Annotated in this window: 56 protein-coding genes and 4 tRNA genes (1 of these 60 only partly in view); 31 read left to right on the forward strand and 29 right to left on the reverse strand. The window is 69.8% G+C overall.

Going from position 1 to position 55,305, the window contains the following annotated elements; all coding sequences use genetic code 11:
* Positions 1–68 precede the first annotated feature (68 nt).
* Positions 69–1,322 carry a tRNA guanosine(34) transglycosylase Tgt gene (tgt, locus tag ACWDU4_RS19425; RefSeq protein WP_450115555.1) on the reverse strand — a complete coding sequence of 418 codons (1,254 nt, stop codon included), beginning with the start codon at positions 1,320–1,322 and terminating at the stop codon, positions 69–71.
* 150 nt (positions 1,323–1,472) lie between these two features.
* Between tgt and ACWDU4_RS19430 the strand changes: the two genes are divergently transcribed.
* Positions 1,473–3,011 carry an AtzH-like domain-containing protein gene (locus ACWDU4_RS19430; RefSeq protein ID WP_450115556.1) on the forward strand — a complete coding sequence of 513 codons (1,539 nt, stop codon included), beginning with the start codon at positions 1,473–1,475 and terminating at the stop codon, positions 3,009–3,011.
* 39 nt (positions 3,012–3,050) lie between these two features.
* Here the strand turns inward: ACWDU4_RS19430 and ACWDU4_RS19435 are convergent, their stop codons facing one another.
* Positions 3,051–3,767: a GntR family transcriptional regulator gene (locus tag ACWDU4_RS19435; protein WP_450115557.1), complete on the reverse strand. Its 717-nt coding sequence runs from the start codon at positions 3,765–3,767 to the stop codon at positions 3,051–3,053.
* Positions 3,768–3,948: 181 nt separating this feature from the next.
* Entirely contained in the window at positions 3,949–4,734 is a 786-nt protein-coding gene (locus ACWDU4_RS19440; protein ID WP_450115558.1) for a BMP family ABC transporter substrate-binding protein, read from the reverse strand.
* Positions 4,735–4,800: 66 nt separating this feature from the next.
* Here ACWDU4_RS19440 and ACWDU4_RS19445 point away from each other — a divergent pair, with 66 nt between their 5' ends.
* Both ACWDU4_RS19445 and ACWDU4_RS19450 read left to right on the forward strand, forming a co-directional pair.
* Positions 4,801–5,943 (forward strand): methylenetetrahydrofolate reductase C-terminal domain-containing protein, encoded by a 1,143-nt coding sequence (locus ACWDU4_RS19445; RefSeq protein ID WP_450115559.1) that lies wholly within the window; start codon positions 4,801–4,803, stop codon positions 5,941–5,943.
* On the forward strand, positions 5,940–6,986 hold the full coding sequence (locus tag ACWDU4_RS19450; protein ID WP_450115560.1) for a phosphotriesterase family protein: 1,047 nt from the start codon (positions 5,940–5,942) through the stop codon (positions 6,984–6,986). The genes ACWDU4_RS19445 and ACWDU4_RS19450 overlap by 4 nt, the downstream gene beginning before the upstream one ends.
* A 433-nt stretch (positions 6,987–7,419) precedes the next feature.
* Here the strand turns inward: ACWDU4_RS19450 and ACWDU4_RS19455 are convergent, their stop codons facing one another.
* From ACWDU4_RS19455 to ACWDU4_RS19465, 3 genes are all read right to left on the reverse strand, one after another.
* Entirely contained in the window at positions 7,420–8,292 is an 873-nt protein-coding gene (locus ACWDU4_RS19455) for an ABC transporter permease (RefSeq protein WP_450115561.1), read from the reverse strand.
* 10 nt (positions 8,293–8,302) lie between these two features.
* Positions 8,303–9,076, reverse strand: coding sequence for an ABC transporter ATP-binding protein (locus tag ACWDU4_RS19460; protein ID WP_450115562.1), 774 nt, complete (start codon positions 9,074–9,076; stop codon positions 8,303–8,305).
* Positions 9,077–9,160: 84 nt separating this feature from the next.
* A complete protein-coding gene (locus ACWDU4_RS19465) occupies positions 9,161–10,219 on the reverse strand; it encodes an ABC transporter substrate-binding protein (protein ID WP_450115563.1) in 1,059 nt (352 codons plus the stop codon).
* A 333-nt stretch (positions 10,220–10,552) separates the two neighbouring features.
* Between ACWDU4_RS19465 and ACWDU4_RS19470 the strand changes: the two genes are divergently transcribed.
* From ACWDU4_RS19470 to ACWDU4_RS19490, 5 genes are read left to right on the forward strand one after another with little or no spacing between them, the layout of a single operon-like run.
* Positions 10,553–11,017, forward strand: coding sequence for a cupin domain-containing protein (locus ACWDU4_RS19470; RefSeq protein ID WP_450115564.1), 465 nt, complete (start codon positions 10,553–10,555; stop codon positions 11,015–11,017).
* Positions 11,014–11,811, forward strand: a complete 798-nt coding sequence (locus tag ACWDU4_RS19475; RefSeq protein ID WP_450115565.1) for a creatininase family protein — start codon at positions 11,014–11,016, stop codon at positions 11,809–11,811. Before ACWDU4_RS19470 ends, ACWDU4_RS19475 begins: the two co-directional genes overlap by 4 nt.
* The gene (locus tag ACWDU4_RS19480; RefSeq protein WP_450115566.1) at positions 11,811–12,563 is read left to right on the forward strand and encodes a cysteine hydrolase family protein; all 753 of its coding nucleotides are present in this window, start codon (positions 11,811–11,813) and stop codon (positions 12,561–12,563) included. Before ACWDU4_RS19475 ends, ACWDU4_RS19480 begins: the two co-directional genes overlap by 1 nt.
* A complete protein-coding gene (locus tag ACWDU4_RS19485; protein WP_450115567.1) occupies positions 12,560–13,936 on the forward strand; it encodes an amidohydrolase family protein in 1,377 nt (458 codons plus the stop codon). Before ACWDU4_RS19480 ends, ACWDU4_RS19485 begins: the two co-directional genes overlap by 4 nt.
* A gap of 49 nt (positions 13,937–13,985) precedes the next feature.
* Positions 13,986–15,044, forward strand: a complete 1,059-nt coding sequence (locus tag ACWDU4_RS19490) for an acetamidase/formamidase family protein (RefSeq protein ID WP_450115568.1) — start codon at positions 13,986–13,988, stop codon at positions 15,042–15,044.
* 60 nt (positions 15,045–15,104) lie between these two features.
* On the opposite strand, the gene ACWDU4_RS19495 is transcribed toward ACWDU4_RS19490, so the two are convergent.
* The gene (locus tag ACWDU4_RS19495) at positions 15,105–16,106 is read right to left on the reverse strand and encodes an Lrp/AsnC family transcriptional regulator (protein ID WP_450115569.1); all 1,002 of its coding nucleotides are present in this window, start codon (positions 16,104–16,106) and stop codon (positions 15,105–15,107) included.
* A 186-nt stretch (positions 16,107–16,292) separates the two neighbouring features.
* On the opposite strand from ACWDU4_RS19495, the gene ACWDU4_RS19500 reads away from it, so the two are divergent.
* Genes ACWDU4_RS19500 through ACWDU4_RS19520 form a run of 5 tightly spaced genes read left to right on the forward strand, consistent with a single transcriptional unit; the run spans position 16,293 to position 22,725 of the window.
* A complete protein-coding gene (locus ACWDU4_RS19500) occupies positions 16,293–17,867 on the forward strand; it encodes an ABC transporter substrate-binding protein (protein WP_450115570.1) in 1,575 nt (524 codons plus the stop codon).
* Between the two features lie 9 nt (positions 17,868–17,876).
* Positions 17,877–18,968, forward strand: a complete 1,092-nt coding sequence (locus ACWDU4_RS19505; protein ID WP_450115571.1) for an ABC transporter permease — start codon at positions 17,877–17,879, stop codon at positions 18,966–18,968.
* On the forward strand, positions 18,961–20,646 hold the full coding sequence (locus ACWDU4_RS19510; RefSeq protein ID WP_450115572.1) for a dipeptide/oligopeptide/nickel ABC transporter permease/ATP-binding protein: 1,686 nt from the start codon (positions 18,961–18,963) through the stop codon (positions 20,644–20,646). Before ACWDU4_RS19505 ends, ACWDU4_RS19510 begins: the two co-directional genes overlap by 8 nt.
* 4 nt (positions 20,647–20,650) lie before the next feature.
* A complete protein-coding gene (locus ACWDU4_RS19515; protein WP_450115573.1) occupies positions 20,651–21,421 on the forward strand; it encodes an ABC transporter ATP-binding protein in 771 nt (256 codons plus the stop codon).
* Between the two features lie 50 nt (positions 21,422–21,471).
* Positions 21,472–22,725, forward strand: coding sequence for a M20 metallopeptidase family protein (locus ACWDU4_RS19520; protein WP_450115574.1), 1,254 nt, complete (start codon positions 21,472–21,474; stop codon positions 22,723–22,725).
* A gap of 86 nt (positions 22,726–22,811) precedes the next feature.
* On the opposite strand, the gene ACWDU4_RS19525 is transcribed toward ACWDU4_RS19520, so the two are convergent.
* The 3 genes from ACWDU4_RS19525 to ACWDU4_RS19535 all read right to left on the reverse strand — a co-directional run bounded on the left by ACWDU4_RS19525 (position 22,812) and on the right by ACWDU4_RS19535 (position 26,992).
* Positions 22,812–24,737, reverse strand: coding sequence for an ABC transporter ATP-binding protein (locus ACWDU4_RS19525; protein ID WP_450115575.1), 1,926 nt, complete (start codon positions 24,735–24,737; stop codon positions 22,812–22,814).
* Positions 24,734–26,467: an ABC transporter ATP-binding protein gene (locus tag ACWDU4_RS19530; protein WP_450115576.1), complete on the reverse strand. Its 1,734-nt coding sequence runs from the start codon at positions 26,465–26,467 to the stop codon at positions 24,734–24,736. Before ACWDU4_RS19530 ends, ACWDU4_RS19525 begins: the two co-directional genes overlap by 4 nt.
* A gap of 66 nt (positions 26,468–26,533) precedes the next feature.
* Positions 26,534–26,992, reverse strand: coding sequence for an RrF2 family transcriptional regulator (locus ACWDU4_RS19535; RefSeq protein ID WP_450115577.1), 459 nt, complete (start codon positions 26,990–26,992; stop codon positions 26,534–26,536).
* Between the two features lie 106 nt (positions 26,993–27,098).
* Here ACWDU4_RS19535 and ACWDU4_RS19540 point away from each other — a divergent pair, with 106 nt between their 5' ends.
* Together ACWDU4_RS19540 and ACWDU4_RS19545 are read left to right on the forward strand one after the other, a co-directional pair.
* Positions 27,099–27,173 carry a putative leader peptide gene (locus ACWDU4_RS19540; protein ID WP_450115625.1) on the forward strand — a complete coding sequence of 25 codons (75 nt, stop codon included), beginning with the start codon at positions 27,099–27,101 and terminating at the stop codon, positions 27,171–27,173.
* A gap of 93 nt (positions 27,174–27,266) precedes the next feature.
* Positions 27,267–28,385, forward strand: a complete 1,119-nt coding sequence (locus tag ACWDU4_RS19545) for an LLM class flavin-dependent oxidoreductase (RefSeq protein ID WP_450115578.1) — start codon at positions 27,267–27,269, stop codon at positions 28,383–28,385.
* A 14-nt stretch (positions 28,386–28,399) separates the two neighbouring features.
* Here ACWDU4_RS19545 and ACWDU4_RS19550 read toward each other — a convergent pair whose 3' ends face one another.
* A complete protein-coding gene (locus ACWDU4_RS19550; protein ID WP_450115579.1) occupies positions 28,400–30,094 on the reverse strand; it encodes an alpha/beta hydrolase in 1,695 nt (564 codons plus the stop codon).
* Complete coding sequence (locus ACWDU4_RS19555; RefSeq protein ID WP_450115580.1) at positions 30,094–30,441, reverse strand: hypothetical protein; 348 nt, start codon at positions 30,439–30,441, stop codon at positions 30,094–30,096. Before ACWDU4_RS19555 ends, ACWDU4_RS19550 begins: the two co-directional genes overlap by 1 nt.
* Positions 30,442–30,596: 155 nt before the next feature.
* On the opposite strand from ACWDU4_RS19555, the gene ACWDU4_RS19560 reads away from it, so the two are divergent.
* Positions 30,597–31,505 (forward strand): sterol desaturase family protein, encoded by a 909-nt coding sequence (locus ACWDU4_RS19560; RefSeq protein ID WP_450115581.1) that lies wholly within the window; start codon positions 30,597–30,599, stop codon positions 31,503–31,505.
* Here the strand turns inward: ACWDU4_RS19560 and ACWDU4_RS19565 are convergent.
* On the reverse strand, positions 31,489–32,172 hold the full coding sequence (locus ACWDU4_RS19565) for a YceI family protein (protein WP_450115582.1): 684 nt from the start codon (positions 32,170–32,172) through the stop codon (positions 31,489–31,491). The two genes, ACWDU4_RS19560 and ACWDU4_RS19565, sit on opposite strands and share 17 nt — an antisense overlap.
* Before the next feature lie 83 nt (positions 32,173–32,255).
* Entirely contained in the window at positions 32,256–32,651 is a 396-nt protein-coding gene (locus ACWDU4_RS19570) for a hypothetical protein (RefSeq protein ID WP_450115583.1), read from the reverse strand.
* 248 nt (positions 32,652–32,899) lie between these two features.
* Between ACWDU4_RS19570 and ACWDU4_RS19575 the strand changes: the two genes are divergently transcribed.
* Complete coding sequence (locus ACWDU4_RS19575; protein WP_450115584.1) at positions 32,900–33,337, forward strand: DUF5994 family protein; 438 nt, start codon at positions 32,900–32,902, stop codon at positions 33,335–33,337.
* Positions 33,338–33,486: 149 nt separating this feature from the next.
* On the opposite strand, the gene ACWDU4_RS19580 is transcribed toward ACWDU4_RS19575, so the two are convergent.
* Together ACWDU4_RS19580 and ACWDU4_RS19585 are read right to left on the reverse strand one after the other, a co-directional pair.
* Positions 33,487–33,577 (reverse strand) — tRNA-Ser (locus ACWDU4_RS19580).
* 73 nt (positions 33,578–33,650) lie between these two features.
* A complete protein-coding gene (locus ACWDU4_RS19585) occupies positions 33,651–34,220 on the reverse strand; it encodes a dihydrofolate reductase family protein (protein ID WP_450115585.1) in 570 nt (189 codons plus the stop codon).
* A 74-nt stretch (positions 34,221–34,294) separates the two neighbouring features.
* Here ACWDU4_RS19585 and ACWDU4_RS19590 point away from each other — a divergent pair, with 74 nt between their 5' ends.
* Positions 34,295–34,864, forward strand: coding sequence for a TetR/AcrR family transcriptional regulator (locus ACWDU4_RS19590; protein ID WP_450115586.1), 570 nt, complete (start codon positions 34,295–34,297; stop codon positions 34,862–34,864).
* Positions 34,865–34,894: 30 nt separating this feature from the next.
* Here ACWDU4_RS19590 and ACWDU4_RS19595 read toward each other — a convergent pair whose 3' ends face one another.
* Both ACWDU4_RS19595 and ACWDU4_RS19600 read right to left on the reverse strand, forming a co-directional pair.
* Complete coding sequence (locus ACWDU4_RS19595) at positions 34,895–35,329, reverse strand: nucleoside deaminase (RefSeq protein WP_450115626.1); 435 nt, start codon at positions 35,327–35,329, stop codon at positions 34,895–34,897.
* A 38-nt stretch (positions 35,330–35,367) separates the two neighbouring features.
* The gene (locus tag ACWDU4_RS19600) at positions 35,368–35,904 is read right to left on the reverse strand and encodes a tRNA adenosine deaminase-associated protein (RefSeq protein ID WP_450115587.1); all 537 of its coding nucleotides are present in this window, start codon (positions 35,902–35,904) and stop codon (positions 35,368–35,370) included.
* A gap of 49 nt (positions 35,905–35,953) precedes the next feature.
* Between ACWDU4_RS19600 and ACWDU4_RS19605 the strand changes: the two genes are divergently transcribed.
* Entirely contained in the window at positions 35,954–36,922 is a 969-nt protein-coding gene (locus tag ACWDU4_RS19605; RefSeq protein ID WP_450115588.1) for a prephenate dehydrogenase, read from the forward strand.
* A gap of 48 nt (positions 36,923–36,970) precedes the next feature.
* Here the strand turns inward: ACWDU4_RS19605 and ACWDU4_RS19610 are convergent, their stop codons facing one another.
* Complete coding sequence (locus ACWDU4_RS19610) at positions 36,971–37,561, reverse strand: putative glycolipid-binding domain-containing protein (protein WP_450115589.1); 591 nt, start codon at positions 37,559–37,561, stop codon at positions 36,971–36,973.
* A 219-nt stretch (positions 37,562–37,780) separates the two neighbouring features.
* On the opposite strand from ACWDU4_RS19610, the gene ACWDU4_RS19615 reads away from it, so the two are divergent.
* The 3 genes from ACWDU4_RS19615 (at position 37,781) to ACWDU4_RS19625 (ending at position 40,641) form a co-directional block, all read left to right on the forward strand.
* Positions 37,781–38,302 carry a hypothetical protein gene (locus tag ACWDU4_RS19615; RefSeq protein ID WP_450115590.1) on the forward strand — a complete coding sequence of 174 codons (522 nt, stop codon included), beginning with the start codon at positions 37,781–37,783 and terminating at the stop codon, positions 38,300–38,302.
* A gap of 98 nt (positions 38,303–38,400) precedes the next feature.
* On the forward strand, positions 38,401–38,928 hold the full coding sequence (locus tag ACWDU4_RS19620; RefSeq protein ID WP_450115591.1) for a hypothetical protein: 528 nt from the start codon (positions 38,401–38,403) through the stop codon (positions 38,926–38,928).
* 267 nt (positions 38,929–39,195) lie between these two features.
* Positions 39,196–40,641, forward strand: coding sequence for a PepSY-associated TM helix domain-containing protein (locus ACWDU4_RS19625; RefSeq protein WP_450115592.1), 1,446 nt, complete (start codon positions 39,196–39,198; stop codon positions 40,639–40,641).
* 136 nt (positions 40,642–40,777) lie between these two features.
* Here the strand turns inward: ACWDU4_RS19625 and ACWDU4_RS19630 are convergent.
* From ACWDU4_RS19630 to ACWDU4_RS19640, 3 genes are all read right to left on the reverse strand, one after another.
* Positions 40,778–40,850 (reverse strand) — tRNA-Arg (locus tag ACWDU4_RS19630).
* A 50-nt stretch (positions 40,851–40,900) separates the two neighbouring features.
* Positions 40,901–40,992: transfer RNA gene (locus tag ACWDU4_RS19635), tRNA-Ser, on the reverse strand.
* 83 nt (positions 40,993–41,075) lie between these two features.
* A complete protein-coding gene (locus ACWDU4_RS19640; protein ID WP_450115593.1) occupies positions 41,076–41,792 on the reverse strand; it encodes a dienelactone hydrolase family protein in 717 nt (238 codons plus the stop codon).
* A 70-nt stretch (positions 41,793–41,862) separates the two neighbouring features.
* On the opposite strand from ACWDU4_RS19640, the gene hisC reads away from it, so the two are divergent.
* A complete protein-coding gene (gene hisC / locus ACWDU4_RS19645) occupies positions 41,863–42,945 on the forward strand; it encodes a histidinol-phosphate transaminase (RefSeq protein ID WP_450115594.1) in 1,083 nt (360 codons plus the stop codon).
* 7 nt (positions 42,946–42,952) lie between these two features.
* Here the strand turns inward: hisC and ACWDU4_RS19650 are convergent, their stop codons facing one another.
* Entirely contained in the window at positions 42,953–43,942 is a 990-nt protein-coding gene (locus tag ACWDU4_RS19650; protein ID WP_450115595.1) for an alpha/beta hydrolase, read from the reverse strand.
* Positions 43,943–44,200: 258 nt separating this feature from the next.
* On the opposite strand from ACWDU4_RS19650, the gene ACWDU4_RS19655 reads away from it, so the two are divergent.
* Together ACWDU4_RS19655 and ACWDU4_RS19660 are read left to right on the forward strand one after the other, a co-directional pair.
* Positions 44,201–45,016, forward strand: a complete 816-nt coding sequence (locus ACWDU4_RS19655; protein ID WP_450115596.1) for a DUF5602 domain-containing protein — start codon at positions 44,201–44,203, stop codon at positions 45,014–45,016.
* Positions 45,017–45,223: 207 nt separating this feature from the next.
* On the forward strand, positions 45,224–45,580 hold the full coding sequence (locus ACWDU4_RS19660; protein WP_450115597.1) for a hypothetical protein: 357 nt from the start codon (positions 45,224–45,226) through the stop codon (positions 45,578–45,580).
* Between the two features lie 11 nt (positions 45,581–45,591).
* Here the strand turns inward: ACWDU4_RS19660 and ACWDU4_RS19665 are convergent, their stop codons facing one another.
* The 5 genes from ACWDU4_RS19665 to ACWDU4_RS19685 all read right to left on the reverse strand — a co-directional run bounded on the left by ACWDU4_RS19665 (position 45,592) and on the right by ACWDU4_RS19685 (position 47,990).
* On the reverse strand, positions 45,592–45,726 hold the full coding sequence (locus tag ACWDU4_RS19665; protein ID WP_450115598.1) for a hypothetical protein: 135 nt from the start codon (positions 45,724–45,726) through the stop codon (positions 45,592–45,594).
* A gap of 13 nt (positions 45,727–45,739) precedes the next feature.
* A complete protein-coding gene (locus tag ACWDU4_RS19670; protein ID WP_450115599.1) occupies positions 45,740–46,018 on the reverse strand; it encodes a hypothetical protein in 279 nt (92 codons plus the stop codon).
* Between the two features lie 153 nt (positions 46,019–46,171).
* Positions 46,172–46,259, reverse strand: a tRNA-Ser gene (locus ACWDU4_RS19675).
* 50 nt (positions 46,260–46,309) lie between these two features.
* A complete protein-coding gene (locus ACWDU4_RS19680) occupies positions 46,310–46,744 on the reverse strand; it encodes a MarR family winged helix-turn-helix transcriptional regulator (protein ID WP_450115627.1) in 435 nt (144 codons plus the stop codon).
* 88 nt (positions 46,745–46,832) lie between these two features.
* A complete protein-coding gene (locus ACWDU4_RS19685) occupies positions 46,833–47,990 on the reverse strand; it encodes an alpha-hydroxy-acid oxidizing protein (protein WP_450115628.1) in 1,158 nt (385 codons plus the stop codon).
* Positions 47,991–48,088: 98 nt separating this feature from the next.
* On the opposite strand from ACWDU4_RS19685, the gene ACWDU4_RS19690 reads away from it, so the two are divergent.
* Positions 48,089–49,075, forward strand: coding sequence for an NAD(P)H-quinone oxidoreductase (locus ACWDU4_RS19690; protein WP_450115600.1), 987 nt, complete (start codon positions 48,089–48,091; stop codon positions 49,073–49,075).
* 108 nt (positions 49,076–49,183) lie between these two features.
* Here ACWDU4_RS19690 and ACWDU4_RS19695 read toward each other — a convergent pair whose 3' ends face one another.
* Positions 49,184–50,383 (reverse strand): cysteine desulfurase-like protein, encoded by a 1,200-nt coding sequence (locus tag ACWDU4_RS19695; RefSeq protein WP_450115601.1) that lies wholly within the window; start codon positions 50,381–50,383, stop codon positions 49,184–49,186.
* Positions 50,384–50,525: 142 nt separating this feature from the next.
* Here ACWDU4_RS19695 and ACWDU4_RS19700 point away from each other — a divergent pair, with 142 nt between their 5' ends.
* The 5 genes from ACWDU4_RS19700 to ACWDU4_RS19720 form a co-directional block, all read left to right on the forward strand.
* Entirely contained in the window at positions 50,526–51,116 is a 591-nt protein-coding gene (locus tag ACWDU4_RS19700; RefSeq protein ID WP_450115602.1) for a bacterial proteasome activator family protein, read from the forward strand.
* 97 nt (positions 51,117–51,213) lie between these two features.
* The gene (gene wzm / locus ACWDU4_RS19705) at positions 51,214–52,089 is read left to right on the forward strand and encodes a galactan export ABC transporter permease subunit Wzm/RfbD (RefSeq protein WP_450115603.1); all 876 of its coding nucleotides are present in this window, start codon (positions 51,214–51,216) and stop codon (positions 52,087–52,089) included.
* 10 nt (positions 52,090–52,099) lie between these two features.
* Positions 52,100–52,912, forward strand: a complete 813-nt coding sequence (gene wzt / locus ACWDU4_RS19710; RefSeq protein ID WP_450115604.1) for a galactan export ABC transporter ATP-binding subunit Wzt/RfbE — start codon at positions 52,100–52,102, stop codon at positions 52,910–52,912.
* Complete coding sequence (glfT1, locus tag ACWDU4_RS19715; protein ID WP_450115605.1) at positions 52,909–53,796, forward strand: galactofuranosyltransferase GlfT1; 888 nt, start codon at positions 52,909–52,911, stop codon at positions 53,794–53,796. Before wzt ends, glfT1 begins: the two co-directional genes overlap by 4 nt.
* Positions 53,797–53,858: 62 nt before the next feature.
* Positions 53,859–55,305, forward strand: partial view of a BTAD domain-containing putative transcriptional regulator gene (locus ACWDU4_RS19720; protein WP_450115606.1) — the 5' portion only. The gene runs 1,817 nt beyond the window's last position; only the first 1,447 of its 3,264 coding nucleotides appear in the window; it begins with the start codon at positions 53,859–53,861; the stop codon falls past the right edge of the window.

A 55,305-nucleotide genomic window follows, 5' to 3' on the forward strand; every position in this document is an offset into this window, starting at 1 on the left:
TAATGTCACATTCGGTCACCTCAGGTGAGCGAATGTGACATTAGGGAACCCCCAGGGGCACCACGGGGTCAGGCGCGGGCGGTGGCGTAGAAGCTGCTGAGCGTCTGTGCCTTCAGGTCGTCGAAGTACCCGCCGTCGATGCTGTCCCGGATCCGGTCGACGAGGCGGATGGTGAACCGCTCGTTGTGGATCGTCGCGAGCGTGGACGCGAGCATCTCCTTGGCCTTGAACAGGTGGTGCAGGTACGCCCGCGAGTAGTTGCGGCAGGTGTAGCAGTCACAGTTCTCGTCGATCGGGTTGAAGTCCCGCTTGAACCTGCTGGTGTTGACGTTGAACCGGCCGTTCTCGGTGTACATCGCGGCGTTGCGCGCCACCCGCGACGGGTTGACGCAGTCGAACGTGTCGGCACCGTTCTCCACCGCGGTGAACAGGTCGTCGGGCTCGCTGATGCCGAGCAGGTGCCGCGGCTTGTGCTCGGGCAGTTCCTCGTTGCACCAGCGGACGATGGTGCCCAAGTTCTGCTTCTCGAGCGCACCGCCGATGCCGTAGCCGTCGAACCCGCGGCCGGTCTCGCCGACGATCGACTCCAGCCCGCGGCAGGCCTGCCGGCGCAGGTCCTCGTACTGCGCGCCCTGCACCACACCGAAGAGTGCCTGGTACGGCCGGTGTGTGCGCTGCGCGGTGAGTCGTTCGTGTTCGGCGATGCAGCGCACCGCCCACGCCTGCGTCCGCTGTACCGACTCCTCCTGGTAGGCGCGGGTGTTGAACAGGGTGGTCAGCTCGTCGAACGCGAAGATGATGTCCGCGCCCAGCTGGTGCTGGATGCCCATCGAGATCTCGGGCGTGAACCGGTGCCTGCTGCCGTCCCGGTGTGACTTGAACGTCACCCCGTCGTCGTCGACGTGCGCGAGCCGCTCCTTGCCCACCGCGATCACGTCGTCGGACTGGACGCCGACGGCCTCCATCGCGAGCACCTTCTTGAAGCCCACGCCGAGGGACATCACCTGGAAGCCGCCGCTGTCGGTGAAGGTCGGGCCCGGCCAGTTCATGAACCGGCCCAGGCCGCCGGCCTCGTCGACGATGTCCGGTCCGGGCTGCAGGTACAGGTGGTAGGCGTTGGCGAGCACCGCCTGCGCACCGGCCTCGCGGATCGTCTCCGGCAGCACCGCCTTGACGGTGGCGTTGGTGCCGACCGCGATGAACGCGGGGGTGGCGATGTCACCGTGCGGGGTGTGGATCGTGCCGGTCCGTCCGAGCTGTCCGGGGATCCGGGTCCGCACCGTGAAGAACGGATCGGGCGGCGTCGGCACTGCATCACTCACCTCGCCATCGTGTCACAGCCCCACAACGCCTCGTCCGCCACGCGGCGGAAGCCCGGAACGGGTGTGCTCGCCGACACCGCCCCGAAAACATGCGCACGAATGACGTCGCGGCGACACTCCCGCGAAACATGGCTGCACTAGACACTTCCCATGACCCACCCCGTGACACCCCACACCGATGCCCCGGTTCCCCCTGGATTGATCGACGCCTTCTGGCGCTACGACGCCGCTCTCCTCTCGAACGACACGCGCGAACTCGACTCGTTGTTCGAGCAGTCGGACCACACACTGCGCGCCGACGGCAACGGCATCCTCGAGGGCCACGCGGCGATCAGCGACTTCCGGGCGGCGCGTCCCGATCGGCCGACCCGCCGGATCACCCGCTGGTGGACACGGGTACTCGCCGACGACCTGGTCTACACCACCGCCGAGGTGCGGTCGGCGACCGGCGTAGCGGGACTGCAGACGCAGCTGTGGAGGCGTACCGCGCACGGGTGGCAGATCGCCGCGGCTCATGTCACCCCGCCGAGCAAGCCGGTCGAGAGCACCATCTGGCGCGTCGTGGGTTCGCCGTTGCTCGCCGGGGCGGGCGACGGCCCACTGTCCGGCGAGACGGCGGCGGTGAAGGACCTGTTCGCCGTGGCCGGCGTGGCGCGCTCCGGTGGCGTCAAAGCGTATCTCGCGGAACAGGATCCGCAGGCCGATTCGGCCGTCGCGGTGCGCCGGCTCCTCGACGCGGGTGCGTCCGTCACCGGCGTCACCCACACCGACCAGTTCGCTTTCGGGCTCGCGGGCCAGAACGCGGACTTCGGCACTCCGGTCAATCTGGCCGCCCCGACCCGCATCCCGGGCGGATCGACGAGCGGATCGGCCGCCGCCGTGCGGCACGGTTGGTCGAGCATCGGCCTGGGCACCGACACCGCCGGCTCGATCCGGGTGCCGTCCAGCTATCAGGGACTGTGGGGTTTCCGTCCGACGCACGGCGCGGTGAGCACCGACGGCGCACTGCCGCTGGCGCCGTCCTTCGACACCGTCTCCTGGCTGACCCGGGACGCCGCGACACTGATCGCGGTCGGACAGGTGCTGCTCCCCGACGACGACGCACCGGCCCCCACCGACACGGTCTGGTCGCCCGACGTGATCGGCCCGGCAGATCCACTGGTGCAGGACATTGTTCGCGACACCGCCCGCACCCTGAGCGCGCAGGAGCTTCCGCCGCTGCCGGCCCTCGCGGAGTGGACCGCAGCCTTCCGCACCGTGCAGGCGCACGAGGCGTGGGGGGCGCACGGCAAGTGGATCACCGCGCATCCCAGCGCGCTCGGCCCCGAGGTGAAGTCCCGTTTCCACGCCGGGAGCACGGTGACAGAGGCGGACCTGTCCGACGCCCGCGACACCCTGCGCACCGCGCGGACCACGCTGGCCGGCCTGCTCGACGGCCGGGCCCTGATGCTGCCGACCGTCGGCTCCGCCACGCCGCAGGTGAACGCCACTCCCGCCGAGGTGGACGCGCACCGGCAGTCGACGCTGCGGTTGACCACCCTGGCCTCGCTCACCGGCTTCCCCGCGGTCTCGATCCCGGCGCTCTCCCTGGACGGCGCCCCGCTCGGCCTCTCCCTGGTCGGTGCGGCCGGATCCGATCGCGGACTGATTGAGCTGGCCGGGCGAATCGGCGCAGAACTCGGCGCCTGACCAACGCGATCCGGCGCCGGGGACCGAGCGGACCGGTCCCTAGCGCCGAATCGCGCGGCGCACCATGCCGTACTCCGGTCCGTCGGGTACATGCGTCTCGAAGCCGCGGTAGAGGCGTTCGCCGTGCAGGGACATCCCGACGAGGCTGATCGTCAGCAGCGGACGATCGGCCTCGACGGCAAGCAGTTCCTGCACGGCCGGATCCGGAAGGACAGGCTTGAGGGTCGCCGACTCCCATTCCACCGGCACCCCGCGCAGGGTCGTGACCGACTCGAAGATCGAGTACTCGTCGTCGAACTCGACGCCCTCCCGCCGGCGCGCGGGCACCACGTCCTCGGCCAGGATCAGCGGACGGCCGTCCGCCAGCCACCGCTTGACCACCCGGAAACAGGACGCTCCGGGTGTCGATTCGAGGTCGCGGGCCTCCTCCTCGGTCAGCTCCGACCACTGCGCGCTGACGACGTCGACCTTCACCTCGTAGCCGGCCTCGACGAGCCGCTTGCTCAGCTCGTAGCTCTGGTCGATGCGGAACGGAACCGAGAGTGCGGCGACGTTCGCGAAGGTGCCCTGGTGCGCCCGCCGGGCGACCAGGCCCTGACTCTCGAGTCGCACCAGCGCTTCCCGCACCATGGGGCGACTGATGCCCAGCGCCTTGGCGAGTTCGAGTTCGGTCGGGAGGGGTACTCGCTGGGTGGCGGCCTCGCGCCAGATTCGTTCGAGCTCACCGCCGAACTCGTCGTCCCAGCTGTGTTCCATCGGTCCCCGCCCCTCCTTCGAACAGACCGGCTGAGTCTAAGCACTACCTTCGCAAAATCGTAGTGGCGCAACATGAATGTCATACCACGGATATGAATGGGTTACGACGTCGTCTTACGTTCTATTCACCCGCAAGAACGAGCGAAAGGAGCCGTCGTTGACCGGACCCGCCCACAGCCGCTCACCCGCCGGGACGCTCGAGCCGAATCTCCCCCGTCTCCCAGGAACACTCGTACACGTCGGGCAGCTCCTCGCCGTCGATCGCCCGGCGTGCCAGATCGACGAGAACCGGTGTGATCGCCGATCGTACGCTCGCCGAGTCCGCACCGACAGGGGTCAGGAAACCGTAGGTCGCGGCGCCGAGTTCCCGCGCCACCGCAGTCGCCGCGGCCCCGGGGGCGTCGACCGAGTGTGCGACGAGCGCGCACTCCAACTGCTCGACCAGGACCCGCGCTGCGTGCGGCCCCTCGTCCATCGCCAGGAAGCTCGACAGGTAAAGCACATTCACCCGGCGCGCTGGGTCCACAGCGGCCACACCGCGGACGAATCCAGCTGCCGCCCGTTGCTGGGTCGGCACCGGCGGGCCGGCGATGTAGCCGAGCGGCCCGTCGACCTCCTCCGCCGCGGCCCGGCCGGCATGCTCGGCCCCCAGCCACCAGCACCAGTCGACCATCGTCACCCGAGGTGGCGTCGTGAAGGTGTCCGGGGCCTGCGCGTACTCGGCGGGCACATCGGACAGGATGACCGTTCGCTTCCCATCAGCCAACCGCCGGGCCTCGTCGAGGTACTGGATTCCGTGCAGTACCACCACATCCCAGCCGTCGACGGTGTCGTCGACCGCGCCGACCACAACCTCCGCGTCCAGACCGGCCTCACGCCACGATGCCAACGCGCCCCAGGCCCCGTCCAACCAGCCCGCGTCGCCGCCGACCGCCGGTACCACCAGCCCGATCCGTGGACTGTTCATGTCCCGATCACACTCCGCTCCATGGGATTTGCCCTCACCTCGAAGTAAGGAAGAAAGTTGCCGAACATGCTGCCCATCCTAGAAACCTGTCCCAAGTCGATGCGGATCGGACCGTGCGGTGGCGTCTTCGCCGATGGTGGTTGCGAGATCCGGCCGAGCCGGGCCTGCAGCTTCCTCGACCTCGGGAAGGCCGAGGCCCGCTCGGCCGACGAGTCCGCCTTCGTCCCCGCCGCAGGCAGCCGTCCGGCACACCCGGCGGGCAGCAGCCTGAAGGCGACCCTGGACAGCGGCAAGTTCACGATCATCGCCGAGGTGAACGGCGCGGACAGTTCCGACGCAACGGAATTCGTCGACTCCTCCCGCGTCGTCGCGGAGGTGGCGGACATCGTCTCGATCACCGACCACTCCGGTGCGAACGTGCACATGGGCAACATCGCCGCGACCGCACACCTGCGCAACGCCGGCCTGGACGTGATGCCGACCTTCGGGTGCCGCGACCGCAACCGGATCGCGCTACAGGGCGATCTCCTCGGCGCGGCCAGCCTGGGCGTACGCAACGCACTGATCGTGACCGGAAACCATGTGGACGTGGGTGATTCGCCGGATGCCCGCGCGGTCTTCGATCTCGACAGCCCGCGCCTGCTGGCAATTGCCGACCGGCTGCGCACCGAGGGCGTTCTCGACAACGGCCGCGCGGTGGAGGTGGCGCCGGACCTCTACCTCGGCGCCGTGGTGCACCCCTTCGCCCCGCCCTACGACGACCGGCCCCGCCAGGCCATCCGGAAGGTGCGGTCCGGCGCTGATTTCATCATCTCCCAGCACATCTTCGACGTCGATCGCTGGCGGTCGTTCCTCGCCGAGGTCAACCGTCTCCGCGTCGGCGAGCGGCCGTTCCACCTGCTCGGCGGCATCGCGATCATGCCCAGCGAGACGATCGCCCGTCAGGTCAACGCCGGACTGCGCGGATTCTCCATCCCCGAAACACTGCTGACCCGGCTGCGTCAGGCCAAGGACCCGCAGGACGAGGGCATCGAGATCGCCGCCGAACTGCTCACCGAGCTGATCGAGAGCGAGGGTGTCTCCGGTTGCCTGCTGGCACCGGTGACCGGTCGGCAGAACGCGCTGGCGGCCTCGGTGGAGCAGTCCGAGCTGATCGCCGAGGTCCGGCGCCGCGCAGGCATCCCGGTCGGACGGGAGGCACTGGTATGACACGCGAGGTGATGAGCGTGACCGGCCCCGTCGACGTCGAGTCGCTGGGCGTGGTCATGCCGCACGAACACCTGATCGCCAACGCCCACACCCAGTGGATCTATCCCGAGGACCGCGGCGAACTCGACTACTACACCCAGGCCTACACCGCGCAGCTGCACGGCGGGGTTCAGCTCGAACCGTTCTCGTTCCGCTCGGCGATGCAGCAGCTGGACCTGGACGTGGCCCGGGAGGAGCTCGACAGCTACCTCGGCGCGGGCGGGCACACCGTGGTCGATCTCGGAATCCCCGGGTTCGGCCGAGATCCGGTGGCCCTCAAGGCGCTGTCCGAGCTGACCGGCGCCACGGTGATCATGGGCTGCGGTGAGTACGTGGAGCATTCGCACTCCCCGTACGTGAAGTTCTCCTCCGCCGAGGTGGTGCGGGACGTCCTGCTCGACGAGATCGAGAACGGCGTCGGCAACACCGGCGTCCGGCCCGGGATCATCGGCGAGATCGGCACCGGCAATCCGCCTACCGCGGAGGAACGCAAGGTCGTCCGCGGTGCGGCGCTGGCGCAGATGGAGTCCGGCCTGGCACTGAACCTGCACCGCACCATCTTTCCCGACCCGCTGGCCACGCTGCCGGTGGTGGACGAGGTACTGGAGATGGGCGTCGATCCCCGCAAGCTGATCGTCAGCCACTGCGACGAGCGACCGGAATCCGAGTTCGCGTTCGAGCTGGCTCGCCGCGGGTGCTGGGTGGAGCTCGACACCTTCGGCATGGAGCAGTGGGCGGTCTCGGCGCGCCGCGGGGACGACTATCCCCCGCGCTCGTTCGATCACCACCGGATCGAACTGCTGGTGGCGCTGCTCGACGCCGGCTACGGCGACCGGGTACTGCTGAGCCACGACATCGCGATGAAACCCCAGTTCACCCACTACGGAGGGTGGGGGCTGCGGCACCTGCTGCGCGGCATTCGCCCGCAGCTGGCGGCCCGGGGGATCACCGACGAGGTGTTCACCCGGCTCACGGTCGAGAATCCGGTTGCCGCCCTGGCCTGAGCCCCAAAGCCGAAGACACCGGCCGACGGCCGCGATTTCCCCCGAGGGAGGTCGCGGCCGTCCTGCTGTGCGTGCACCGCGACCACAGCCTCACGCACGAGCGGGTGCGGGCGGGACCGCGGCAGCCGGCGCGGACGGGTGCGGGCCCCGCGTGAACGGACGCGGTCGCGCAGACACCTCCACCCGTTCGGCCGGACCACCGCCACCGACGACGGCTCGGCCACCGACCAGTCCCATCCCCCGGTGGCCGATGTCAGCGGGTGCCGGTTGCCGGCACCCACGACCGCACCCCGCAGACGACCTCGCGTCGCCCCGGGCGACGAGGGAACGGGACGCCGAGGGAGGGCATCCGCACACGACGAGACCCGGCTGGGGTATCCAGCCGGGTCTCCGTCGGGTGTGAGTGTTCAGTTCTCGTGTTCCCTCGTGGTTCTCACTCGTCCTCGGGGACCGCGGACTCGTGCCAGCGGTGCAGCACCAGCCATTCGACGAAGCTGACGATCCCGAACAGGATCAGGGCGACGACGCTGGCGAGCACGACGGCCGCGAACAGTTCCGGGGTGCGGAGCTGATTGGCGTAGTGGGTGATCGCGTAACCGAGACCGCCTGCGCCGCCGCCGATGCCGGCGGCGAATTCGCCGACGATCGCACCGATCGCGGCCGAGCTGGCGGCGACCTTGAGCCCGGTCATGATCTCCGGCAGGGCATGCGGCACGCGTAGCGAGAACAGCTGCACGCGAGCCGGTGCGCCGGCCATCCGGTAGAGCTGGACGAGATTGCGATCGGTCGACTTGAGTCCCTGCAGGGTGTTCGCCGCGACCGGGAAGACCGCGAGCATCGCGGCGACCAGGGTGTTGGTGGCGATACCTGCCCCGAACCAGACCACCAGGATCGGCGCGACCGCGATGATCGGAATCGTCTGCAGGATCACGAGATAGGGGTAGATGCCGAGTTCGGCGGTCTTCCAGCGGCCCATGATCAGGGCGGTGGCGAAGCCGCTCACCGCGGCGAGCAGGAACCCGAGGTAGGCCTCCTGCATCGTCACCAAGGTCGGCTCGACCAGGTCCGGGGCCCGCTCGATCAGTGCGGAGACCACGTCCAGCGGGGAGGGCACCAGATAGGAAGGGACACCGGAGAGGGCGACCCCGCCCTGCCAGAGCGCGAGTGCGACGACGGCGAAGGCGATCGGGACGGCGACCTTGCGGCCCAGTCCCCTACGCGGTTTCGGCGCCGCGGGTTCGGTGCCCACGCCGTCCGGGGTGGTCGGCGGCGGTGTTTCGACGGGTGACTGCAGTGTCTGGGACATCGGCGGCCTCTCAGTGTTCGAAGGCCAGCAGGCCGGAGATCTCGGTGGTGAGGGCGTCGAGCGCCGCGAGGTCACGCGGGCCGCCGTCCTGGCGGGGCGGGCTGGGCGAGTCGATGATCCGGTCGATCCGCCCCGGACGGGCGGCCATGACCACCACCCGATGGGCGATGTTCACCGCCTCCTGGATGGAGTGCGTGATGAACAGGGCGCTGAACTGCTGCATCCGCCACAGGTCCAGCACGACTTCCGACATCTTCGCGCGGGTGAACTCGTCGAGTGCGGCGAACGGTTCGTCGAAGAACATGATCTCCGGCGAGCTGGTGATCGCCCGGGCGAGCGAGACCCGCATCTTCATACCGCCGGAGAGCTGGCGCGGCAGGGAGGAGGCGAACGGCGCCAGGCCGACCGTCTCGAGGGCCGCCGTGGCGGCAGCACGGCGTTCTGCCTTGGGCACGCCCTTGAGCTTGGCAACCAGTTCCGCGTTGCTCTGCACCGTGCGCCACGCCAGTAGCGTCGGATCCTGGAAGACGTAGGCCTGCTCCTGCGCACGCCGGATCAGCTGGCCACGACTCACCTCGGAGAGGCCCGCGGCCATGCGCAGGACCGTGGTCTTGCCGCAGCCGGAAGGCCCTACGATCGAGACGATTTCGCCCTTCTCGATGCTCAGGTCCAGCGGCGTGATCGCGTGGTACCCGTTGCGGAAGACCTTCTCCACTCCGCGGAACTCGAGCATGGGCTGCGGCGTCGGCACGGTCACGGGGTCCATCAGGGTTGCGGTGGTCATAGCCTCTCCTCGGGAGTCGTCTGTCCGGGCGGGGGATCCGTCCGTCGGGGCGGAAGTCGTCAGGGGGATCCGCCCGCCGAGCGGTCAGAACTCGATGTGCTCGTAGGAGCCTTCGGGGGCCACCGGACGGGTGTCGAGCGGTGCGATGTCCGGGGTGACGGTCAGATCGGCGACGTCCTCGACTGCGATGTCCTGCTTGATGACACCCAGCTTCTTCATCTGCTCGATCAGGGTGGACCAGCGCTCTTCGGTCATCGCACCGATCTTCGCCTCGCCCTCGGCGGTGAGCACATAGTCTCGCTGCGCGTTCCACTCGAACCACAGCAGGTCCGGGGACAGTTCCTTGTCGACCTCGGTCATCAGGTGGTCGTTGACCTTCTGCGCGACGTCGAGGTCACCCATGTAGTCCCGCCAGCCCTTGTTGCTGGCCTCGACGAACGCCTCGACGACGTCACGGTTCCCGTCGAGGTAGTCCTCGGTCACGTAGGTGACGGTGTTGTAGGGGTTGAACCCCGTGTCGGCGAAGGGCAGGAACTTGACCGCGAGGTCGCCCTCCTTGTGCGCGACGTACGGTTCGTTCACGGCGATGCCCTGCTGGACGAGCTTGTCGTCGCGGATGAAGTTCGCGAGGCTGCCGGTGTACTGCATCTGCTTGAAGTCGATGCCGTACTCCTGCTTGACCCAGTCGGCGCCCAGGACGCCCGGGGAGTTGACCCAGGTCAGGCCGTCGGTCTTCTCGAAGCTGTCGATACCGGAGTCGGCGTGCACCATCATGCCGGTGATGCTCTTCTGGATGATCGCGTTCACGGCCTTGAGCGGGATGCCTTCCTCCTGGGCCTGCACGATCTCGTTCGCGCCGCTGCCGGTGATACCGAAGTCCGCGCGACCGGAGGCCACGAGCTGGGTTCCGGAGACCTGGGGTCCGCCCGGCTCGATCTTCACGTTCAGGCCGGCCTCCTCGTAGTAGCCCAGCTGCTGGGCCGCGTAGAAGCCGCCGCTCTCCGCGTTGGGGTACCAGCCGAGCACCACGGTGACATCGGTCAGTCCGCCGTCTGCCGCAGGTTCCGACGATCCACTCGAACAGGCGGACAGCGTCAGCGCGGACGCGAGAACGGTTGCGGCCAGGACACGTTGGCGCGCCATTTTGAACACTTGGTTCTCCTCTGTGGAAGGGCACCGGATTGCGCCACTTGACCTTTCGGTGGGACCGATCGTAAAACCACGCTGTAACGCAACTTTCTCCACAGCATTACGTCGACATTTCCTGCGTTAATTCCCTTCACCACAATCGGTTTCGCATCCACCACTTGCGCCGCGTAGTGAACCGGACCACATTCCGGGGCGGCGCGCGTCGCCGCGGTAAAGGTCGTGTTACGGGTCGTTTACATCGCGGTCTGACAGCCCGGAGGGCGTATACGGTCGGGAAGCGGCGCGCCGGCACCCATGCGTCCCGCACTCGGCGAGAAGGAGAATCCCGTGGCTGATGCCCCCATTCTGAAAAACCTGGACGACCTTACGGCACACCTGATTTCGCCCGAGGACAGCGTCAAGCTGGTACCGCTCGCAGGCCCCGGGGACGGCTCCCCCTCCAGCGTCTTCTTCGAGATCTGGGAGCCCGGGGGTGCCCAACCGGACAACTCGCACCCGGACTCGGTCGAGATCTTCGTCGTCCTGTCCGGCGAGGCGCAGGCGCACAGCGACGAGCACACCGTGCCGCTCCGCCAGGGTGACGTACTGATCCTGCCCAAGGGTTCGGTTCACAAGATCCGCAACACATCCGAGACCGAACGCCTCTACACGGTGACGATCATGACCGTCGATGCCGAGGGCTCGATGACGAACGGATTCGAGCACCTGGTCGTCAACGGCACCCCCACCGTCCTCGACGAGCGGGACAAGGCAGCGATCTTCGCGAACTTCGTTCCGCGGGTGCTCGTGTGACGCGCGTTCCCCTTCTCGCCCACCTGCCCACCACCAGAATCGACGACCTCGACCGCGAGAACGCGGTCGTCGTCCAGCCGATCGGCGCGGTGGAACAGCACGGCCCCCACCTTCCCGTCGGGACCGATGCCGTTCTCGCCGAACACATTGCACGAGAGGGCGCGAGCCGATCCACGGCGCCGGCATGGGTGCTGCCGACACTCTCCTACGGCACCTCGAACGAACACCTCGGCTGGACCGGCACCGTGTCACTGGACACCGCCACCCTGCTCGCCGTCGGGCGGGACATCGCCCGCTCGGTGCACGCCTCCGGCTTCACCCGGCTGGTGTTCGTCAACGGCCACGGCGGCCAGACCCACCTGCTGTCGATGCTCGCCCGCGACATCCGGGTCGAGTTCGGTCTGCAGGTGGTCAACGTGATGCCCGGACAGCTGGGCGTGCCGGAGGACGTGACCGTCGCCGATGCCGAGTGGGGCATCCATGCCGGCGAGCTCGAGACCAGCATGATGATGCACGTCGCTCCCGACCTGGTCGACCTGGAGGCCGCCGTCGTCGGCGGCATGTCTGCCCACGAACTCTTCACCGCCTCAACGCTTCTCACCATCGAGAACGGAATCTCCCCGGCCTGGACGACCGACGACATCTCGCCGGAGAACGGCGTCATCGGCGACCCGCGGAGGTCGTCGGCCGAGCTCGGCCGCGCGGTCGTGGAGCACCAGATCGACCGGCTCGCCGACGCGCTGACCGAGATCAGCACCTTCGCCTTCCCGACCCCCCGTTCCCGAGGACTCTGATGGCCCCCATGCAAACCTGGATCCGCACACCGGATCACGTGGACCTCCACCCCACCCCGCCCGCGCCGGTGCGGGTGGACCTGCCCGCGCTGCCGCAGTCCCTCACCCTCGACCTGACGCGCACCGCACTCGTGGTGATCGACATGCAGAACGACTTCTGCCATCCGGACGGCTGGCTCGCCGGGATCGGCGTCGACGTCAGCGGACCGCGCGCCGCCATCGCCCCGTGCGCGGCACTGACCGCCGCCGCCCGCTCCTCGGATGTTCCTGTGGCGTGGGTGAACTGGGGCAACAGGCCGGATCTGGCGAACCTGCCCGCCGGCGTCGTGCACGTCTACGACGGCGACGGCACCGGCGGCGGCATCGGTGACCGGGCCGGCCGCAGCGACGCGGTGCTGACCCGCGGCAGCTGGGGCGCCGCGGTGGTCGACGAGCTGACCGTCGAGCCCGGCGACGTCGCCGTCGACAAGTACCGGATGAGCGGGTTCTTCGACACCGAGCTCGACAGCGTGCTGCGACTGCGCGGGGTCGACACCCTGCTGCTGGCGGGCGTGAACGTCGACCAGTGCGTCCTGGCGACCCTGATGGACGCCGCGGGCCTGGGCTACAACGTCGTTCTCGTCGAGGGGGCCGCGACGACCTCCTCCCCCGAATTCTGTGTTCAGGCAACCCTGTACAACACCCGGCAGTGCTTCGGGTTCACCGCAGGCTGGGCCGACACACTGGCCGCCCTCGGGCAGGCCGCACGGTGACCGCCCGTTCCGCCTCCGTCCTGGTCGCCGACGCGCTGCTGATCCCGGTGGACCCTGACCTGCCGGAGTACCTCGAGGACGGCTGGCTGCTGGTCGAGGACGGTGTCGTGGCCGACCTGGGGTCGGGCACACCGCCCGCGGTCGGCCCCGAGGTCGCCCGGCTGGACGCGGCGGGCTCGATCGTCGCGCCGGGCTTCGTCTCCTCGCACAGCCACCTGTTCACCAGCGGGCTGCGCGGGGTGGCCAGCGACGAGACGCTGTACGGCTGGGCGGGTGCCACGATGGGCGCCACCCGGGACGCCACTCCCGAGGACATCTACTGGGCGACGCTGCATGGGTCGCTCGACTTCCTCGGTGCCGGGGTGACCACCGCGTTCGACTTCACCGACTCCCGCGAACCGTGGTCGGAGATGGTCGCCGGCAAGCGATCCGAGCCTGCTCCGGAGTCGCTGCGGCCGGTCGAGTACATCCTGCGCCAGATCGACGCCAAGCACGACGCCGGCATCCGGTTCGTCAACGCCACCCGGCCGGACTCCGACATCGGCACCGCCGAGGAGATCGTCGAGCGGTTCCGGCCGACGGTCGAGTACCTCGACCGGCTGGACCCGCGATTCGCGCTGGGCGCCGCCGTCTTCGGTGGTGTGCAGTGGGCCCGGAACCGGGACGCCGCCGAGCACGAGGTGACCCTGATGCGCGAGTTCGGCATCGTCAACCAGGCACATTTCCTGGAGACCGCCGAAGCACTCGACCACCAGCTCGACCGATTCTCCTGGTACGACGAGGCCGGGGCACTTGGTCCGGACTTCATCTTCGGGCACTTCGTCCAGGCCACCGACGAGGTGATCGCGCGCACCGCCCGGGCCGGTGCCCGGATGAGCTGGCAGGCCACCGCCAACGGTCGCCTCGGTTCCGGGGTCGCGCCGATCCCGGAAATCCTCGCAGCCGGCATCGAGATCGGACTGGGCCTGGACGACCAGGCCTGCTCGGACCTGGCCGATCCCTGGCAGAACATGCGGATGGCCGCCTACAGCGTGCGCGCCGCCCGCCGGGACGCCCGAGCGGTCAGGATCCGGCAGGTCCTGCACATGCAGACCCTCGGCGCGGCCCGCATCCTCGGAGTCGACGACCGGGTCGGCAGCCTCACCCCCGGCAAGTACGCGGACTTCGTCGTGGTCGACCCCACCGCCCCGGACGTCGGTCCGCTGTGGAATCCGGTCGACGCCTATGTCCTGGCGTGCGGGCTGCGGAACCTGCGCGGGGTCTACGTCGGCGGGGTGCGGGTCGGCGACGGAATGCGCAGCCTGCACCCGCTGGCCCGGCAGGCGGGCCAGGAAATCCGCGCGCGCAGGCACGCCATCACCCCCTTCCACTGACCCACTTCCCCGGCCGCAGGAGCGGCGCCCTCGAGAAAGCGACACCGCCATGCTCAATCCCGGTGCGGGACCGATTCGTTCGAACCTCTACCTGCCCTCCACCCTGGACAACGTGCTGTGGGGTCGGCTGCCCTGCCGCACCGATCGGGCCGTACTCTCGATCGACTCGGGCAGCGAGGTCACGATCGACACGATCAGCCACGAGGGCATCCTCGAGGACCAGGGCCGCGACCCCAAGGCCTTCTTCGGGGCCCATGGCGTCGAGGGGGTGCTCGACGATGCCGTCGCGCTCGCGGCCAGCGAGTACCCCCGCACCTTCGGCGTGGACGGCCCGCACGTGGTGACCGGTCCGATCGAGATCCGCGGGGCGCAACCGGGGGACGTGCTGGCGATGCGGGTCGTCGAGACCCTGCCCCGGGTGCCCTACGGGGTGATCTCCAACCGGCACGGCAGGGGTGCGCTGCCCGGCGAGTTCCCGCTGTCCGGTGACGTGTTCAGCGTGTTCGCCGCACTCGACGAGAACGATCCCTCGCGGGCCCGGGTCCCGTTCGGGCCCGACGACGCGCGCGCCGCCTCGTTCCCGGTGGCCCCCTTCCTCGGAACGATGGGGGTGGCCACGGACACCGAGACCCGGGCGCACTCGGTGCCGCCGGGACCGCACGGCGGCAACATCGACATCAATCTGTTGACGGCCGGCTCGACCCTCTACCTGCCGGTGCAGGTGCCCGGGGCGCTCGCCTACATCGGCGACCCCCACTTCGCGCAGGGCGACGGCGAGGTGGCGCTCACCGCGCTCGAAGCATCGCTGCGCGCCACGATCCGATTCGACGTCATCCCGCGCGAGGAGGCTCTCGACGCGTTCGGTGCCCTGGTCGGCCCCGTCGCCGAATCGACCGAGTACCTGATCCCCACCGGTCTCGACGAGGATCTCGATGTCGCCATGCAGAACTGTGTGCGGGCGGCGATCGCCCTGCTCGATGCCCGCTACGGCATGGACCCTCGCTACGCCTACGCCTATCTTTCCGCGGCAACGGATTTCAACATCTCCCAGGTGGTCGATGTCGTGAAGGGCGTGCACGCACGAATTCGCAAGAGCAGCTTCGCGTGACGGTCGCCTCCGTCCCCCACCCGTCCACCCCGCGCCGGGTGAGGGACGGAGTGACCGGGCTCAGCCCGAGAAGTCACCGATCGGGACGAAGTGACTCCATCTACCTTCCCGGTCGAGAACGTGCCCGGTGCGCTTGGCCACTCTCGGGATGATCCAGCGATCGATGACCCGGAGCCCTCCGTGAGGACCCTGCAGTCGTCGTTCCAGGATTTCGAGTTCGTGCAGATCGCGCAGCCAGAACGAGGCGACGAGGTTCGCCTCACCGACCACCGATGCGCACAGACGCACGTGCGGCAGGCCGATGATCATCGCGATGGTTCGATCGACATCGGGATGATCGACCCGCAGCCACAGCATCGCCTCGGCTTCCCACCCCATCAGGTCGTGCGCCAGGTCCACCCGCCACCGCGCCCAGTCGACGGCGAGCAGGGTCTCGATCCCACGGGAGACCGACGACAGGGATCGGCCGACCTCCTTCTGCACGTCCGACACCGGACGCCGCACGTCCCCGGCGAGCGCCGCGATCAACTCCAGGTACGACGCCGAGATCGGCACCTTCCGATCACGACTCGGAACGGTCTTCAGAACTGCCTCCACCTGGTGTTCGGTCAGATGACGTAGGCGGCTGGTAGGACCGTCGAGGTGGATCGCCTGGACGAAATGCGTCTTCGCCGCGGTCACCCCGGGGATGGAGGTGATCCGTTCGTCGATGTACCCGTCCAGCGCCGCGAGACCGACACCGGAGACGATGAGAAACAGGTCTCGCGACCCCGACGTGCAGTTGACGCTGTAGACGCGACGCTCCTCCGTCAACACGTCGATGATCTCCTGCCGACGTCCGGGTGCGCAGCTCAGCTCGATGAAGGCGTACTTCAGGTGGGCCCCGACGGGCCGGGGCGAGGCGAAGCACGTCGTCCAGACCGTCCGGGCCTCCTGCATCCGGGTCCAGCGCCGGGAGATCGTCGACGCGTCGACCGACAGGACGGCTGCCAGCCGTGTCCACGAGATGCGCGGGTTCAGCTGCACCGCACTGAGAATCTGCAGATCCAAATCGGCATCCATGAAAAATCCCTGCCCTCCCATGCCCCAATGAGCAATATTCATGCCAGATTCCTGCGCACAGTTCAAGTTCACGGGTTCGGACCACAGAATTGTGCAACTGCACCGCAAACCGGGCACGCGTGCCGCGGCGCCCTGCGCCCTGCGCCCACGTTCTCCGCCACGCCCGATTCCCCCGAAGGAGGCCCCGTGCCCAACTTCTCGACGACGACCGTCAAAGCGGTGTCGATCGCCGCCTCCGTCGTTCTCGCCGCCGGTATCGCCGGATGCGCCAGTGGCGCCACGGCAAGTTCCGGCGCAAACCGGGACGGTACTCTCAACGGCCGATTGATCACCGATCCCAGCGGATTCGATCCCGCCCTGGCGAAAGCGTCGGACGACTACCATGTTGCCCGCTTGCTGTTCGACACCCTGCTGCGCAAGGGCGACAACGGCAACCTCGTCGGCGGGCTCGCGCAGTCCTGGGCCGCTGTCGACGCATCGACCTACGAGCTCACGCTGCGTTCGGACCTCACCTGCGCGGACGGCAGCCCGATCACCGCCACGGTGGTTGCGAATTCTCTTTCCCGGGTGGCCGATCCGGCTACCGGGTCGATCGCTCGAACCCTCACGTTCGGAGACGGCACGGCGTCGGTGACGCCCGACGACGCGCGGTCGACGGTCCGAATCTCATTGAGCGAGGACTGGTCCGACCTGCTCGACGGGCTTACGGCCCCGCAGACCGGGATCGTCTGCCCCGCCGGACTCGCGGACCCGGCCGGGCTGCGCGCCGGTACCGTCGCCGAGGCCTTCACCGGCCCATACAGTCTCACCCGCTCCAGCCCCGCGGTCTCGTACGAGTTCACCCTTCGGGACAACTACTCCGCGTGGCCGCAATTCGAACCCCCGCTGGCCGGAGCCCCGCCGAACCGGATCACCCTCACACCGATCAGCGACCAGACGACGGTGGCCACCCACCTGCTCGCCGGCACCCTCCACACCGCGAACCTCACCGACGAGAACGTCAAGCGACTGACCCCCGAGGCGGGATTCACGGCCCAGAGCGTGCTCAGTTCGACCCTCTACATCGTCTTCAACGAGCGCCCCGGCACCGTCTTCGCCGATGCACCGGACAAGAGGGCCGCCGTCGCACGCGCGCTCGACAGGGTCACGTTCAACGACATCGTGTCCGGCGGCCGCGGAGAGGTCCTGACCTCGCTCGGTGGACCGAATCTGCGGTGCGCCAACACCGATGAATCAGTTCTCGCCGAACACGACCCAGCGGCCGCGGCCAAGGCACTCGGCGGGGTGTCCATCAACATCGTCGGGACGACGGCGTTGTCGGCCGGCAACGAGTACATCGCGGAGATGCTGCGCAAGGCGGGGGCCGACGTCACCATGAACGGCGTCGACAGCGCGAACTGGTCGAGCATCACGCGGTCCGGCAGCAACGAATGGGATCTGACGCTCATGGGCGACGCCAACCTGGTCGGCACGCTGTCGTCGTCCCTGCTGCGCGTCATGGGCCCGAGCGAGGAGAACGGCGGCCGCAACAAGTCCGGCGTCACCAACGATGAGGGTTACCACGCACTGCGCGAGGCCATGTCCGCGACCGACCCGGCTGCTCACTGCGCCGCGCTCCAGCGCGCGCAGCGCTCCGCACTGGCACGCGTCGATGCGGTTCCGTTGGCCACCCTGCCGATGTCCGTCGTCACGACCGGTGGCGTCAGCATGCGGGTGTTCGGCGACTACGCCGACTTCGCCACCCTGCGATTCGAGGACTAGGGCGACGCCATGACCACCGTGCACACCTCGGCCGGATCCGTGGCGACCCAACCGGGCCCGCCCCGGGAGGACCCTGCTGCGACGACATACGACGAGCGACCGAACACTAACGAGCGGACGATCCGGAACTCCCCGTGGATCGGATTCGCTGTCCGACGGAGCCTGGCGCTGGTGGGAACCTGCTTCGCGCTGGTGCTGCTGTCCTTCCTGATCGTCCAGTTGATCCCCGGCGATCCCGCCGAGGCGATTGCCGGTCCGGACGCGACCAAGGCCGAGGTCGATCTCGTCCGATCCGAGCTCGGCCTCGATCGACCCCTTGCGGCGCAGTTCTTTTCGTACATCGGCCAACTCCTTCACGGAGATCTCGGGATCTCCACGATGTACGAGCAGCCGGTCGACACCATCATCTCCGCCCGCTTGCCCTTCACGGTGTCGATCGCCGCGTGCGGCATCGCGCTCGTCCTGGTCACGGCGATCCCGATCGGCATGGCCGTCGGCGTCGTCACACGCGGCGGCCGGCACCGGCGGCTCGACACGGCGTTCACCGTCGTGACCGGAATCCTGGACTCAATCCCCGGCTACATCATGGCGACGGTCATGGTGCTGCTGTTCGGGATGGGTGTGGGGCTGCTGCCGCTGTTCCCACCCGCATATTCGCCGAACCAGCCGATGGACTCGTTGCTACTCCCCACTGTGGCGCTGGCGGTCGGCCCGGCATGCACCGTCGCGCGGGTGGTGCGCCGCGAGACCGCGGTGATCCTCGAGCACGACCACATCCGCACCGCACGCGGGTGGCGACTGTCCGCGCTCCGGATCCACCTGGGCCACGTGCTGCCGAATCTGGTCGCCACGAGTCTGACGCTGTGCGGGCTGGTGCTCAGCGGCATGATCGGTGGCGCCTTGATCATCGAATCGGTCTTCGCACTACCCGGCATCGGCAGCGGGATCGTCAAAGCGATCGTCGACCGCGACTACCCGGTCATTCGCGGCATGGTCCTCGTCATCGGAGTCATTGCCGCACTGGTGAATCTGATCGTGGACATCGTGATCGGCTTGCTCGATCCACGGTCCCTCGGAGACAAGGACGCCACCGATGCCTGACCTCTCCCGACTCGGCAAGTATCGCTCCAACCGGGCGCTCGTCGTCGGACTGACGCTGATGCTCGTCATCGTCCTTCTCGCGGTCATCTCCCCGATCGTCCTGCAGGATCGCGCCGACACACTGTTCGGGCGACTCGAAGGAGCCTCGCTCGACCACCCGCTCGGCACCGACGCCGCCGGCCACGACGTGCTCGCACGAACCCTCGTTGCCGGTCGTCTGACCCTGCTCATGACCGTCGCGGCGACGGCGATCGCGGTGGTCACCGGGTCCGTGATCGGGATCGCCGCCCTCCTGCTGCCGCGCCGGCCCCGCGAGGTCGCGCTGCGGGCCATCGACGCGCTGGTCGCCTTCCCCGCGCTGCTCATGGCACTCGCTGTCGCTTCGATCATGGGACCCGGGGGGATCTCCGTCGTGGTCGCGCTGGGAGCGGCTGGGGCGCCGAGTTTCGCACGATTCACCGCCAACCTGGCGGCGCAGGTGTCGCGCCGCGGATACGTCGTGACGGCGCGACTGCTCGGCGTCAGCCCGTTCCGGACGGCACGATCGCACATCCTCCCGAACATGGCCGAACCCCTGATGGTGCTGACGGCATCGCAATTCGCACAAGCCCTGACCGCATTGTCGGCACTGTCGTTCGTGGGACTCGGCGTGCAGTCTCCGCATTACGACTACGGCAAGCTACTCAACGATGCCTTACCGTTCGTGCTGGCCGGGCATCCCATCCAGATGGTCGGTCCAACGGTGATGATCGTGCTCACCGGCGCAACCGCCATCCTCATCGCGGACGGCTTGTCCGCGGTCTCCGACCCCCGCACCAAGATGGCCGCCCGCCCCGGCGCCTCCGCACCTCGGGTCCCGTCCACCGAAAAGCAATCTCCAGTCGGCGATCTCGTCCGTGTCCGGAATCTCACCGTCTCGAACGGAAACAGCGAACGCCTGGTCGAGGACGTGTCTTTCTCGATCCGGGACGGCGAGATCCTCGGCATCGTCGGCGAGAGCGGTTCCGGCAAGTCGCTGACCGCGATGACCCTGGCCCAGCTGCTGCCCGAGGGCCTGACCGCCACCGCGAGCGAGATACGCATCGCCGACCTGGACGTGCGGAGCCGGGTGGAGCGTGTGCGCATGGCGCAGACGGTGAGCCTCGTCTACCAGGATCCCGGCAGCACCTTCAATCCCGTTCTGCGGATGGGCACCCAGCTCAGTGCGCCGCTGCGGACCGCGCGCGGTCTGGGAGCCAAGCCGGCGCACGAACGGATCATCGGGTCGCTGCGTGACGTCCACATCAGTGATCCCGAGCGACGACTGGCTCAGCGACCGTACGAGTTCTCCGGGGGCATGCTCCAACGGGCGATGATCGCGACGGCCCTGAGCTGCAGCCCTCGGCTGATCATCGCCGACGAGCCGACCACCGCACTCGACGTGACCGTGCAGGCGAAGATCCTCCGAGAGTTCAAGCGCGTCAACCGCGTCGACGGAACGGCGATCGTCTTCATCTCGCACGACATCGAAGTCGTCAAGGCGCTGTGCGACCGCGTCCTCGTAATGAACGCAGGCCGGATCGTCGAGGAACTCGACAGCGGCGATCTGACCGTCGAACGAGCCCACCACCCGTACACCCGAAAGCTCCTGCTCGCCAATCCCACTCTGCAACAGCAACACTCACGCAACGAAAGGTGACGGCGTGCTCGACATCGAAGACCTCGAGGTCCGGCTGGGGCGAGGCCGCCGGGCCACGCCGATCCTCGGCGGCATCACCACCAGCGTCGCCAAAGGCCGAACGCTCGGCATCGTTGGCGAATCCGGCAGCGGCAAGTCCACTCTCGCGAAGACCCTGGTCGGACTGATCCGCCCGAGCGCGGGCACCGTGCGGGTTGCGGGCATCGACGTCCACGCGATGGACCGACGCAGCCGCGCGCGGCTGCGTCGCCAGATCCAGATGATCCCGCAGGATCCCTATTCGTCGCTCGACCCGCGCCGCACTATCGGGTACGCGCTCGCCGAGGCGATCGACCCCCGCCACGTCGACACCGGCAAACACCAAACGCTCATCCGGCACTGGCTCGAACAGGTTCATCTACCGGGTGACGCAATGCACCGGTATCCGCACGAGTTCTCGGGTGGTCAGCGGCAGCGCATCGCCATCGCCCGCGGACTCGTCGTCGGCCCGTCGATCGTCGTAGCCGACGAGATCACGTCGGCCCTCGACGTCTCCGTCCAGGCGGAGATACTGCGTCTGCTCGACCGGATCCGCACCGAACTCGGCCTGACGATGCTCTTCATCTCGCACAACCTCGCGGTCGTCCGACAGGTCAGCGACGACGTCGCCGTCCTGCACCGTGGCCGGATCGTCGAACAGGGCACCGCTGCCGACGTCCTCGAACGCCCACGAGACGGGTACACCCGCGCCCTCCTCGACGCTGTTCCCGGGACACCCGGCTTCACCCTCGCCTGACCAGCGCCGCTCGATCCGCCGGCGCAGACACACACTTCTGAGGAGCCATCATGAACAGCACGTCGACCACGACAGCGGCAACCACCGCGCCGGACCCGGGCGGAAACGACACCGCCCACGGAGTCGAGTTCCTCACCGCGGCAGACGATCTCCTCCCACGACTGGTGACGTTGCGGCGCCGGCTGCACGCGCACCCCGAGGTGGGACTGGAGCTGCCGAAGACCCAGGCCGCCGTCCTCGAGGAGCTTGCCGGGCTCGATCTCGAGATCACCCTCGGTGAGCGAACCACGTCGGTCGTGGCGGTACTGCGCGGCGGGCACCCCGGCCCCACCGTGCTGTTGCGCGGCGACATGGACGCGCTCCCGGTCGTCGAGGAGAACGACCTCCCGTACCGGGCGACCAACGGCGCGATGCACGCCTGCGGCCACGACATGCACACCGCCGGACTCGTCGGAGCGGCCCACCTTCTCGCCGCGCGGCGAGAAGATCTCCACGGCGACGTGCTTCTGATGTTCCAGCCAGGAGAAGAGGGGCATGGCGGCGCCCGCGTGATGATCGACGAGGGCGCACTCGCGGCGTCCGGTTCGCTTCCGGTCGCCGCGTACGCGGTTCATGTCGGCCCGGGCGTACCCGGACGGTTTCGCACCCGGTCGGGCACGATCCTCGGAAGCTCGAGCGTCCTGAGTGTCACGCTGACCGGATCCGGTGGGCACGGTAGCCGCCCGCACCAGGGCCGCGACCCGGTGCCCGCACTGGCCGAGATCGTCCTCGCCCTGCAGTCGATGATCACCCGTCGGGTCGACGTCCTCGATCCCGCGGTCCTGTCGGTCACCCGGCTGACCGCCGGCGACGCGGTGAACGTGCTGCCCGAGACGGTGAGTCTGGCCGCCACCGTACGGACGTTCTCCCGGGAAGCCCTCGACATCGTCGAGGCGGAATCGCGGCGGATCGTCGCGGGCATCGCCCACGCCCACGGGCTGCGCGCGGACGTCGACTTCGAGCGCTCGTATCCGGTGACCGTCACCGACGAGGCGGAGACGCGACGAGCGCTGGACACGATGATCGCGATGTTCGGCACCGAGCGTGTCGAAACGACCATGACGCCGAGGCTCGGTTCGGAGGACTTCTCGTTCGTCCTCGAGCGAGTCCCTGGCAGCTACATCTTGCTCGGTGCCAGTCCGGTGCACGTCGATCCGGCCACCGCGGCGTACAGCCATTCCCCGCAGGTCCTGTTCGACGACGCGGTGCTCGCCGACCAGTCCGCGCTACTCGCCCAGCTCGCCTGGGACCGACTCCACCTCTGAGCCCCGGCCGCAGCGAACCGCCGCGACGAACCCGCCGCTGGAGCCGCCCGTCACCGGTCGGGCGGCTCCGTCGCACGTCGATCCGGTCAGCTCATCGCTCCCGCGAACTGGCTGTGGTAGAGCTCCGCATACGCACCGCCCTGCTCGAGCAGGTGGGTGTGCGAGCCCTGCTCGACGATGCGCCCGTCCTTCATCACGAGGATCACGTCGGCGTCGCGGATGGTCGAGAGCCGGTGCGCGATGACGAAGCTGGTGCGGTCGCTGCGCAGCGCGGCGGTCGCGTGCTGGACGAGCAGCTCGGTGCGGGTGTCGACGGAGCTGGTGGCCTCGTCGAGGATCAGGATCGACGGCTGGGCCACGAACGCGCGGGCGATGGTGATCAGCTGCTTCTCGCCGGCGCTGACGTTGTTGCCCTCCTCGTCGATGATCGTGTCGTAGCCGTTCGGCAGGGTCCGCACGAACCGGTCCACGTAGCTCATCCGCGCGGCCTCCAGGATCTGTTCCTCGGTGGCTCCGGGCAGGCCGTAGGCGATGTTGTCGCGGATCGTGCCGCCGAACAGCCACGTGTCCTGCAGCACCATCCCGATCCGGGACCGCAGGTCGTCGCGCGTCATGTGCGCGATGTCGGCGCCGTCGAGCAGGATCCGGCCCGCGTTCACCTCGTAGAACCGCATCACCAGGTTCACCAGCGTCGTCTTGCCTGCGCCGGTCGGACCCACGATCGCGACCATCTGGCCGGGCCGCGTGATGAGGTTCAGGTCCTCGATCAGCGGCTGGTCCTCCTTGTACCGGAAGCACACGTCCTGGAATTCGACCAGGCCCCGGTTCACCCGGGGGGTGACGGCGGACTCCGGGTCCGGGATCTCCTCCGGTTCGTCGAGCAGCTCGAACACCCGCTCCGCGGAGGCGACGCCGGACTGCATGAGGTTCATCATCGAGCTGATCTGGGTGATCGGCTGGGAGAACTGTCGCGAGTACTGGATGAACGCCTGCACGTCACCGAGGGTCATCGAGCCCGACGCCACTCGCATGCCACCGATCACCGCGATCGCGACGTAGTTCAGGTTGCCGAGGAACATCACTGCCGGCTGCACCAGACCGGAGATGAACTGCGCCTTGAACCCCGACTCGTAGAGGCTGCCGTTCTTCTCGTCGAACGCGGCACGGACCTCACGCTGCCTGCCGAACGCCTGCACCAGGTCGTGGCCGGTGTAGGCCTCCTCGATCTGTGCGTTGAGGGCGCCGGTGTTCTGCCACTGGGCGACGAAGTGCTTCTGCGAACGCTTCGCGATGACCGCGGTCACCGCCACCGACGCCGGCACCGTCAGCACCGCGATCAGCGTCAGCAGCGGCGAGATCCACAGCATCATCGCGAGGATGCCGACCACGGTGAGCACGGCGGTGAGCAGTTGGTTGACCGTCTGGCTCACCGTCTGGGCGACATTGTCGATGTCGTTGGTGACGCGGGAGAGCAGGTCGCCGCGCTGGGTGGTGTCGAAGTAGCGCAGCGGCAGCCGGTGGATCTTGGCCTCGACGTCGGCGCGCAACTGCTTGACCGTGCCCTGGACGACGTCGTTGAGCAGGTACGCCTGCAGCCACGCGAACAGCGACGCCATCAGGAACAGCACGAGCACCAGGACGAGGACCTGCGTCAGCGCGGACCAGTCGATGCCGACACCCGGGACGACGTCCATCCCCGAGATCATGTCGGCGAAGGTGTCCTGCCCCTCCGCGCGCAGCGCCTCGACGGCCTGGTCCTTGGTCAGACCGGCAGGAAGCTGCCTGCCGATCATGCCGTCGAAGATGATGTTGGTGGCGCGCCCCATGATCTTCGGGCTCACCACGCTGAACACCACACTGATCGTGGCGAGGACGATGACTGCCGCCACCTGGAAGCGGTGCGGGGCCAACCGGCGCAGCAGCCGCCGCAGCGACGGCCAGAAGTTCAGCGCCTTCTTGCCAGGGATCGTGGCGGCGGCCTTCTTCGCGCCGCCCTTCTTTGCGGCACTCACGACGCCTCCTGTGCGGTGAACTGGGAGGCGACGATCTCCGCATAGGTGGGACAGGTGTCGAGAAGTTGCTCGTGCCTGCCGACGCCGACGATCCGCCCGTTGTCGAGCACCAGGATCTGATCGGCGGCGATGATCGTCGACACCCGCTGCGCGACCATGATCACGCAGGCCTCGCGGGTGACCGGCTCCAGTGCCGCCCGCAGCCGGGCGTCGGTGCCGAGGTCGAGCGCGGAGAACGAGTCGTCGAACAGGTATATCTCGGCGCGGCGGACGAGGGCGCGGGCGATCGCGATGCGCTGCCGCTGCCCCCCGGACAGGTTGGTCCCGCCCTGCGCGATGGGGGTGTCGAGCCCGGTGGGGACGGCGCGCACGAAGTCCGCTGCCTGCGCCACCTCGAGCGCCCGCCACAATTGGGCATCGGTCGCGTCGGGGTTGCCGTAGCGCAGGTTGGTGGCGACGGTGCCGGAGAACAGGAACGGCTTTTGCGGCACCAGCCCGATCGAGGCGCGCAACCGCTCCGGGGCGATCGACCGGACGTCCGCCGCTCCGACACGGACCTGGCCGTCGGTGACATCTATCAGTCGGGGGATCAGGTTCAGCAGGGTTGACTTGCCCGCGCCGGTGCCGCCGATGATCGCGGTGGTCATACCCGGTTCGGCGAGGAAGCTGATGTTGCGGAGCACCGGCTCGTCCGCGCCGGGAAAGGCGAAGGACACGTCGCGCATCTCGACGATGCCGCGCTCGCGCCAGGACTCGAGCAGCCACTCCGGTTCGGTGACGGACGGTTCGGTGTCGAGGACCTCGGTGATCCGTTCGGCGCACACCGAGGCGCGCGGCAACAGCACCGTCATCACCGTGACCATCATCACCGACATCAGGATCTGCATGATGTAGGACAGCACCGCGGTCAGCGCGCCGATCTCCATCTTGCCGTCGTTGATCAGGTGGGCACCGAACCACAACACCGAGATGCTGGTGAGGTTCGCGATCAGCATCACGGCGGGGCCCATGAACGCCGTCAGCCGGCCCACCCGCAGCGCGACGGAGACGAGGGAATCGTTCGCGAGGCCGAACCGCTCTTCCTCGTGCCGCTCCCGGACGAAGGCGCGGACCACGCGGATGCCGGTGATCTGTTCACGCAGCACCCGGTTGATCGCGTCGATCCGCACCTGCATGGACCGAAACTCCGGGACCATCTTCCGGATCACCAGGAACATCGTCACCGCCAGGACCGGCACGGCGACGGCCAGCACCCAGGCCAGGCCCTGCGACTGCCGGATCGACATGACGACACCGCCGATGCACATGATCGGGGCCGCCACCAGGATGGTGCAGGAGATCACGACGACCATCTGGATCTGCTGGACGTCGTTGGTGTTGCGTGTGATCAGCGACGGCGCGCCGAAGAAGCCGACCTCCCGGGAGGAGAAGTCGCCGACCTTGTACATCACCGCGGCGCGCAGGTCACGGCCGAGACCCATCGCCGCACGGGCACCGAAGTACACCGCGCCGATGCTGCACGCGATCTGCAGGCCGGTGATGAGCAGCATGACGCCGCCGGTGGACAGCACCACACCGGTGTCACCCTTGGTGACGCCCTTGTCGATGATGTCCGCGTTGAGGCTCGGCAGGTACAGCGACGCCATCGTGGAGATCAACTGCAGCACGATCACACCCGTCAGATCGGCCCGGTACGGCCGCAGGTATGTCCGGAGCAGTGAGTACAACATATTGACCGAGGCTACCAACCTGCTTGTTTGCTGCCCGGGGGACGCGCTCGGATCACAGCAGGTCGGTCAGCGGCGACGCCATGCCTGAGGCTCGGCCGTCAGCTCGTCGACGAACTCCGGAAGGGCGCCGACCGCGATGTCCGCGATGGTGACCGCTTCGAGCACCGCACGCAGGTTGACCCGGACCGCGATCCACACGTCCCGCAGCGGCGCGGCCGCGCCGGTGTACTCGACCTCTTCGGGCCGTTCCCCCCGCACCGAGGCCAGCGGGCCCTCGACCGTGCGGATCACGTCCGCGACCGCGATCTCGTCCGCGGGCCGGGCCAGCCAGTAGCCACCGTCGGGTCCGCGGCGGCTGTGCACCATGCCTGCGCGTCGCAGGTCGCCGAGGACCGCTTCGAGGAATTTGTGCGGGATGGTCTGGGCGGTGGCCAGGTACTCCGCCTTGACGGGGGTGGTCGTGTCGGCGGCGGCGATCTCGACGAGCGTGCGCACCGCGTAGTCGACCTTCGCGCTGATGTGCACGCGTGTCCCTCCCCTGTGCCTGAAGTCGAGCTCAATTCCTACCATTTCGGTATGGAATAGCCAAGAACCGATTGACAGACAGGTCGTGCGCTGAAATCCTGTGCGCATGTCCGGCCACCTCGCGCTCACGGTTCGACGCCACGTCGACCTCCTGCGCGTCGCCGGCGCTCTCTGTCGCTGATCGATCTGCCTCCTCTTCTCTCGTCGACCGGATCCTCCCGGGTACGGCGCTCTCCTGCGCGGCCCCGACCGCCACACCGCATCGGAAGACCCCATGAGCATCGATTTGCACTGGTTCCTGCCCACCGCCGGCGACGGCCGCGGCATCGTGGACAACTCGAACTCCTCGAACGCCGACCCGCGCACGGCCGGCAACCGGGCCCCCACCCTGGAGTACCTGACGCAGGTCGCCCGCGCCGCGGAGGCGGCCGGATTCACCGGTGTGCTCACCCCGACCGGAACCCATTGCGAGGACGCCTGGCTGACGACCGCGGCACTGATCCCGGCGACGACCCGCCTGAAGTTCCTCGTCGCCTTCCGCCCCGGCGTCATCTCCCCCACCCTGGCCGCGCAGATGGCGTCGAGCTTCCAACGCCTGTCCGGCGGACGACTGCTGCTCAACGTGGTGACGGGCGGCGACTCCGCCGAGCAACGCCAGTTCGGCGACTGGCTGACCAAGGACGAGCGGTATGCGCGCACCGCCGAGTTCATGCAGGCGCTCCGCGGCTCGTGGGGCGAGGCCCCGTTCGACTACACGGGTGAGCACTACCGCCTGGTCGGTGCCACGACCTCCGCACCGCCGAATCCGGTGCCGCCGTTGTACTTCGGCGGCTCATCCGCAGCTGCACTCCCGGTCGCGGGCGCGAACGCCGACGTCTACCTCACCTGGGGTGAACGCCCCGACGCGGTGGCCGCCAAGATCGCCGCCGTCCGCGAGCACGCCGAACGGGCCGGCCGGACAATCCGATTCGGCATCCGACTGCACGTGATCACCCGCGACACCTCGGCCGAGGCATGGGCGGTGACCGAGAAGATGCTCGCCGGCCTCGACCCCGACGCGATCGCCGACACCGCCGCCCGGTTCGCGAACGCCGAGTCGGAGGGACAGCGCCGGATGACCGCCCTGCACGGCGGCAGCACCGCCGACCTGGAGATCGCCCCGAACCTGTGGGCAGGGGTCGGACTGGTTCGCGGCGGCGCCGGAACCGCCCTGGTCGGCAGCCACACCGAGGTCGCGGACCGGATCGAGGAGTACCACGCCCTCGGCATCGACGAGTTCATCCTGTCCGGCTACCCGCACGTCGAGGAGGCGTACTGGTTCGGCGAGGGTGTGCGTCCGATCCTCGCGCGCCGCGGCCTGCTGGCCGGCGACCGCGCCCTGGTCCACGCCTGAGCCGTCCGCCCGGGTCACCGCCCGCCGCCGAAGACCCGTTCCCGCAGGTCGCCGAGCGGGGATCCGGGCACGCGGTCGGCGACCCCGCGGTCGGTTCCCTCCACCGGGTGCTCCGGCAGCCCCGCGACCACGGCGGCGACGTTGTGTCGGCTCGTGCTCCCGGCACTCAGGTAGTCACTGTGTCCGGTTGCACCGGAATATGATTCGCCGTCCACCTCGGCAGCCACCGTGGAAAGATTGGTGACCCCCGAGAGACGGTTCGGGTCGGTCCCGTAGGCCGCGAGGTCGGCCACCCGGTCACCGTGCGCCTCGGCCACGTAGACGTGCCCCGGGGCCAGGCCGAGATCCGCGACGGTGTCGGTGCCGAGCCCGGGCGAGCCGAGGAACACCGCGTCGTCGACCCCGGTGTCCCCGCGCCGCAGCGCCATCCCGGTGGTCGTCGACCCGTAGGAGTGTCCGACCGCGGTCAGATGCATCGGATCCGTCCGGGACGCGGCGAGACCGCGGTAGAACGACGCCAGTGCCTGGGCTCCGGCGCGCGCCGCCTTCGCGCCGCCGAGGTCGACGATCGCGTCCCGCACCGATCCCACCGGATCGCCCGGATCGATTTGCGGTGCACGGTAGTCCATCCAGACGACGGCCGCGACGGTCTCGTCGGCGCGATCGGCGGCGACGAGCTGGCGCGTGGCGTCACCGCGCAGCCCCTCCATCGACTCGGCATACCTCGCGAGGTCGTCACGCACGGTCGAGTTGACGCCCGGAGTGAACGCGGCGACGTGGTCGGCATTGTCGACGTCCCCGATGGCGACCGCGGCCCGCACCTCCACTCCGCCTCGGTAGACGAGCAGCCGCCGGTCCGGATCGGCGATAGCCCGTGAGACCGCGTCGATCTCGTCGAGCCGGGCGCGGACGGCCCCGATCTCGGCCCGGGCCCAGGAACCGGCCGCGCCGAAGGACTCCTGGTAGCGACCGGCGGCACGAAGTTCTTCGAGACGCTGCCCGAGTCCGTGCCGGTCGGCGGCGAGCTGGGCCCGGTTCGCGGCGTCACGAGCGGCGGCCGGGATGCCGTCCCGGTTGCCGATCCACCCGGGGTGCGCCGCGATCACCTCGCGGCGCTCCTCCTCGGTCAGGCGCGTCCAGTAGCTCGTGTTCGCTTCGGGCACCGCTTCGTTCGCCGGTAAGGCGGGTTCGGACACCGGTCCCACCCCGCCCCGTCGCAGCGCGTCCGCGGCCGCTCGGTCGGCCTCGTCCACGGCGTCCAGCGCGGCCGACAGCCGGGCGTCCTGCATGCGCGCGAGGACGGCGAGGGCGGCACCGACGACCGCGGTGGCCGGCACGGCCGCGAGCCACGGCGCCGCGAGCGCGGTCACCCGTCCGCTGTCGCTCACGCGCAACCCGAACACGTCGGCAGCGTCGCCCGCGACGGCGAGCGCTGTCGAGCGGGCCGCGACGATGGTGGCCGCGGCCGTTCGCAGCGCGGTCGCGACGTCGTCCAGCGCCGCGGAAAACTCGGTCGCCGAACGGAATTCGCGCTCGACACGGTCGAGGGCGGCAACTGCGGCCACACCCGTCCAGTCGGTGTCGTGGGTCCGCACGTGGGCGGCGCGGACGGCGGCGAGATGGTCCCGGCTCACCGCGTCGAGCGCGCCCGCACAGTCGGTGAGCGCATCCGGGGTCCAGCCGCGCAGCCGGGTCAGGGTCGGGCGCATCAGCGGTCACCGGCGGCGGGCCGCCAGTCATCGCCGGCGGCGGGCCGCCGGTGGTTCTCCGCGGCGAGCCGCGCGGCGGTGGCGGCGTCGGTGCCGGCGTATCCGGCGGCCGTGCCGGTCGCGGCGGCGGACAGCGCCCGGAGCCGCAGCGCGGTGTCCGCGACCGCGTCCGTGAGGGCGGCGGACAGCGGCGCGAGCGCGGCGGCGGTGTCCGATCCCGGCAGCGCCTCCGCGGCCGATCCGACCGGTCTCCCCGGATCACCACCGGCCACCGCGTCCGCGGCTGCCGCCAGCTCCCGCGCCAGCGCGACCACCGCGTCGGCGTCGACGCGCATCTCCCCGTCCATCCGGTCCCCCTCCGCTCACGTCACCGGCACGCTATCGGCGGGATCGGCGCGGCGGCGGCGCTGCACAGGGGCTTGTCCCCAGGGGAACCGGGCACCGCCGCATTGCGTCCGCCATTCCCTGGATCGCGGGCGGCCGACGGGTCCACACTGCTTGCATGTTCTCGGTGCCCGACCTGTGGAATTCTCTGCCGCAGCCGCTGCGTGACCCGGTCGCGCTCGCGATCCCGTTCTTCGTGCTGTTCCTGGTGCTGGAGTGGGTCGCGGCCCGCTACCTCGCCGAACCGGAGATCGACGAGGCCGGGCGCACGCACCCACCGAAGGGTGGCTACCAGGGCCGGGACGCGCGGACGAGCATCTCGATGGGGCTGGTGTCGGTCGCCACGAGCGCGGCGTGGAAGGCACTCGCGTTGGTCGGCTACGCGGCGATCTGGGCATACCTCGCGCCGTGGCACCTGCCGCCCGACGCCTGGTACACGTGGGTGATCCTGATCGTGGGCGTCGACCTGCTGTTCTACTGGTATCACCGGATCGCGCACCGGGTGCGGATCGTGTGGGCCACCCACCAGGCGCACCACTCGAGCGAGTACTACAACTTCGCGACCGCGCTGCGGCAGAAGTGGAACGACAGCGGCGAGATCCTGATGTGGCTCCCGTTGCCGCTCCTCGGGATGCCGCCGTGGATGGTGTTCGTCGGGTTCTCGGCGAACCGCGTCTACCAGTTCCTGGTGCACACCGAGCACGTCGACCGGTTACCGCGGCCGATCGAGTTCGTCTTCAACACACCCTCGCACCACCGGGTCCACCACGGCTGTGACCCGGAGTACCTGGACCGGAATTACGCGGGAATCCTGATCCTCTGGGACCGGATGTTCGGCACCTTCCGGGAGGAGACGCACCGGCCGACGTACGGGCTGACCAAACCCGTCGGCACATACAACATCCTCACCCTGCAGGGCCACGAGTACGCGGCCATCGCCCGGGACGTGCGCGCCGCCGACTCGTGGCGGCACAAGTTCGGCTACGTCTTCGGCCCACCCGGGTGGACGCCTACTTCTGCAGGCTGACCAGGAAGTCGACGGTGCCGGTGCCGTCGACGGTGACGAACCCGAGCGACGGCGGGGTGACACCGAAGTCGGTCCAGGTGACGGGAATGGCACCGGAGGCGATCAGCTCGTTCCCCGAGCGCAGCACCTCGACGTCGACGCTGACCGGGCGCGAAGTGCCCTTGAGGGTGAGGGTGCCGGTCGCGGTGACGGTGCCTGCGGTGCCGTCGGTGGGCACCGCGGACAGGTCGACCGGACCGTCGAGCGTGAAGGTCGCGGTCGGGTACTGCGCGGCATTCATCACGTTGCCGGTGAACTGGCCGTCGCGGCGGGCGCTGTCGGTCTTGACGGACGCGACCTGCACGACGACCTCGGCGGCGGTGAGCTTGTCGGACTCGACGGTCGCCGAGCCGGAGACGTCGCCGGTGGTGCCGACGACGGTGACGCTGGCGCCGTTGAGGATCTCGTGGACGGTGTAGCCGGCGGCGGTCTTGTTGGGCTCCGCGCCCGCGACCACGGTCCACTGACCGTTGACGTCGCCCTGCGCCGTCTGTGCGCCTTCCGTGGACACCGACGCGGCCGGGGCGTCGTCCTCCGCGATCCAGTTCCCGTACACCCACGGTCCTGCGACGAGCGCGAGGAGCGCGACGACGACGATTCCACCGAGAATCCACCAGCGCTTGGTCATGACGGCCAGAATAGTTGAGCTTTCAAGGTCGTGGGGGCGTCACGATGCGCGCGGAGCCCGAGGGGCAACCGGTGAGCGAGGTGTCAGCAGTTGTCGAACTTCCACTGCCCGTCCACGTATGTCCACGTCATCGGCGCCTTGCTGCCCTTGCCGTCGAACGAGGTCGCGACCACGGTGGCCGACTCCCCGTCCATGGTGATGGCGACCTCCTGCGCCCCGGAGAAGTCGCGGCCGGCGTATGCCGTCGCCGCGGCCGTGGCGTACTCCTCCCGGCCGAACTTCTCCTGGCACCGCGCGGACAGGTTGTCGTAGTCCGCGGACCAGTCGGCCTTCTGCAGGTTCGCGTACTGGGCGTCGACCGCGGCCCGCAGGCCGTCCTCGGTGGCGCCGGAGGAGGAAGACGAGTCGTCCGACGAGCAGCCGGCGAGCGCCAGCACCGCTGCACCGGCGAGGGGAATCACGATCGAAGCCTTGTTCACGGCCACATGGTTACCAGATCGACGCGCGCGTCACCGCCGGTCCGGGGAAAATCGGTCCCTTCGACGGACACTCACCGGCGGCGACCACGGTCTCGGCGCCTCGCGGGCGCTGTACAGTTGAGGCATCGGACGCACCGTGAACCGGAATTGACATCACTTCGGTCTGCACCGATTGGAAATCAACAGCCGATTCGCGGCTTCGAAGGAGCGTCGTCATGACGCCTTCCCGCATCCCATCGCATTTCGACATGGGACGACACACACCGACTCCGGCCAACCGGCAGCCGTTCGCCCCGACCACTCGAACCTCTCGGCTACTGCTGACCCCACGGGCGGAGCACCGAACCGCAGTGGATGGGGCCTGGTGGCCGTGGACCACCAATCTCACGACCGAACTCCACGATCTGGCCACCGCCCTCACGATCCGCCTCGGGCATGTCACGCGAATTGCGTTCGACTGGAACGCAATCAGCGTCAGGCAGCGTGGTATCGACGAGTGGGACGGGATAACGGTCACCGGCCCACTCCCCGGCCAACCCACGAACCAGATGTACGTCTTCGGGGACAGCGGCCGCCGCGTGGCACTCGTGGTGATCGCCGCAGGCACGGCCGCCGATTGCGGCTACGACGTCATGCGAGACGTCATCAGGGATGCCGAGGCGCCGTACAGTCGCCGCGCCGGCTAGGCATTCGGTCGCGCCGACCGGCCTGTCGGCGCGCATTCGGTGAGTCTCGCCGCGGCCTCGAGGGGTGGTCGTTCTCGCGTTCTCCCGACCAGCCCGACGGTTCTGTCCATGAAAAAAGCTCCCCACCTGCGTACACAGGTGGGGAGCTTTGGCGGTGGCGGAGGGATTTGAACCCTCGGACGGGGGTTACCCGTCACACGCTTTCGAGGCGTGCTCCTTAGGCCGCTCGGACACGCCACCGCTGGTGACTTTACCCGACTCGACCGCACGGCACTAAATCCGCAGGTCAACCGGCACCGGCCGACCCGGCCCGTCAGCGCCGCGGCGCGTACTCGACGACCTCGACCCCGGAGGCGAACGCACGGGTGTCGACCACGTCGAACACGACAGGGAGGTACGCGACCCCGTCGAACAGCGGAATGCCGGCCCCGAAGAGCACCGGATGGCGCTTGACGATCAGCCGGTCGATCTCGCCGGCGAGCCGGCCGGCCAGTTTGCCGCCGCCGCACAGCCAGATGTCCGCGCCGTCCGAGCGCTTCAGTTCACGCACCAACTCCACCGGATCGGCATCGGTCACCTCCAGGTTCTCGGCGTCGGCGGTGTTGCTGCGCGAGAACACGATCTGCCGCAGATGGCGGTACGGGCTGGTCACGCCGTCGGGCAGCCCGGCGGCGTAGGTGTTCCACCCCATGAGCACGGTGTCGAACCCGGTACGCGGCTGAGCGATGCCGAGATGCTCGGCGCCGTCGGTGGGGAGTGCGTCGGCGAAGCGCGCGAGGTCGGCCATGTGGTCGCCCTCGAGGATGAACGCATCGAACTGACCTTCGGGACCGGCGATGTAACCATCGAGGCTGGTGGCGACGTAGTACACGAGTTCACGCATTCCAACTCCAATCACTACAACTGTCGTGAATGACAATGTACAACAGGTGTCGTGGTTCGGCTAGCATGTTTTCCATGGCGCGCAACGAGGAGCGTCGGCAGTTGCTCGCCGACGCAGGCCTGACGGTTCTGGCGAATCAGGGCGCTCGGGGGCTGACCCACCGGGCGGTCGATCGCGAGGCGGGCGTGCCCCTGGGCACGGCCTCGAACTACTTCCGCAGCCGGGACGAGCTCATCGCCGGACTGGTGGAACGCATCGGTGAGCGCCTGACGCCCGACGCGGACGTCCTCGCCACCCTCGCGGACAGGGAGCCGAGCCGCGAACTGTTCGCCGACTACCTGCGCGACATCGTGCGCCGGCTGACCGAGAACCGGGAGGTGACCATGGCACTCTTCGAACTGCGACTCGAGAGCACGAGGCGCCCGGAAGTCGCGGCGATGATGTCGGAGTGGGGACGATCGGGCTTCGAAGCGGACGTCGCATTCAACACCGCGGCCGGCCTGCCCGGCGGCGCCCGCGAGATCGCGCTGTTCCACTACGCCGTCGACGGGCTCCTCCTGGACCGGCTCACCACACCGCTGATGCCCGACACCTCGACCGACGAGATCGTCGACGCGCTCGTCGCGGGCCTCCTCCCGCACTGAGCCCGGCACCCGCCGACGAGCAGGTCGCCGTCAGCGGTGGGTGCGGAAGAAGTCGTCGAGCAGCGTCACACACTCGGCCTCGAGGACCCCGCCGCGCACCTGTGGGCGGTGGGTGAGCCGGCGGTCGCGGACCACGTCCCACAACGACCCGACTGCCCCGGTCTTCGGTTCCCACGCCCCGAACACGACCCTCGACACCCGCGCCAGCACCAGCGCGCCCGCGCACATCGTGCACGGCTCCAGCGTCACCGCGAGGGTGGCACCCTCGAGCCGCCAGCCGTCCCCGTGCACCTTCGCGGCCTGCCGCAACGCCAGGATCTCCGCGTGCGCGGTCGGGTCGCCATACGCCTCCCTGGCGTTCGCCGCCCGCGCGAGCTCGATCCCGTCGGCGTCGAACACGACCGCCCCGACCGGGACGTCCGCGTCCCCGGCAGCGGCGGCGGCCTCGATCGCGGCACGCACCATCGCCTCGTCGCGCGCGAGCGGCGACTGCGACAGCGTCACTACCGCGGCGCGGCGTCGAGTACCGCGGTCAGCTCCGTGCCGAAGCCGAGCCGCTGCGCGATCATCGTCAGCTGCTCGTCCGGGTACAGGTCCGTCTCCGCGAGGATCACACCGAGTACCGGTTCCGGCAGACCGAGGTCGGAGAGTACGCCCAGGTCGCCCTCCTCCCACGGCTCGATGTCGTCGAGGTCGTCGGGGTCGATGTCGGGGGCCTCGATGTTCAGCGCCTCGAGCACGTCGGCGGCGATGTCGTAGTCGAGGGCCATGGTCGCGTCGGACAGCAGCAGCCGCGTCCCGGTCGGTGCGGGCCGCAGGATGACGAAGAACTCCTCGTCGACGTCCAGCAGGCCGAACACCGCGCCCGACGCGCGCATCTCGAGCAGCTCCTTCTCGGCCTGATCGAGGCTGGTCAGTGCGGCCGCGGTCAGGGCCGTGCACTTCCATTTCCCGTCGTCGAGCACCACTGCCACACCGAAGCCTTCGAGGTCTTCGAACCGGTCCGAGGGGGCGTTGTTCCCCGCGCGCTGTGCAGCCATGCGGCAACCGTAGTCCGCGCGCGGCCCCTACATGAAGTCCGACGGGGAAATGTGCCAACCTATCCGGGTGTCTGCTGAATCTGCTGATCGTCCGGTGTGTGTGCTCGGCCTCGGATTGATCGGCGGATCACTCGTGCGGGCGGCGGCCGCGGCGGGCCGCACCGTGTGGGGCTGGAACCGGTCGGCCGACCCGGTCGAGGGCGCCCGCGCGGACGGCTACGACGCCGACACCGACCTGCAGACCGCGTTGACCCGGGCCCGCGACACCGGCGCCATCCTGGTGGTCGCGGTGCCCGAACCGGCGCTCGACGCCGTCCTGACGCAGGTCGCGGCGCACGCCCCCGACTGCATACTCACCGACGTGGTCAGCGTGAAGGGCTCGGTCTTCGACGCCGTCCGACGGCACGGCCTGGCCGCGAACTTCGTGGGTGGGCACCCGATGGCAGGCACCGCACAGTCCGGATGGTCGGCCGGGGACGTCGACCTGTTCCGCGGCGCGGTGTGGGTGGTCGCCGCCGAGGACGACACCGACCCGGCCGCCTGGACTTCGGTCGCGCGGTTGGCCCTCGACTGCGGGTCCGTGGTGGTGCCCGCCGGGGCCGCCGAACACGACTCGGCGGTCGCGCGGATCTCCCACCTGCCGCACCTGCTGGCCGAGGCGCTCGCCGTCACCGCGGCGTCCGGCGGCGACCTGGCGCTGGCGCTGGCGGCCGGCTCCTACCGGGACGGCACCCGCGTCGCCGGCACCGCCCCGAGGCTGGTGCGGGCGATGTGCGAGGCGAACGCGCAGGCGTTGACGGTCGCGTTGGACGAGGCCCTGGCGCTGCTGACCGACGCCCGCCGCGCCCTGGCCGACTCGGGCAGCACCGAGGCGCTGGTCGAGGCGGGGTACCGGGCACGGAGGCGGCACGACGACCTCGACCGCTGGGACATCACCGACATCGAGATCGGCGGCCCGGGCTGGGCCGAGGCCCTGCGGGACGCCGGCAGGCGAGGCGGAGCGCTGCGCACCCTGTGAGGGAATTTCACCCTCACCGGGGTGAGATCACGCACGGACGCGAAGCGCTCAAATCCGCTCGGCGAGCCCCGGGTAGTCGAGGATGAAGCCGTCCGCGTCGACGGTCACCGACGAGCTCGACACCGGCGACAGCACGTGGATGCCGTCGGGACCCGAGCTGTAGGTCAGGTCCGCAGGCCGCACGCTCAGGTCGGGCAGGTACACGTAGACCACCGGAACCTGGATGTCCTCGGAGTCGTGCTGCATCCCGAACCGGCGGATCGGCAGCGTGTTGAAGAACGGGCTGAGCACCACGTCCACGTCGAGGGCGCCGCCGAACGCGGACCGGTGATGGTTGGTGCCGTCCTCGACCATCCAGTACCCCTCGGCGTCCCGGCTGATCGACACGTGCCGTTCCCCGGCTGCCAGGCTGGCCCGCAGCGACAGGCGTCGGGTCACCCCGGCCTCGTCGGTGACGAGGTCGTAGGAGGCGCTGAACGCGGGGTGATCGGCGCACTGCCCGCCGATGATCCGGCCGGACGCCTTGATCCGGTTGCCCACCAACTGCACTCGCACCGACTCCATCCGAGGCGCGTTGTGTGCCCGCCACGTGAGAACCGCGGGCCAGACGGTGTCGGCGCCCTGAGCTGCATTGGTCACCTGTCTACGGTAAGCGACGTCGACCCGATCAGCAGCGGAGGCACCGATCCGCGTCCAGCGCGTCGTCCTCGGAGCGGTCGAGCACGCGTCGGCGGCGGGCGGGAGCGACATTGTGAACCACCCACGCCGTCTGCGGTCGGGAACCGCGAAACCGACGTGGCCGATAACACATTGGTCACAGAATGGGATTGATCGGATGACAGCCCCAGGAGGTTTTCGATGGCCGACAATCAGGAGATCTGGTCCGCCGAGGCTCGCCTCGTCCTGATCGAAGTGGCCGGCACCTACCAGCGCACCCTCACCTACCAGGAACTCGCCGACACCATCCAGGAGCGGTCCGGCGTCCGGACCCGGAACCTGCTGCAGAACTGGATCGGGAAGACCCTCAGCCGGGTCGGCGGGGACTGCGCCGACCGCGGTGAACCGTTGCTGTCCTCGCTGTGTGTGAGTGTCAACGGCACCGTCGGCGAGGGTTACGCGAAGGCGGTGCGTGCCACCTACGGGATCGACCCCCACGATCTCGAACTGCACGCCGCCGAGGAACGCCTGCGGTGCTACCGCCACTTCGCCGCGATCGACCTGCCCGCCGACGGCGGCGTCGCGACACTGGCACCGAGCGTGGTGCTGGCACGGGCGAAGGCCCAGAAGCGGGACCGCAGCCGCCGCCGCGAGCTGGTCAGCACCTGCGGCGAGTGCTTCCAGGTGCAGTCGCTGACCGGAACCTGCGGCTGCAGCTGGTGACCGAACGGGCGGTCGCCACGGTCGTCGAGCACCATCCGACGCAACCCCGGCGAACCGGACATTCGCGCTGGTAGCCGCGCACTTGTAGTCTTCGCGGCGTGACGACACGTCGGACGGCCTTCGCGCGGATGCGCGGCGGCTTCGCCGGCTCCGTGTCCGGCACCGTCGCCGTCGCCGCCCACGCGATGGGCGGTGGGGCTGCCCCCTCCGAAAGCGCCGTGGTGTTGCTGGTGCTGGCGTGCGCCGCCGTCGGCGCGCTGGTGTCCGCGGCCCGCGTGCGCACCCACGAACTGCCCTTCCTCGCCGCCGCACTGACGGTCGGTCAGGTCGTCGGCCACGCCGCGTTGACGGTCGGCGCCGGCGCCCATCACGGCACCCAGTTCACCCCCGCGATGCTGACCGCGCACGCGGTCGCCGTGTCGGTGTCGGCGGTCCTGATCCGCGGCGGGGGACGCGGCTGCGCCCGCGCCGTCGCCTCCCTGCGCGCGATCCTCCCGGCACCGTTCGCCACCGTCCCTGTCGATGTGCCGCGGACGCCGTCCGCCCCGCCCTACCGGCCGCGCCTCGAACGCTGGCTGCTCGTCGGTGCCCGCCTCGGCACCCGAGGGCCACCCCTCCCCGCCTGACCACACGAAACCCGCCGCCGCGGAACCGATCCGGGACGGCGCCCTTTCGCGTGCCCTTCTCCTCCACCGGGACTGCGACATCGACGCGCGCGGTCACGCAGCGCATCGCGCCCGCGTCCCGGTGGCATCCGACAACGCCCGGCGCAGCCGACCGTCCCGTGTCGTCCGCCGCCGCGGTGTTCCCGCTCGCCGCGTCCCGGCGACCGCTCCGGCCTGCGCCCGCGCGGATCAGCCGACACGACGAGCCGACCCGAATCGAGACACCTCATGTCCGCACCCGACATCGAGCGGGCCATCCCCGCCCCCTCCCCCGACGCCGCGCCGCCCGGCCGGCGGCGCACGCTGCGGCCGCTGATGATGCGCCTGCACTTCTACGCGGGGATCCTCGTCGCACCGTTCATCCTGGTCGCCGCCGTCAGCGGCGCCCTCTACGCCATCGCACCCACCCTCGAGCAGGTCGTCTACCGCGATTACCTGCACGTCGAGTCCACCGGCCCGGCCCGCCCGGTGGCCGAACAGGTCCGCGCGGCCGAACGGGTGCGTCCCGACCTGACCGTCGCAGCCGTCCGCCCGGCCCCGGAACCGGGCGACACCACCCGCGTCCTGTTCACCGACCCCTCGCTCGGCGAATCCGAGCGGCTGTCGGTGTTCGTCGACCCGGCGACGGCGCAGCCGATCGGCGAGCTCGTGGTGTACGGCAGCAGCAGCGCGCTGCCGATGCGCACCTGGATCTCGCAGCTGCACCGGCATCTGCACCTGGGTGAGCCGGGCCGGATCTACAGCGAACTCGCCTCGTCGTGGATGTGGGTGATCGCCCTCGGCGGCGTGTACCTGTGGTGGGACCGCTACCGCAAGGCCCGTGCCCGTGACGGCGCGACCGCACGGCTGCTCACCGTGGACCGCTCGGCGACGGGACGCGGTCGCACGCTGGGCTGGCATGGGGCCGTGGGTGTCTGGATCGCCGTGGGTCTGGTGTTCCTGTCGGCGACGGGGCTGACGTGGTCGAAGTACGCCGGTGAGAACGTCTCGGAGCTGCGCTCGGCGCTGAGCTGGACCACCCCGGCCCTCGACAAGACCCTCGGCGCCGCACCAACCGGTACCGGCGGTGGCCACGACGGCCACGACGGGGCACCCCACGCGCCTGCGGACACCTCGATTGCGGGCACGAACGTCGACCGGGTCGACTCCGTCCTGACCGTCGCCCGCGAGAACGGGGTCGACCGTGCCGTCGAGGCCTCGATCCCCGCGGACGCGACGACCGCGTTCACCGTCGCCGAGACGCGGCAGCCGTGGGTGTTCGCCACAGATTCGATCGCCGTCGACGGCGCCACCGGGCAGGTCACCGACCTGCTGCGGTTCGCGTCGTGGCCGCTGGCCGCGAAGCTGACGTCGTGGGGCATCCAGCTGCACATGGGTCTGCAGTTCGGGCTGCTCAACCAGCTCGCACTGGCCGCGCTCGCGGTCGCGCTGGTGACGGTGATCGTGCGCGGCTACATCCTGTGGTGGCGTCGCCGCCCGACCCGCGGCTCGGATTGGGCGGTCGGAAGGCCCCCGGTGCGCGGCACGCTCCGGCAGGTGCATACGGCCGTCGCGGTCGGCGTGGCGGTCGCGGCGGTCGCGGTCGGCTGGTTCGTCCCGCTGCTCGGGCTGAGCCTGCTCGGGTTCCTTCTGGTCGACACCGCGGTCGGGCTGGCCAAGCGCACCCGCGCCTGACGTGAGCCCCGAACGGGCGGTTGCCGGCTCGGCACTCGGTCGAGTGCCACCCCCGGCAACTGCCCGTTCGGCAGCGACGTCCGATGCCCGGATACGCGACATCCCCGCCACCTGGTGGTGACGGGGATGTCGGTTGTGCGCCCGAAGGGATTCGAACCCCTAACCTTCTGATCCGTAGTCAGATGCTCTATCCGTTGAGCTACGGGCGCAGGTCTTCAGTTGTGTCGGTCCGTGAACCGACGGTGCCAGCAAGCTGACATGGCGGAAGCGAGAGGATTTGAACCTCCGGTCCCCTGTAAGGAGGACAACTCATTAGCAGTGAGTCCCATTCGGCCGCTCTGGCACGCTTCCTAGGCTCAGGTCCTTTCGAACCGCCGGGACGAAAGATTACACAGGGTCCGCTCGATTCTGCAAAACGGCTGGTCACCCCCGCGTTATCGCAGGTTGCTGTCGAACCAGCCGAGGATCCGCTGGTGCGCGTCGAGGATCGGATCGCCCTCCTCAACGTCGGGCGTCAGGCGCGGCGGCTCGTCCGCTCGATGCGCGAGGCCCGGGTAGCTGACCACGTTCGTCGCGACCGGGGCCTTCGCGACGGCGTCCCGCAGCGCCTCCACCTGTTCGGGCGGGGTCTGCGGATCGTCCTCCCCGTACAGCCCGAGCCAGGGCGCCTGCAGTTCGCGGGCAGCGTCGACGAGTGCGGGCACGTCCGCACCGAGCCGCGCGACGATGCCGCGGGCGGCGACGCTGACCGCGGCGCCGATCGGGCGGTTGGTGGCGACCAGCAGCGCCGCGGTGCCCGCGTCGTCGAACCCGAGCACCCCGACGCAGTCCGGGTACACCCCGCGCGCGACGAGCCAGTCGAACGTGGCGTCGAAGTCGGCGAACAGCGCGTCGCCGAAGACCTCGACGTCGCTGTGCGCCGGCTCGCGGTGGAACAGGTCCGGTGCGACGACCAGCCAGCCCTCGCCTGCGAGCAGCCGCATCAGGTCGAGCAGGGCATCGGACAGTGCGCGGGACTCGTACAGGACGACGACTCCGCCGCGCGCGGGTCCGTCCGGGGCGACGGCCGTCAAGGGCACTCGCTCGGGAGCATCGTCGCGCTGCTCCCCGCCGGCACGGAGGACCGCGCCGTCCGTGAAGATTCCCGACATACGTCCACCTTGGCACGCGGCGGGCGACCGCGCCCCCACCAGTTTTCCGGGCCGCGCATAATTGGACCCCGTGACCGCACGCATCCGCCCCGACCTGGCCGATTTCCCCGCTTACGTGCCCGGGCGCAGCTTCCCCGGCGCCATCAAGCTGGCGAGCAACGAGATCACCTCCGGCCCGCTGCCGTCGGTGGCGGCGGCGATCGCCGAGGCGGCCGCGGGCGCGAACCGCTACCCGGACAACACCAATGCCGTGTTGCGGGAGGCGCTGGGCGCGGCGCTCGGCGTCGGCGCGGATCGGGTCGCCATCGGCTGCGGGTCGGTGAGCCTGTGCCAGGAGCTGGTGCAGATCGCGGCCGGCACCGGCGACGAGGTGATCTTCCCGTGGCGCTCGTTCGAGGCCTACCCGGTGGTGACGAAGGTCGCCGGCGCCACCCCGGTGCCGGTGCCGTTGACCGCCGATCACGCGCACGACCTGGACGCGATGGCGGCCGCGGTCACCGACCGCACCCGGCTGATCTTCGTCTGCAACCCGAACAACCCGACCGGCCGGACGCTGAGCGCGGCCGAGATCACCGCGTTCCTCGACAAGGTCCCCGCGCACGTGCTGGTCGCGCTCGACGAGGCGTACTTCGAGTACGTGCGTCCCGGCGACGACGCGGGCACGCCGATCGCGGACGGTGTCGCCCTCGCCGAGGGGCGATCGAATGTCGTTGTGCTGCGGACGTTCTCCAAGGCGTACGGCCTGGCGGGCCTGCGGGTCGGCTACGCGGTCGCGGATCCGGCGATCGTCGCCGCACTGGGCAAGGTGCACACCCCGTTCGCGGTCAGCGTCGTCGCTCAGGCCGCGGCGGTCGCGTCCCTGTCCGCGTCCGCCGAGCTGCTCGCCCGCACCGACGCCGTCGCCGCCGAACGGACCCGGGTGCGCGAGGCGCTGCTCGCCGCCGGCTACGAGGTGCCCGAGTCGAACGGCAACTTCGTGTGGCTGCCGCTCGGCGAGCTGGCCGCCGCGTACGGCGAGGCCAGCGCCGAAGCGGGTGTCCTGGTGCGCCCCTACGGCGTGGACGGGGTCCGGGTCACGATCGGCGACCCGGACGAGAACGACGCGTTCCTCAAGTTCGCGACCGGCACCGGCCGCGACCTCGTGCAGTCCTGACGGTGGCTCAGACCCGCAGCGCGCGGGCCAGCGTGGGCCACGCGTCGTGCAGGTCCTGCTGCCAGTACGGCCACGAATGCGTGCCGGTGTCCCGGTAGCGGAAGGTCGCGGGGATACCGAGGTCGCGTAGTCGGGTGTCGAACAGACGGGTGCACTGCAGCGCGGCCGCCTCGAGTGCGGCGCCCAGGGTCATCGCGCTGAGGCCGTCGACGGTCGTCGGATCGTCCAGCAGGCCCACGGCACCGTTGCCGGTGGAGACGTAGATCTGCTTACCGCGCAACGCTTCCGCATTCCGCATCGGATCGTTCGCCGCCCACGCCGGGTCGCCGTCCGGGCCCCACATGTTGTCGGCGTCGCCGCCCTTCCACGCGACGGTGGCCCGCACCGACAGCCGGGAGTTCGACTGCCCGTTGTCCGCGCAGCCGCTGAACGCGGCCACGCCCGCGAACCTGTCGGGGTGCCGGGTGGCCAGGTTCAGGGCGGCGTGCGCGCCCATCGACAGCCCGGCGATCGCGTTGACGCCGTTGCCGGCGAACCGGGCGTCGACGATCGGCGGCAACTCCTGCGTCAGGAACGTCTCCCACTCGTCGACGCCGAGTGTCGGATCGGGCCGCAACCAGTCGGTGTAGTAGCTGCCGGTCCCGCCGACCGGCAGCACCACGTTGACGGGCTTGTCGGCGAAGAAGTCGACGGCGTCGGTCCGCTGCGTCCAGGTACTTTCCCGGTAGTTCGACTCCTCGCCACCACCGGCACCGTCGAGGAGGTAGAGGGTCGGCCGTGGACCGGTACCCGGCGGCGGCAGCAGCACCTGGACCTGCACGGTCTCGCGCATCGACGGCGAGTGCACGAAGACGGCGGCGCGGCGGTCGGTGAGCATCGTGACGTGGTCGACGGCCGCGGCCTCCCGCAGGGACGGCCCACGGGGTCCGGCCCCGGCCGAGGGAGTGATCAGGCCGCACAGGACCACGGACAGAGCCAAGGTCGCGAGTAGCTTCATGAGCCCACCTCGTGCGGCACCCCGCCGGGTTGCGGACGGACCGCTGCGGGCCACGGTAGCGGATGTGCCGGGGGCCCGCAGTGCGAGACGAATCCCGTTGCCCCATCTCGTTGTCGGACGGTCGACCAGAACATGGCACCCGCGTAAGAAGATCGTTACCACGCGAAACTTCCCAGTTCAGAACGCCGTTCGGCAGGAACGTCCACCGATGCGGAGTTAGGATTGTCGCGCCGATCCCTCCATCAACCGAGGTGCATCATGCGAATTCGTCCTCGTTTCCGGTCCGCGGGCGTCGCACTCGCCGCCTGCGCGACCCTCGCAGTCGGCAGCGCCTGCGCCTCCGATCCCGCCGAGGCCGCGACCGGCGACACCCTCAACGGCCCTGTCGTGAACGTCGGCAACGGAAGCGCGCACTCGTACGTCACCGTCGGCGCTGACGGCACCCCGGCCGCGACCGGGATTCGGATGACGCCGGCCGCACTGGACGGGCTGACCACGGCCGCCGACGTGCCGATGCAGACCTTCCAGCTAGCACTGCCGCAGGGCGCCCCGGCCACGGTGTTCGACCACCTCACCCTCGACTGGAACCCGCACGGGCACGAACCTGCCGGGGTGTTCACCAAGCCGCACTTCGACATGCACTTCTACATGATCGACGCGGCGGCGGTCGGCGAGATCACGCCCATGCGAGTCGATTTCGTTCCTCGTGCATCGAATGTTCCACCGGCGCAGTACATGCCGACCGGATACATGGCCCCACCCGGGATACCGGCCATGAACACGGTGCCCGACATGGGGCTGCACTGGTTCGACGGCGCAGCGGGAATCGCGCCCGGATTCGATTTCCGGCAGGTGCTGATCGCCGGATCCTGGGACGGCGCCTACACGTTTCTCGAGCCGATGATGACCCGCGAGTGGATGCTCACGAAGCAGAGCGTCGACGAGCAGGTCAAGCAACCCGCGGCATACGCGAAGTCCGGCTGGTACCCGACCACCTACACCGTGCGCTTCGACGAACCCGCGAACGAGTACGTCATCGAACTCGGCGGGATGACGATGCGGCAGGCGTCCTGAAGGATTACGAACGCTTTTGAAACCAAATAGTTCTGGCGCGCTCCCCAACCCGGCACGGGCCACACGAGCGAGTCCGCACCCGCACCTCCTGACGCAGCAGGACGATAACGGTGCCGTCATTCGCTTTCCGGACGGCGATGACGGGACTACAGTCGACCCAACTCGTCTCGTTCAACTCGTCTCTTCGTCCGCAAGGTGGGGATCGCGATGAAGTCGATTACGAAGATGTCGGCAACGGCCCTGGTCGCCGGAGCACTGTTCGTCGGAGCGGGTACCGCGTACGCGGATCCGGCACCGCCTCCGCCGCCGCTCACGAAGCAGCAGGCCCTCGACAACATGCTCGCCGAACTGGGGCTGGGCTGGGCGCAGGGCGGTGCCGCGGGTACCGCGATCGGCGCGGCGATCGGCCTCGGCATCGGCTGCATATCGATGTTCCCGGGCAGCCTCGCCGGCTGCATGATCGGTGCCCCGACCGGTGCAGCCATCGGCGCCATCGTCGGCATCGGAAACGGGAACCCGAAGGCCCAGCAGGCCATCGAGACGTACATCAACACACCGGGCTAGCGTCGGGCCGCCTATCCGGCGAGCTCGTCCGGTCCGATCGGATCCTCGGCCCAGGCTTCCGTGCTCATCGCGGTACCCGAGCGCAGCCACCGGACGGCAAGTCCGGCGGCGACGACCACGGCGGTTGCTGCCACCAATCGCGTCATGGGCGCGAGCCTTTCACACGAGCGACGCGGGACGGTACTCGCCGTACACGCCGCGGTCGTCGCCGGCGAGGTACTGCTCGTGCTGGATCTGCGCGCGAGCAGCGAGCGCCGACGCCTGGGCGCGTTCGCCGTTCAGGCGGTCGCGGCGGCGCGCGAGGGCGGCGCTGCCGAGCTTGTAGGAGCCCCAGCCGACCACGCCCAGCACGATGGCACCGAGGATCAGCATCCACAGGCTCAGCACCAACACCAGAACGATCGCGGCGCCGATCCAGCCGCCCGGTACCTTGCGCATGTCCGCCTCCTGACAGTTCGGGCACCAGTGTCGCAGCGGCCACCGACAGCCCTCCGCGGTCGCGCGGGACACCCCGGCCGCGGCCTTCCCGGGTCGGCAACCACCCGAGGCCAACGAAAAGGCCCCGACCTGGAGATGCCAGGTCGGGGCCCTTGGCGGAAGCGGAGGGATTTGAACCCCCGTTGGTTTTACCCAAGCTCGCTTTCAAGGCGAGTGCATTCGGCCGCTCTGCCACGCTTCCGTGGCGAATCCTAGCCGCCGGGGGCGGTGTGGGACGAACCGGCGCGCGTCTCAGGCGTCGGGACGGGCGTCGAGCGCGGCGTCGACCTTGTCGAACACCGTCGCCACTCCGACGAGTTCGTCGGCGTCGAGCAGGTCGATCAGGTAGCTGCGCACGCCGCGCACGTGCGTCGGCGCCGCCTCGGCCAGTTTCGCCCGGCCGGCGTCGGTGATCAGGGCGAGGACGCCGCGGCCGTCCTCGACGCAGGTGCTGCGGGTGACCAGGTTCTCCGACTCCATCCGCCGCACCTGGTGGGTCAACCGGCTGCGGGAGGACAGCACCCCGTCCGCCAGCTCGCTCATCCGCACGGACCCGTCCGGCGACTCGGAGAGCATGACCAGAATCCGGTAGTCGGCGAGGGAGATGTCGTGCCGGGACTGCAGTTCCCGGTTGAGCACCTCCATCAGGCGCTGACTGCCGTCGATGAATCCGCGCCACGCCCGCATCTCCACGGCGTCGAGCCACCGGGGGGACGCGTCCTCCGCGTCTGCGATCTCTACTGCCACCCGGCCAGTCTAGTGACCGATCCGCCGATCAGTCGCCGCTCAGGATTGACGTGTCCAGTTCCGCGACCGACGCGAAGCCGGCCAGGCCGAGGGTGACGTCGAGGTCGGCGAGGAGCATCCGCAGCGCGTGCCGGACGCCGTCCGCACCGGCGATTCCCAGCCCGTACACCCACGGCCGCCCGTACAGCACCGCGTCCGCGCCGAGGGCGAGTGCCTTGATGACGTCGGCGCCGCTGCGGATCCCGGAGTCGAGCAGCACCGTCGCCCGCTCCCCCACCGCCGCCGCGACCGGGCCGAGCGCGTCGAGCGCACCGATCGCGCCGTCCACCTGGCGGCCGCCGTGGTTGCTCACCACCACACCGGACGCACCGGCGTCGACGACCGCGCGGGCGTCGTCGGGGTGCACGACGCCCTTCACCACGACCGGTAGGTCCGTCCACTCCCGCAGGCGCGCAATGTCGTTCGCGCGGATCGCGTGGTTGCCGAACATCGACACCCAGGTCAGCACCGCCATCTGCATGGCCTCGGTGCTCTCCTCCGGCGGACTGGCCAGCCGGGACCGGAACACCGGATCGGAGAGATAGTTTGCGATCCCCTTCGCTTTCAGGAACGGCAGGTGACCGAGTTCGAGATCGCGTGGCCGCCAGCCCATTCCGGGAGTGTCCGCGGTGACCACGATGGCCTTCGCGCCGGCGGTGGTGGCGCGCCGAACCAACGATTCGGCGACCCCGTCGTCCGACGGCCAGTACAGCTGATACCACCAGGTGTCCCCGGACACCTGCGCGACGGTCTCGATCGGGGTGGACGCCGCGGTCGAGAGCACCGACCCGACACCGAGTTCCGCCGCCACCGCCCCGACCGCGGCCTCCGCGGCCGGGTGCACGAGTTCGAGCACCCCGACCGGCGCGGTCAGCACCGGCGCGGCGAGCTTGGTCCCCAGCACCTCGACGCTCAGGTCCCGGGCGTCCGCCGCGGCGGTGCCGCGCAGCATCCGCGGCACGATCCGGTGCTTGTCGAACGCCGCCAGATTCGCCGCGGCGGTGCGTTCGGTGGACGCGCTGCCCGCGATGTAGCCGAACGCCTCCGGCGAGAGCCGCTGCCGGGCCAGCTCCTCGAGACCGGCCGCCGTCATCGGCAGTTCGGGCACCGCACCGCCGAGCCCGGCGAAGTAGATCTCGTTCTGCATGTTGCCGAAGTAGGTCACCGCGTGACCGTAGCGCCCGAAACGCCCCGCCGGGCCGGGACTGCAGTTGCTTGCGCGGGAACAACCGATAGCGTCGAGCCATGCATGCGATCACCGTCACCAGTCCCGGCGGCCCCGAGGCCCTGCAGTGGGCGGAGGTTCCGGACCCGGCACCCGGTCCGGGCCAGGTTCTCCTGGACGTCGCCGCCACCGCCGTCAACCGCGCCGACGTGCTGCAGCGACGCGGCCTGTATCCGCCGCCGCCCGGCGCCAGCGACATCCTCGGCCTCGAATGTTCCGGCACCGTCGCCGCGGTCGGCGACGGGGTGCGCGACTGGCAGGTCGGCGACCGGGTGTGCGCGCTGCTCGCCGGCGGCGGCTACGCGGAGAAGGTCGTGGTCCCGGCGGGCCAGCTGCTGCCGGTGCCGGACGGCCTGGACCTCGTGGCCGCGGCGTCGCTGCCCGAGGTCGCGTGCACGGTGTGGTCGAACCTGGTGATGATCGGCGGGATGCACGCGGGGCAGCTGGTGCTCATCCACGGCGGCGGCGGCGGCATCGGCACCCACGCGATCCAGGTCGCGGTTGCACTCGGCGCCACGGTCGCCGTCACCGCCGGTTCCGAGCACAAGCTCGCTGCCTGCCGCGACCTCGGCGCGACGCTCACCGTCAACTACCGCGAGGACGACTTCGTCGCCGCGGTCCGCGACACCCCGCAGCGCGGCGCCGACCTGATCCTCGACAACATGGGCGCCAAGTACCTGGACCGCAACGTCGACGCGCTCGCCAAGGACGGACAGCTCTGCGTGATCGGCATGCAGGGCGGCGCGGTCGGGGAACTGAACCTGGGCAAGCTGATCGCCAAGCGGGGCCGGGTCTTCGCGACCGGCCTGCGGGGTCGCCCCGAGACCGGCCGCTCCAGCAAGGCGGAGATCGTCACCGAGGTGACGCGGAAGCTGTGGCCGCTGGTCGCGGACGGCACCGTCCGTCCGGTCGTGCACGCGGAACTGCCGATCACCGAGGCCGCCGCCGCCCACGAGATGCTCGACTCCGCCGACACCGTCGGCAAGGTCGTCCTCACCCTCGCCTGACCCTGCCCACCGATCCCCGATTCACCAGGCCTCCGGTTCCGTAATGTCACATCGGCTGGCGTCAAGTGAGCCGATGTGACATTACGGAACTTTGGGGTGGGGGCGCGGTCAGCCGAGCGAGGCGACGGCGCGGACGAGCTGGTCGATCTCGTAGCGGGTCGTGTAGGGGGCCAGGCCGATCGTCACGGCGCCGCCCTCCTCGTTGACGCCGAGGGAGTCGAGCAGGCGGCTGCCCTTGCCGCCGACGACCGTGCCGATGCGGCGTTCGGCGAAGTGCACGGCGACCTTCTCGGCGGGCACCCCGGCGACGGTGAAGCTGATCGTCGGGACCCGGCTGTACGAGGTGCCGATCAACGTCACCTGCGGCAGCCGGCGCAGCGACGCGAGGAGCCGCTCGAACAGCCGGTCGTGGTAGTCCTGCAGCGAGCTGATCGACGTCTCGAGCCGCTCCCGGCGGGATCCGGTCGCGGACTCGTCGAGGTTCGCGAGGTAGTCGATGGACGCCGTCAGCCCCGCCAGCAGCGCGTACTGATGGCCGCCGAGTTCGAGGCGGCTCGGGCCGGTGGCGTGCGGGTTCAGCGAGATCGACGGGATCCGGTCGATCAGCCCCGGGTCGCGGAACACCAGCGCACCGATCTGCGGGCCACCCCAGCTGGGTCCGCTGACCGCGAGCACGTCCGCGCCGAGTTCGTGGATGTCGACGTGCGCGTACGGGGCGGCGGCGACGGCGTCGCACACCATCAACCCGCCCATCTCGTGGATCCGGTCCGACGCGACCCGGACGTCGGGCGCGGAGCCGACGATCGGCGACGCGGCGGTCAACGCGACCAGCCGGGTGGTCGGCCCGATGAGTTCGGCGAACTGCCAGCTCGGCAGGTCGCAGGTGTCGATCTCGACCTCCGCCCACCGGACCTGCGCGCCGTAGCGGTTCGCCACTCGCAGCCAGGGCGCGACGTTGGCCTCCTCGTCGAGCCGCGACAGCACGACACCGGTGCCGAGCCCGAGCCGCGAACTGAGCGCCTCCGCCAGCCACGCGAGCAGCGTCGCCCGGTCCGGTCCGAGGACGACACCGGCGGGGTCACCACCGACGAGGTCCGCGACCGCTTCGCGGGCGGCCTCGAGGATCTCGGCGGCACGGCGGGCACCGACATGCCTGCCGACCTGCGAGGAGGCCGATCCACGGAACGCGGTCGACACGGCGGTCGACACGGAATCGGGGTGCAACATTCCGGACTGCGGATCGAGATGGATCCATCCGTCCCCGAGTGACGGGATCAGTCCCCGCACCCGGGCGACGTCGTAAGCCATGCCCGACAGCCTAAGACCTGTTTTCATCGCGATGCGATCGGGATGACGGATTGCACACCCCGGCAGCCGATCTGAAATGCCGCGGCACGGCGGGTCACGTGGGGTCTTAGCGGATCGCCGCTGGAACCGACAAGATGGAGTCATGACGCAACCGGAGAATGAACACGTCGTCGTGATCGGACCCGACGGTCAACCCGTGGCCCTGACGTCGACCGGCCCGGCGCCGGACCCGACCGCCGCGGCCTCGGACAACGGCAGCGGCGAACCGGGCGGTGGCGACGAGCAGGGCGGCGAGTCCCTCGCCGACATGGTCGAGCAGCCGGCGAAGGTCATGCGGATCGGCACGATGATCAAGCAACTCCTCGAGGAGGTGCGCGCGGCTCCGCTCGACGACGCCAGCCGCAACCGGCTCAAGGAGATCCACAAGTCGTCCATCCGCGAGCTCGAGCAGGGTCTCGCGCCGGAACTGCGCGAGGAGCTGGAACGGCTCGCGCTGCCGTTCACCGACGACAACGTGCCGTCCGACGCCGAGCTGCGGATCGCGCAGGCCCAGCTGGTTGGCTGGCTGGAGGGCTTGTTCCACGGCATCCAGACGGCGCTGTTCGCGCAGCAGATGGCGGCGCGGGCGCAGCTCGAGCAGATGCGGCAGGGCGCGCTGCCGCCTGGTCTCGGTGGCGCCGCTCACGTCCAGCCGGGTCAGCAGGCGCAGCCGGGCACGGGCCAGTACCTGTAGGCGGTGTGCTGCTCGTGCGCGGTTCGCGGGTCCGTCCACCCGTGAAGTGCGCACGAGCGGCGGGGGCGTTCTCGGCAGGCCGGTAGGCTCGGACCTCGTGTCAGCATCCGCCCTCGAATCCGAGACCGCCGCGACCGCCTCGCCGCCGGCCTCCGACTCGCAGACCTTCCGCCGCGCGGTCAAGGACCTCCGCGACGGGTTCGCACAGCGTGAACTGTGGCTCAGCCTGGGCTGGCAGGACATCAAGCAGCGTTACCGGCGGTCGGTGATCGGTCCGTTCTGGATCACCATCGCCACCGGCGTGCAGGCCACCGCGATCGGCATCCTGTACGCGGCGCTGCTCGACATGCCGCTCGACGAGTTCCTGCCGTACGTCACCGTCGGCCTGATCGTGTGGAACCTCATCAACGCCTCGATCATCGAGGGGTCCGAGGTGTTCATCGCGAACGAGGGTCTGATCAAACAGCTGCCGTCGGCGCTGAGCGTGCACATATATCGCCTGGTGTGGCGGCAGCTGCTGTTCTTCGCGCACAACCTGGTGATCTACGTGATCATGGTGGTCGCGTTCGCGGTGTGGCGGGACCTGAGCTGGGCGTCGCTGGCGGCGATCCCCGCCATCGCACTGATCGTGCTCAACGCGCTGTGGGTGTCGATCGTGTTCGGCATCTTCGCGACCCGCTACCGGGACATCGCGCCGATCCTGTCGTCGCTGACCCTGCTGCTGTTCGTGCTGACGCCGATCATGTGGACGACGCAGAGCCTCGAGGCGCAGGGCGGCGCGGTCGCCGATCGGGCGAAGATCGCCGAACTCAACCCGCTGTTCCACTACCTCGACATCGTGCGCGCGCCGATGATCGGGCAGCCGCAGGAGCTGTACCACTGGTACATCGTGCTGGGGATCACCGTCGTCGGCTGGGCGGTCGCCCTGCTGGCACTGCGCAAGTACCGGGCCCGCGTGCCCTACTGGGTCTAGGGGGTCCACCGTGAGCAAGGTCAGCATCGACACCCACAACGCGTGCGTCGACTTCCCGATCTTCGACGCCAAGTCCCGGTCGCTGAAGAAGGCGTTCCTCGGCAAGGCCGGCGGCGCGATCGGCCGCACCGACTCCGACGTCGTCGTCGTCGAGGCGCTCAACGACATCACGATGTCGCTGAAGGAGGGCGACCGGGTCGGACTGGTCGGCCACAACGGCGCCGGCAAGTCGACGCTGCTGCGGCTGCTGTCCGGCATCTACGAGCCGACCCGCGGCAGCGCCCACATCCGCGGCCGCGTCGCGCCCGTCTTCGACCTCGGTGTCGGCATGGACCCGGAGATCTCCGGCTACGAGAACATCATCATCCGCGGCCTGTTCCTCGGGCAGACCCGCAAGCAGATGCTCGCGAAGATGGACGAGATCGCCGACTTCACCGAACTCGGCGAGTACCTGAACATGCCGCTGCGCACGTACTCGACGGGCATGCGGGTGCGGGTCGCGATGGGCGTCGTCACCTCGATCGACCCGGAGATCCTTCTGCTCGACGAGGGCATCGGCGCCGTCGACGCCGAGTTCATGAAGAAGGCGCGCGTCCGGCTGCAGGCACTGGTCGAACGCTCCGGCATCCTGGTGTTCGCGAGCCACTCCAACGAGTTCCTCGCGCAGCTGTGCAACAGCGCGATGTGGATCGACCACGGCCGGATCCGCATGCAGGGCGGCATCGAGGAGGTCGTGCGCTCCTACGAGGGCGACGACGCCGCCGACCACGTCCGGCACGTGATCGCCGAGATGGAACGCGAACAGGCCGGGCAGACGAAATGAGCGAACGGATCGTCGGTGTCGTCGTCACGCACCGCCGACGCGAACTCCTCGCCGAGTCCCTGGCGGTTCTCGCCGCCCAGTCCCGGCCGCTGGACCACCTGGTCGTCGTCGACAACGCCGACGAGGACGCGGTGCGGGAACTGGTCGAGTCGACGCCGATCCCCACCACGTATCTCGGGTCGAAGCACAACCTCGGCGGCGCCGGCGGCTTCGCGCTCGGCATGCTGTACGCGCTCTCGCTCGGCGCGGACCGTGTCTGGCTCGCCGACGACGACGGCCGCCCCGACGGACCGGACGTCCTCGCCACCCTGCTCGACTGCGCGACCCGGCACGGACTGGCCGAGGTGTCGCCGGTGGTCTGCGACATCGACGACCCCGACCGGCTGGCGTTCCCGCTGCGCCGCGGCGTCGAGTGGCGCCGCCGCCGCAGCGAACTCGGCGACGAGGAGTTCCTGCCGGGGATCGCCTCCCTGTTCAACGGCGCCCTGTTCACCGCCGCCGCGATCGACGCGGTCGGGGTGCCGGACCTGCGGCTGTTCGTCCGCGGTGACGAGGTCGAGGTGCACCGCCGTCTGGTCCGGTCGGGGCTGCCGTTCGGGACGTGCCTGCGGACCGCGTACGTGCACCCGAACGGCGCGGACGAGTTCAAGCCGATCCTCGGCGGGCGGATGCACACCCAGTACCCGGACAACGAGACGAAGCGGTTCTTCACCTACCGCAACCGCGGCTACGTGATGTCGCAGCCCGGCATGCGCAAGCTGCTGCCGCAGGAGTACGCCCGCTTCGGCTGGTACTTCCTCGTCCAGCAACGCGACGTCCGCGGGTTCCGGGAGTGGATGCGCCTGCGCGGGCTGGGCCGCCGGGAGAGGTTCGAGCGTCCCTGACGCCTTCGCGCGGGAAACGATGACCGGTCGCGAGGCCGCGGCCCGCGCTAGTGTTCGTCCCCATGAGCGCCCCCGCCGCCGCACCGGATCCCCCGGTGTCGGTGCACGTCCTGGGGTCGGTGCGGGCCCGGGTCGGCGGGACACCGGTCGATCTCGGTGGCCCGAGCCGGCGGGCGGTGCTGGCGCGGCTGGCGGCGGCGCGCGGGGCGGTGGTGTCGACGGATCTGCTGATCGAGGACCTGTGGTCCGGAGGCGCCCCGCCGAAGGCGCTGGCCGCGCTGCAGGTGCACATCTCCTACCTGCGCCGCATCCTCGAGCCGGGCCGCCGGGCCCGGACCCCGGCGCGGGTGCTGGTCAGCGACCCGCCCGGATACGCGCTGACCCTGCCCGGAACCGCCGTGGACGTCTGGCACTTCGAGGCGCTGGTGCGGCGTGGGCTCGACGCCGCCGATCCGGCGCGCCGAGCGGACCTGTTCGAGCGGGCGCTGGACGTGTGGACCGGTCCCCCGTTCCAGGAACTGGCCGACGTCGACTGGGCACTGCCCGAGATCGCCCGGCTGCAGGAGTTGCGCCGCACCGCCGTGGAGGAACACGCGAGAAGCGCACTGGAACTGGGCAACCCGGAGTCGGTGGCGGCGCGGTTGGACCGGCACGTCGCCGACAATCCCGGACGGGAGGCGGCGGTCGCGCTGCTGGCGACGGCGCACTACCGGGCCGGGCGCCCCGCCGACGCCCTGACCACCCTGCGCACCGCACGCGAGTACCTCGCCGACGAACTCGGCGTCGACCCCGGACCGCGGCTGCGCGACCTCGAGCGCGACATCCTCACCCACGCCCCCGCCCTCGCACCGGCTCCGACGCCGGTGGCCGCCCCGCCGACGCCGGCGAACGGGCGCCCGGACGAGCTGGCCGCGCTGCTCGCCGAGGCCGAGCGCGCCGCCGCCACCGGTCTGCGGCTGGTCTGGGTCGGCGGCGAAGCGGGTGCTGGGAAGACCACCCTGCTCACGCACCTCGTCACCGCCCTGACCGCACGCGGCTGGTGTGCCGCGTGGGGGCACTGCCCGGAGGTCGACGGCGCACCGCCCGGATGGCCGTGGGGTGAGGCGCTGCGCGATCTGCGCGAGCGGTACCCGATGGACCCCACGACCGCGCAGCAGCTGTCGAACCTGCTCGGGGAGAACGGTTTCCACGCCTCGGGTGCGAGCCCGTTCTGGCTGTCGCAGGCGCTGCCCCCGTACCTGTCGTCGGTGGCGCAGCGGGCCCCGCTCGTGCTCGCCCTCGACGACGTCCACCGCGCCGACGAGCTGACCCTGCAGCTGCTGCGGCACGTCGCGGCCCGGGCATCGGGTTCACCGCTCCTGGTGCTCGCGACCTTCCGCGAGGAATCGCCCGAGCTGTCCGCGGCCCGGGCGGCGACGGCCGGAGCACCGGGTGTCCGGATCGAGTTGGGTGCGCTGTCCGAAGCGGGCGTCGCGGCGGTCGCCCGGGACGCCGGGCTCGACGCGCTGT

Source organism: Rhodococcus sp. NPDC003348 (assembly GCF_053589375.1).

Bases quoted from the DNA above. Each gene is read 5' to 3' on its own strand.
- ACWDU4_RS19430 (WP_450115556.1), top strand. From the start codon at position 1,473: ATGACCCACCCCGTGACACCCCACACCGATGCCCCGGTTCCCCCTGGA.
- ACWDU4_RS19435 (WP_450115557.1), bottom strand. From the start codon at position 3,767: ATGGAACACAGCTGGGACGACGAGTTCGGCGGTGAGCTCGAACGAATC.
- ACWDU4_RS19440 (WP_450115558.1), bottom strand. From the start codon at position 4,734: ATGAACAGTCCACGGATCGGGCTGGTGGTACCGGCGGTCGGCGGCGAC.
- ACWDU4_RS19445 (WP_450115559.1), top strand. From the start codon at position 4,801: ATGCTGCCCATCCTAGAAACCTGTCCCAAGTCGATGCGGATCGGACCG.
- ACWDU4_RS19450 (WP_450115560.1), top strand. From the start codon at position 5,940: ATGACACGCGAGGTGATGAGCGTGACCGGCCCCGTCGACGTCGAGTCG.
- ACWDU4_RS19455 (WP_450115561.1), bottom strand. From the start codon at position 8,292: ATGTCCCAGACACTGCAGTCACCCGTCGAAACACCGCCGCCGACCACC.
- ACWDU4_RS19460 (WP_450115562.1), bottom strand. From the start codon at position 9,076: ATGACCACCGCAACCCTGATGGACCCCGTGACCGTGCCGACGCCGCAG.
- ACWDU4_RS19465 (WP_450115563.1), bottom strand. From the start codon at position 10,219: ATGGCGCGCCAACGTGTCCTGGCCGCAACCGTTCTCGCGTCCGCGCTG.
- ACWDU4_RS19480 (WP_450115566.1), top strand. From the start codon at position 11,811: ATGGCCCCCATGCAAACCTGGATCCGCACACCGGATCACGTGGACCTC.
- ACWDU4_RS19490 (WP_450115568.1), top strand. From the start codon at position 13,986: ATGCTCAATCCCGGTGCGGGACCGATTCGTTCGAACCTCTACCTGCCC.
- ACWDU4_RS19495 (WP_450115569.1), bottom strand. From the start codon at position 16,106: ATGGATGCCGATTTGGATCTGCAGATTCTCAGTGCGGTGCAGCTGAAC.
- ACWDU4_RS19505 (WP_450115571.1), top strand. From the start codon at position 17,877: ATGACCACCGTGCACACCTCGGCCGGATCCGTGGCGACCCAACCGGGC.
- ACWDU4_RS19510 (WP_450115572.1), top strand. From the start codon at position 18,961: ATGCCTGACCTCTCCCGACTCGGCAAGTATCGCTCCAACCGGGCGCTC.
- ACWDU4_RS19520 (WP_450115574.1), top strand. From the start codon at position 21,472: ATGAACAGCACGTCGACCACGACAGCGGCAACCACCGCGCCGGACCCG.
- ACWDU4_RS19530 (WP_450115576.1), bottom strand. From the start codon at position 26,467: ATGTTGTACTCACTGCTCCGGACATACCTGCGGCCGTACCGGGCCGAT.
- ACWDU4_RS19545 (WP_450115578.1), top strand. From the start codon at position 27,267: ATGAGCATCGATTTGCACTGGTTCCTGCCCACCGCCGGCGACGGCCGC.
- ACWDU4_RS19550 (WP_450115579.1), bottom strand. From the start codon at position 30,094: ATGCGCCCGACCCTGACCCGGCTGCGCGGCTGGACCCCGGATGCGCTC.
- ACWDU4_RS19555 (WP_450115580.1), bottom strand. From the start codon at position 30,441: ATGGACGGGGAGATGCGCGTCGACGCCGACGCGGTGGTCGCGCTGGCG.
- ACWDU4_RS19560 (WP_450115581.1), top strand. From the start codon at position 30,597: ATGTTCTCGGTGCCCGACCTGTGGAATTCTCTGCCGCAGCCGCTGCGT.
- ACWDU4_RS19565 (WP_450115582.1), bottom strand. From the start codon at position 32,172: ATGACCAAGCGCTGGTGGATTCTCGGTGGAATCGTCGTCGTCGCGCTC.
- ACWDU4_RS19575 (WP_450115584.1), top strand. From the start codon at position 32,900: ATGGGACGACACACACCGACTCCGGCCAACCGGCAGCCGTTCGCCCCG.
- ACWDU4_RS19585 (WP_450115585.1), bottom strand. From the start codon at position 34,220: ATGCGTGAACTCGTGTACTACGTCGCCACCAGCCTCGATGGTTACATC.
- ACWDU4_RS19590 (WP_450115586.1), top strand. From the start codon at position 34,295: ATGGCGCGCAACGAGGAGCGTCGGCAGTTGCTCGCCGACGCAGGCCTG.
- ACWDU4_RS19595 (WP_450115626.1), bottom strand. From the start codon at position 35,329: ATGGTGCGTGCCGCGATCGAGGCCGCCGCCGCTGCCGGGGACGCGGAC.
- ACWDU4_RS19600 (WP_450115587.1), bottom strand. From the start codon at position 35,904: ATGGCTGCACAGCGCGCGGGGAACAACGCCCCCTCGGACCGGTTCGAA.
- ACWDU4_RS19605 (WP_450115588.1), top strand. From the start codon at position 35,954: ATGTGCCAACCTATCCGGGTGTCTGCTGAATCTGCTGATCGTCCGGTG.
- ACWDU4_RS19615 (WP_450115590.1), top strand. From the start codon at position 37,781: ATGGCCGACAATCAGGAGATCTGGTCCGCCGAGGCTCGCCTCGTCCTG.
- ACWDU4_RS19625 (WP_450115592.1), top strand. From the start codon at position 39,196: ATGTCCGCACCCGACATCGAGCGGGCCATCCCCGCCCCCTCCCCCGAC.
- ACWDU4_RS19640 (WP_450115593.1), bottom strand. From the start codon at position 41,792: ATGTCGGGAATCTTCACGGACGGCGCGGTCCTCCGTGCCGGCGGGGAG.
- ACWDU4_RS19650 (WP_450115595.1), bottom strand. From the start codon at position 43,942: ATGAAGCTACTCGCGACCTTGGCTCTGTCCGTGGTCCTGTGCGGCCTG.
- ACWDU4_RS19655 (WP_450115596.1), top strand. From the start codon at position 44,201: ATGCGAATTCGTCCTCGTTTCCGGTCCGCGGGCGTCGCACTCGCCGCC.
- ACWDU4_RS19660 (WP_450115597.1), top strand. From the start codon at position 45,224: ATGAAGTCGATTACGAAGATGTCGGCAACGGCCCTGGTCGCCGGAGCA.
- ACWDU4_RS19665 (WP_450115598.1), bottom strand. From the start codon at position 45,726: ATGACGCGATTGGTGGCAGCAACCGCCGTGGTCGTCGCCGCCGGACTT.
- ACWDU4_RS19670 (WP_450115599.1), bottom strand. From the start codon at position 46,018: ATGCGCAAGGTACCGGGCGGCTGGATCGGCGCCGCGATCGTTCTGGTG.
- ACWDU4_RS19680 (WP_450115627.1), bottom strand. From the start codon at position 46,744: ATGCGGGCGTGGCGCGGATTCATCGACGGCAGTCAGCGCCTGATGGAG.
- ACWDU4_RS19685 (WP_450115628.1), bottom strand. From the start codon at position 47,990: ATGCAGAACGAGATCTACTTCGCCGGGCTCGGCGGTGCGGTGCCCGAA.
- ACWDU4_RS19690 (WP_450115600.1), top strand. From the start codon at position 48,089: ATGCATGCGATCACCGTCACCAGTCCCGGCGGCCCCGAGGCCCTGCAG.
- ACWDU4_RS19695 (WP_450115601.1), bottom strand. From the start codon at position 50,383: ATGGCTTACGACGTCGCCCGGGTGCGGGGACTGATCCCGTCACTCGGG.
- ACWDU4_RS19700 (WP_450115602.1), top strand. From the start codon at position 50,526: ATGACGCAACCGGAGAATGAACACGTCGTCGTGATCGGACCCGACGGT.
- glfT1 (WP_450115605.1), top strand. From the start codon at position 52,909: ATGAGCGAACGGATCGTCGGTGTCGTCGTCACGCACCGCCGACGCGAA.